Annotated in this window: 59 protein-coding genes and 1 riboswitch (1 of these 60 cut by a window edge); of the genes, 35 read left to right on the top strand and 24 right to left on the bottom strand. The window is 62.1% G+C overall.

All coding sequences use genetic code 11. The features are described 5' to 3' along the window. The 3 genes in view from AAFM31_RS06390 to AAFM31_RS06380 are tightly spaced (each overlapping or abutting the next) and all read left to right on the top strand, a layout consistent with a single transcriptional unit that may run on beyond the window. Positions 1–342 carry the final stretch of a carbon starvation protein A gene (locus AAFM31_RS06390; RefSeq protein WP_341707065.1) on the top strand. The gene continues 1,344 nt to the left of window position 1, outside the view, so only the last 342 of its 1,686 coding nucleotides appear in the window; its start codon lies off the left edge, out of view; the stop codon is at positions 340–342. Continuing rightward, the gene (locus AAFM31_RS06385) at positions 332–613 is read left to right on the top strand and encodes a cory-CC-star protein (protein WP_341707064.1); all 282 of its coding nucleotides are present in this window, start codon (positions 332–334) and stop codon (positions 611–613) included. The genes AAFM31_RS06390 and AAFM31_RS06385 overlap by 11 nt, the downstream gene beginning before the upstream one ends. Continuing rightward, positions 556–1,647, top strand: a complete 1,092-nt coding sequence (locus tag AAFM31_RS06380; protein WP_341707198.1) for an ArsA family ATPase — start codon at positions 556–558, stop codon at positions 1,645–1,647. The genes AAFM31_RS06385 and AAFM31_RS06380 overlap by 58 nt, the downstream gene beginning before the upstream one ends. Here the strand turns inward: AAFM31_RS06380 and AAFM31_RS06375 are convergent. After that, on the bottom strand, positions 1,644–2,906 hold the full coding sequence (locus tag AAFM31_RS06375; RefSeq protein ID WP_371833016.1) for an ABC transporter substrate-binding protein: 1,263 nt from the start codon (positions 2,904–2,906) through the stop codon (positions 1,644–1,646). The two genes, AAFM31_RS06380 and AAFM31_RS06375, sit on opposite strands and share 4 nt — an antisense overlap. Before the next feature lie 232 nt (positions 2,907–3,138). Between AAFM31_RS06375 and AAFM31_RS06370 the strand changes: the two genes are divergently transcribed. Further along, positions 3,139–4,080, top strand: coding sequence for a sensor domain-containing diguanylate cyclase (locus tag AAFM31_RS06370; protein ID WP_341707063.1), 942 nt, complete (start codon positions 3,139–3,141; stop codon positions 4,078–4,080). A gap of 1 nt (position 4,081) precedes the next feature. Here the strand turns inward: AAFM31_RS06370 and AAFM31_RS06365 are convergent, their stop codons facing one another. The 3 genes from AAFM31_RS06365 to hrpB form a co-directional block, all read right to left on the bottom strand. Then, entirely contained in the window at positions 4,082–4,669 is a 588-nt protein-coding gene (locus AAFM31_RS06365) for a TMEM165/GDT1 family protein (RefSeq protein ID WP_341707062.1), read from the bottom strand. Between the two features lie 90 nt (positions 4,670–4,759). Further along, positions 4,760–4,879, bottom strand: a riboswitch (yybP-ykoY riboswitch). A gap of 26 nt (positions 4,880–4,905) precedes the next feature. Further along, on the bottom strand, positions 4,906–5,925 hold the full coding sequence (locus AAFM31_RS06360) for a class I SAM-dependent methyltransferase (protein WP_341707061.1): 1,020 nt from the start codon (positions 5,923–5,925) through the stop codon (positions 4,906–4,908). Between the two features lie 64 nt (positions 5,926–5,989). Continuing rightward, positions 5,990–8,527, bottom strand: coding sequence for an ATP-dependent helicase HrpB (gene hrpB / locus AAFM31_RS06355; protein ID WP_341707060.1), 2,538 nt, complete (start codon positions 8,525–8,527; stop codon positions 5,990–5,992). 115 nt (positions 8,528–8,642) lie between these two features. Between hrpB and AAFM31_RS06350 the strand changes: the two genes are divergently transcribed. From AAFM31_RS06350 to AAFM31_RS06310, 9 genes are all read left to right on the top strand, one after another. Beyond that, positions 8,643–9,059 carry a polyribonucleotide nucleotidyltransferase gene (locus AAFM31_RS06350; RefSeq protein WP_341707059.1) on the top strand — a complete coding sequence of 139 codons (417 nt, stop codon included), beginning with the start codon at positions 8,643–8,645 and terminating at the stop codon, positions 9,057–9,059. After that, positions 9,059–9,940, top strand: a complete 882-nt coding sequence (locus AAFM31_RS06345; protein WP_341707058.1) for a cation diffusion facilitator family transporter — start codon at positions 9,059–9,061, stop codon at positions 9,938–9,940. The genes AAFM31_RS06350 and AAFM31_RS06345 overlap by 1 nt, the downstream gene beginning before the upstream one ends. Positions 9,941–10,257: 317 nt before the next feature. Further along, entirely contained in the window at positions 10,258–10,746 is a 489-nt protein-coding gene (locus tag AAFM31_RS06340) for an Lrp/AsnC family transcriptional regulator (protein WP_341707057.1), read from the top strand. Positions 10,747–10,847: 101 nt separating this feature from the next. Then, complete coding sequence (locus AAFM31_RS06335; RefSeq protein WP_341707196.1) at positions 10,848–11,018, top strand: DUF2788 domain-containing protein; 171 nt, start codon at positions 10,848–10,850, stop codon at positions 11,016–11,018. Positions 11,019–11,112: 94 nt separating this feature from the next. After that, positions 11,113–11,751 (top strand): TetR/AcrR family transcriptional regulator, encoded by a 639-nt coding sequence (locus AAFM31_RS06330; RefSeq protein WP_341707056.1) that lies wholly within the window; start codon positions 11,113–11,115, stop codon positions 11,749–11,751. Beyond that, the gene (locus tag AAFM31_RS06325) at positions 11,748–13,400 is read left to right on the top strand and encodes an acyl-CoA dehydrogenase family protein (RefSeq protein WP_341707055.1); all 1,653 of its coding nucleotides are present in this window, start codon (positions 11,748–11,750) and stop codon (positions 13,398–13,400) included. Before AAFM31_RS06330 ends, AAFM31_RS06325 begins: the two co-directional genes overlap by 4 nt. Before the next feature lie 11 nt (positions 13,401–13,411). Further along, positions 13,412–13,858 (top strand): PaaI family thioesterase, encoded by a 447-nt coding sequence (locus tag AAFM31_RS06320; protein WP_341707054.1) that lies wholly within the window; start codon positions 13,412–13,414, stop codon positions 13,856–13,858. 21 nt (positions 13,859–13,879) lie between these two features. Further along, entirely contained in the window at positions 13,880–14,503 is a 624-nt protein-coding gene (locus AAFM31_RS06315) for a pseudouridine synthase (RefSeq protein WP_341707053.1), read from the top strand. A 49-nt stretch (positions 14,504–14,552) separates the two neighbouring features. Continuing rightward, a complete protein-coding gene (locus AAFM31_RS06310; protein ID WP_341707052.1) occupies positions 14,553–16,022 on the top strand; it encodes an AMP-binding protein in 1,470 nt (489 codons plus the stop codon). Positions 16,023–16,447: 425 nt separating this feature from the next. Here the strand turns inward: AAFM31_RS06310 and AAFM31_RS06305 are convergent, their stop codons facing one another. Beyond that, entirely contained in the window at positions 16,448–16,870 is a 423-nt protein-coding gene (locus AAFM31_RS06305; protein ID WP_269686921.1) for a DUF962 domain-containing protein, read from the bottom strand. A gap of 132 nt (positions 16,871–17,002) precedes the next feature. On the opposite strand from AAFM31_RS06305, the gene AAFM31_RS06300 reads away from it, so the two are divergent. The 6 genes from AAFM31_RS06300 (at position 17,003) to AAFM31_RS06275 (ending at position 22,081) form a co-directional block, all read left to right on the top strand. Continuing rightward, positions 17,003–17,995, top strand: coding sequence for a DUF1835 domain-containing protein (locus AAFM31_RS06300; RefSeq protein ID WP_341707051.1), 993 nt, complete (start codon positions 17,003–17,005; stop codon positions 17,993–17,995). A 104-nt stretch (positions 17,996–18,099) separates the two neighbouring features. Beyond that, entirely contained in the window at positions 18,100–18,900 is an 801-nt protein-coding gene (locus tag AAFM31_RS06295; RefSeq protein ID WP_341707050.1) for a hydroxymethylpyrimidine/phosphomethylpyrimidine kinase, read from the top strand. Continuing rightward, complete coding sequence (gene thiE, locus AAFM31_RS06290; protein WP_341707049.1) at positions 18,897–19,526, top strand: thiamine phosphate synthase; 630 nt, start codon at positions 18,897–18,899, stop codon at positions 19,524–19,526. The genes AAFM31_RS06295 and thiE overlap by 4 nt, the downstream gene beginning before the upstream one ends. Before the next feature lie 11 nt (positions 19,527–19,537). Then, entirely contained in the window at positions 19,538–20,818 is a 1,281-nt protein-coding gene (gene hemL / locus AAFM31_RS06285) for a glutamate-1-semialdehyde 2,1-aminomutase (RefSeq protein WP_341707048.1), read from the top strand. Continuing rightward, on the top strand, positions 20,815–21,465 hold the full coding sequence (locus AAFM31_RS06280; RefSeq protein WP_341707047.1) for a hypothetical protein: 651 nt from the start codon (positions 20,815–20,817) through the stop codon (positions 21,463–21,465). The genes hemL and AAFM31_RS06280 overlap by 4 nt, the downstream gene beginning before the upstream one ends. Positions 21,466–21,472: 7 nt before the next feature. Continuing rightward, positions 21,473–22,081 carry a tetratricopeptide repeat protein gene (locus AAFM31_RS06275; RefSeq protein WP_341707046.1) on the top strand — a complete coding sequence of 203 codons (609 nt, stop codon included), beginning with the start codon at positions 21,473–21,475 and terminating at the stop codon, positions 22,079–22,081. Between the two features lie 30 nt (positions 22,082–22,111). On the opposite strand, the gene AAFM31_RS06270 is transcribed toward AAFM31_RS06275, so the two are convergent. Continuing rightward, positions 22,112–22,441: a DUF1820 family protein gene (locus AAFM31_RS06270; protein ID WP_341707045.1), complete on the bottom strand. Its 330-nt coding sequence runs from the start codon at positions 22,439–22,441 to the stop codon at positions 22,112–22,114. 142 nt (positions 22,442–22,583) lie between these two features. Here AAFM31_RS06270 and miaB point away from each other — a divergent pair, with 142 nt between their 5' ends. The 5 genes from miaB (at position 22,584) to lnt (ending at position 27,907) form a co-directional block, all read left to right on the top strand. Continuing rightward, positions 22,584–23,909, top strand: a complete 1,326-nt coding sequence (gene miaB, locus AAFM31_RS06265; RefSeq protein ID WP_341707044.1) for a tRNA (N6-isopentenyl adenosine(37)-C2)-methylthiotransferase MiaB — start codon at positions 22,584–22,586, stop codon at positions 23,907–23,909. A 146-nt stretch (positions 23,910–24,055) separates the two neighbouring features. Next, complete coding sequence (locus tag AAFM31_RS06260) at positions 24,056–25,069, top strand: PhoH family protein (RefSeq protein WP_341707043.1); 1,014 nt, start codon at positions 24,056–24,058, stop codon at positions 25,067–25,069. Then, complete coding sequence (ybeY, locus tag AAFM31_RS06255; RefSeq protein ID WP_341707042.1) at positions 25,059–25,517, top strand: rRNA maturation RNase YbeY; 459 nt, start codon at positions 25,059–25,061, stop codon at positions 25,515–25,517. Before AAFM31_RS06260 ends, ybeY begins: the two co-directional genes overlap by 11 nt. A 6-nt stretch (positions 25,518–25,523) precedes the next feature. Next, positions 25,524–26,363, top strand: coding sequence for a transporter associated domain-containing protein (locus tag AAFM31_RS06250; protein ID WP_341707041.1), 840 nt, complete (start codon positions 25,524–25,526; stop codon positions 26,361–26,363). A gap of 23 nt (positions 26,364–26,386) precedes the next feature. Next, positions 26,387–27,907: an apolipoprotein N-acyltransferase gene (gene lnt, locus AAFM31_RS06245; RefSeq protein ID WP_341707040.1), complete on the top strand. Its 1,521-nt coding sequence runs from the start codon at positions 26,387–26,389 to the stop codon at positions 27,905–27,907. Here lnt and AAFM31_RS06240 read toward each other — a convergent pair. Beyond that, positions 27,863–28,126, bottom strand: a complete 264-nt coding sequence (locus tag AAFM31_RS06240) for a hypothetical protein (RefSeq protein WP_341707039.1) — start codon at positions 28,124–28,126, stop codon at positions 27,863–27,865. The genes lnt and AAFM31_RS06240 overlap by 45 nt on opposite strands. A 187-nt stretch (positions 28,127–28,313) precedes the next feature. Here AAFM31_RS06240 and leuS point away from each other — a divergent pair, with 187 nt between their 5' ends. From leuS to holA, 3 genes are read left to right on the top strand one after another with little or no spacing between them, the layout of a single operon-like run. Beyond that, positions 28,314–30,920 carry a leucine--tRNA ligase gene (gene leuS, locus AAFM31_RS06235; protein ID WP_341707038.1) on the top strand — a complete coding sequence of 869 codons (2,607 nt, stop codon included), beginning with the start codon at positions 28,314–28,316 and terminating at the stop codon, positions 30,918–30,920. 20 nt (positions 30,921–30,940) lie between these two features. Further along, on the top strand, positions 30,941–31,486 hold the full coding sequence (gene lptE / locus AAFM31_RS06230) for an LPS assembly lipoprotein LptE (RefSeq protein ID WP_341707037.1): 546 nt from the start codon (positions 30,941–30,943) through the stop codon (positions 31,484–31,486). A 7-nt stretch (positions 31,487–31,493) separates the two neighbouring features. Then, entirely contained in the window at positions 31,494–32,522 is a 1,029-nt protein-coding gene (gene holA / locus AAFM31_RS06225; protein WP_341707036.1) for a DNA polymerase III subunit delta, read from the top strand. On the opposite strand, the gene AAFM31_RS06220 is transcribed toward holA, so the two are convergent. After that, the gene (locus AAFM31_RS06220; RefSeq protein ID WP_341707035.1) at positions 32,523–33,380 is read right to left on the bottom strand and encodes a universal stress protein; all 858 of its coding nucleotides are present in this window, start codon (positions 33,378–33,380) and stop codon (positions 32,523–32,525) included. A 16-nt stretch (positions 33,381–33,396) separates the two neighbouring features. After that, entirely contained in the window at positions 33,397–34,890 is a 1,494-nt protein-coding gene (locus tag AAFM31_RS06215; protein WP_341707034.1) for a SulP family inorganic anion transporter, read from the bottom strand. 331 nt (positions 34,891–35,221) lie between these two features. On the opposite strand from AAFM31_RS06215, the gene AAFM31_RS06210 reads away from it, so the two are divergent. Further along, positions 35,222–36,526, top strand: coding sequence for a lytic murein transglycosylase (locus AAFM31_RS06210; RefSeq protein ID WP_341707033.1), 1,305 nt, complete (start codon positions 35,222–35,224; stop codon positions 36,524–36,526). Positions 36,527–36,649: 123 nt separating this feature from the next. Further along, entirely contained in the window at positions 36,650–37,699 is a 1,050-nt protein-coding gene (lipA, locus tag AAFM31_RS06205; protein WP_341707032.1) for a lipoyl synthase, read from the top strand. 48 nt (positions 37,700–37,747) lie between these two features. Here the strand turns inward: lipA and lipB are convergent, their stop codons facing one another. The 11 genes from lipB to AAFM31_RS06150 are packed head-to-tail and all read right to left on the bottom strand — an operon-like array spanning position 37,748 to position 47,640. Further along, complete coding sequence (lipB, locus tag AAFM31_RS06200; protein WP_341707031.1) at positions 37,748–38,383, bottom strand: lipoyl(octanoyl) transferase LipB; 636 nt, start codon at positions 38,381–38,383, stop codon at positions 37,748–37,750. Continuing rightward, complete coding sequence (locus tag AAFM31_RS06195) at positions 38,383–38,661, bottom strand: DUF493 domain-containing protein (RefSeq protein ID WP_341707030.1); 279 nt, start codon at positions 38,659–38,661, stop codon at positions 38,383–38,385. The genes lipB and AAFM31_RS06195 overlap by 1 nt, the downstream gene beginning before the upstream one ends. Positions 38,662–38,673: 12 nt before the next feature. After that, positions 38,674–39,873: a D-alanyl-D-alanine carboxypeptidase family protein gene (locus AAFM31_RS06190; protein WP_371833015.1), complete on the bottom strand. Its 1,200-nt coding sequence runs from the start codon at positions 39,871–39,873 to the stop codon at positions 38,674–38,676. A 45-nt stretch (positions 39,874–39,918) separates the two neighbouring features. Continuing rightward, entirely contained in the window at positions 39,919–40,836 is a 918-nt protein-coding gene (locus tag AAFM31_RS06185; protein ID WP_341707194.1) for a septal ring lytic transglycosylase RlpA family protein, read from the bottom strand. After that, on the bottom strand, positions 40,836–41,819 hold the full coding sequence (gene mltB, locus AAFM31_RS06180) for a lytic murein transglycosylase B (protein ID WP_341707192.1): 984 nt from the start codon (positions 41,817–41,819) through the stop codon (positions 40,836–40,838). Before mltB ends, AAFM31_RS06185 begins: the two co-directional genes overlap by 1 nt. 50 nt (positions 41,820–41,869) lie before the next feature. Continuing rightward, on the bottom strand, positions 41,870–43,003 hold the full coding sequence (gene rodA, locus AAFM31_RS06175; protein WP_341707029.1) for a rod shape-determining protein RodA: 1,134 nt from the start codon (positions 43,001–43,003) through the stop codon (positions 41,870–41,872). Then, entirely contained in the window at positions 43,000–44,883 is a 1,884-nt protein-coding gene (gene mrdA, locus AAFM31_RS06170) for a penicillin-binding protein 2 (RefSeq protein WP_341707028.1), read from the bottom strand. Before mrdA ends, rodA begins: the two co-directional genes overlap by 4 nt. A 3-nt stretch (positions 44,884–44,886) precedes the next feature. Further along, complete coding sequence (gene rlmH, locus AAFM31_RS06165) at positions 44,887–45,354, bottom strand: 23S rRNA (pseudouridine(1915)-N(3))-methyltransferase RlmH (protein ID WP_341707027.1); 468 nt, start codon at positions 45,352–45,354, stop codon at positions 44,887–44,889. A 6-nt stretch (positions 45,355–45,360) separates the two neighbouring features. Continuing rightward, positions 45,361–45,717 (bottom strand): ribosome silencing factor, encoded by a 357-nt coding sequence (gene rsfS / locus AAFM31_RS06160; RefSeq protein WP_088273476.1) that lies wholly within the window; start codon positions 45,715–45,717, stop codon positions 45,361–45,363. Positions 45,718–45,725: 8 nt separating this feature from the next. Further along, on the bottom strand, positions 45,726–46,364 hold the full coding sequence (gene nadD / locus AAFM31_RS06155) for a nicotinate-nucleotide adenylyltransferase (RefSeq protein WP_371833021.1): 639 nt from the start codon (positions 46,362–46,364) through the stop codon (positions 45,726–45,728). A gap of 10 nt (positions 46,365–46,374) precedes the next feature. After that, positions 46,375–47,640: a glutamate-5-semialdehyde dehydrogenase gene (locus tag AAFM31_RS06150; protein ID WP_341707026.1), complete on the bottom strand. Its 1,266-nt coding sequence runs from the start codon at positions 47,638–47,640 to the stop codon at positions 46,375–46,377. Between the two features lie 123 nt (positions 47,641–47,763). Between AAFM31_RS06150 and AAFM31_RS06145 the strand changes: the two genes are divergently transcribed. Beyond that, complete coding sequence (locus tag AAFM31_RS06145; RefSeq protein WP_341707025.1) at positions 47,764–48,507, top strand: DNA-3-methyladenine glycosylase; 744 nt, start codon at positions 47,764–47,766, stop codon at positions 48,505–48,507. After that, positions 48,492–49,700, top strand: a complete 1,209-nt coding sequence (locus AAFM31_RS06140) for a DedA family protein (protein ID WP_341707024.1) — start codon at positions 48,492–48,494, stop codon at positions 49,698–49,700. The genes AAFM31_RS06145 and AAFM31_RS06140 overlap by 16 nt, the downstream gene beginning before the upstream one ends. A 6-nt stretch (positions 49,701–49,706) precedes the next feature. Here AAFM31_RS06140 and AAFM31_RS06135 read toward each other — a convergent pair whose 3' ends face one another. Next, positions 49,707–50,291 carry an LON peptidase substrate-binding domain-containing protein gene (locus AAFM31_RS06135; RefSeq protein WP_341707023.1) on the bottom strand — a complete coding sequence of 195 codons (585 nt, stop codon included), beginning with the start codon at positions 50,289–50,291 and terminating at the stop codon, positions 49,707–49,709. 208 nt (positions 50,292–50,499) lie between these two features. Here AAFM31_RS06135 and AAFM31_RS06130 point away from each other — a divergent pair, with 208 nt between their 5' ends. After that, complete coding sequence (locus tag AAFM31_RS06130) at positions 50,500–50,955, top strand: MaoC family dehydratase (protein WP_341707022.1); 456 nt, start codon at positions 50,500–50,502, stop codon at positions 50,953–50,955. Between the two features lie 36 nt (positions 50,956–50,991). Here AAFM31_RS06130 and AAFM31_RS06125 read toward each other — a convergent pair whose 3' ends face one another. Together AAFM31_RS06125 and mpl are read right to left on the bottom strand one after the other, a co-directional pair. Continuing rightward, positions 50,992–51,594 (bottom strand): flavin prenyltransferase UbiX, encoded by a 603-nt coding sequence (locus AAFM31_RS06125; RefSeq protein ID WP_341707021.1) that lies wholly within the window; start codon positions 51,592–51,594, stop codon positions 50,992–50,994. Then, positions 51,587–52,948: a UDP-N-acetylmuramate:L-alanyl-gamma-D-glutamyl-meso-diaminopimelate ligase gene (gene mpl / locus AAFM31_RS06120; protein WP_341707020.1), complete on the bottom strand. Its 1,362-nt coding sequence runs from the start codon at positions 52,946–52,948 to the stop codon at positions 51,587–51,589. Before mpl ends, AAFM31_RS06125 begins: the two co-directional genes overlap by 8 nt. Before the next feature lie 512 nt (positions 52,949–53,460). Between mpl and AAFM31_RS06115 the strand changes: the two genes are divergently transcribed. The 3 genes from AAFM31_RS06115 (at position 53,461) to AAFM31_RS06105 (ending at position 55,472) form a co-directional block, all read left to right on the top strand. Next, the gene (locus tag AAFM31_RS06115) at positions 53,461–53,907 is read left to right on the top strand and encodes a GNAT family N-acetyltransferase (RefSeq protein ID WP_341707019.1); all 447 of its coding nucleotides are present in this window, start codon (positions 53,461–53,463) and stop codon (positions 53,905–53,907) included. A gap of 186 nt (positions 53,908–54,093) precedes the next feature. Beyond that, a complete protein-coding gene (gene ppa / locus AAFM31_RS06110) occupies positions 54,094–54,621 on the top strand; it encodes an inorganic diphosphatase (protein ID WP_341707018.1) in 528 nt (175 codons plus the stop codon). Between the two features lie 68 nt (positions 54,622–54,689). Beyond that, entirely contained in the window at positions 54,690–55,472 is a 783-nt protein-coding gene (locus AAFM31_RS06105; RefSeq protein ID WP_341707017.1) for a methyltransferase domain-containing protein, read from the top strand. Here the strand turns inward: AAFM31_RS06105 and AAFM31_RS06100 are convergent. Then, a partial coding sequence (locus AAFM31_RS06100) for a diguanylate cyclase domain-containing protein (RefSeq protein ID WP_341707016.1) occupies positions 55,469–55,705 on the bottom strand: 237 nt, incomplete at its 5' end. The genes AAFM31_RS06105 and AAFM31_RS06100 overlap by 4 nt on opposite strands.

Below are 55,705 nucleotides of genomic sequence, written 5' to 3'. Positions count from 1 at the left end.
GGCGCCGGTGGCGCTGACGGCTCGGGCGGCATGATCATTTGGCCGCTGTTCGGTACCACGAACCAGTTGCTGGCCGGCCTGACTCTGCTGGTGATCACCGTGATGCTGGTGCACTACCGTCGCCCCATGTGGTTCACCCTGCTGCCGCTGTGCTTCCTGCTGGTGATGACCGTCACCGCGTTGGTGATTCAGCTGAAGACCTTCTACGACCAGCAGAACTACTTCCTGCTGGGGCTGGATATCGTGGTACTGATCGCCGCGATACTGGTCGCGCTCGAATGCGCTGCGGCGCTAAAACGGCACTTGGCGCTGGCCGCGGCGGAGCAGGCGGATGGCCGCTGACCGGGCCGAAAAATGGCGTGCCTGGCTGAGTCAGGCGCGCTTCTTTCTGGAAGAAAGCTACAGCGCGCGCTATCGCGGGGCGATTGCCCGTAGCCGCCGGGACCACGACGACCTGTTCATGCTGTTGGTGTTCAGCGAGATGATGGGCGTGCCTAACCCAGCCTCGTACTACACACTGGAGCTGCAACCGTTGCTGCTCGAACGCTTCCATGACTGGCACCGACGCATGGGCATGGAACACTCACCGCTGGATCATTTTCGCTGCTGCTGACCGGGAGACACGTCATACCTACTGCCACATTTGATCTACTGCACCGCCGCCTGCTTTGGGTTGGCGGCAAGGGTGGCGTCGGCAAAACCACCGTCGCTGCCGCCCTTGCCGTATTGGCTGCCAGTCGCAACCAGCGCTGCCTGATTGTCTCAACCGACCCCGCGCACAGTCTCGGCGACGTATTTGACCGCCCACTGGACGATCGCCCCCAGCGCCTGCAGCCCAATCTCGACGCCATGGAGATCGACCCCGACGCCGAGGTCGATGCCCATTTGCAACGCGTCACCGAGCAGATGCGCAAACTGGCTGCACCGGAGATGCTGAACGAACTGCAGCGGCAGATGCAGCTGACCCGGCATTCGCCCGGTACTCAGGAGGCCGCGCTGCTGGAGCGCATAGCCCGGTTGGTGACTGCGCCACCGGACGACTACGACCTGATCATTTTCGATACCGCCCCGACTGGCCACACCCTGCGCCTGCTGACCCTGCCCGAGGCGATGGCCGCCTGGACCGATGGTCTGCTCAGCCACAACCGCAAATCCGCCGAGCTGGGCAAGGTGCTGCAACACCTGACCCCGCGCAGCGGACGTGATGTAACCAGTCCGTTTGACGAGCCCAACGATGACCCAATGCGCGGTCTGGACAAACGTACCCGGGATGTCGCCGAAACCCTGCGCAACCGCCGCCGGCTGTTCCACCAGGCACGCAGGCGCCTGGAAGACCCAGCCCTCAGCGGCTTTCTGTTTGTTCTGACGCCTGAACGGCTGCCGATTCTGGAGACCGTCCGCGCAGTAGAGAGCTTAAAGCAAGCGCATATTCCGGTGGCTGCGGCACTGGTGAACCGGGTGATACCGGAGTCCGCCGACGGTAACTTCCTGCAGCAACGCCGTGTGCAGGAAGCGACTTACTTGCAGCGCATCGACAGCGAGCTGGGCCAGTTACCGCGACCGCGCCTGCCCTGGCTGGAAACCGATGTACAGGGGATCGAGGTGTTACAGCAACTGGCTGGACTGCTCGCGGAGCAGGGCTTCTAACGCAGACGCAGCGGCTGCCCTGCTGCTGTGCGCTCGGCCTGCCATTGCTCGAGCGTCTGTGCCGCCTCTTCACCAGACAACTGGCCGATGATCTCGAAGTAATCCTGACGCAGCGGATCGGCCATCACCTCGGTACGTGGCTTGATGCGCACCGCGTAGACGGTCTGCAGGTTCTGATGGTCGAAGGCCCGCCAGGTCTGAGTGTCTTTCAGCAGTTGATAGCTGTGGTCTTCCAGAGCACGAATCAGCCCTTCGCTATCCAGCGAACCGCTACGTGTCACCGCGTCAGCCCACTGGTAAACAATACTGTAGGCTGATGCAGCGGAGCTGGACGGGTAGGTCTGGTAGCGCTCGGCGAACGCTGCAACAAACTGCTCACCGCGCCCGAAGCCAAACTCACGCGGCACATTCCACGTCCACGGCACAGCGCCGAGCACACCCGCCATCACGGCAGGTCCGGCCTGCTCGACCATGCTCAGGGTCAGATTGGGCACCACAACCTGCACGTTCTCGAAACCCAGCTGACGCACAATCCCCATCGCCTTGACCATCTGGTCGCCGAACAACACCAGCACCAGTACCTCGGGGTCGGCATCACGCGCCTGCTGCAACGCCTCGCGCAGCTCGCGCAGAGAGGCGTTCGGGAATGGAATCAGGGTCGAACCGTGCGCACTGACATCGTCAGTACCGGTGAAGTGGCGCATCGAGGCCTCGGTGCTGTGACCCCAGGTGTAATCGGCCGTCACGAAGTAATAACGCTTGTCGGCAAACGGCGCCTGCAACTGCGCCGCCAGTACCCGCGCAGCCATCCAGGCGTTGTAGCTCTCGCGGAACATGTAACGCTGGCCATCTCGCCCGGTGGTGTCGTTGGAGTAGGTCAAGGTGCCGAAATACAGCAACCCGCGCTCACGGGCGCGCTTACCGGCAGCAATCGCCACAGCGCTGGATGCGCCGCCGAACACCATGCGCGCACCCGCATCCGCCAGCTCGTCTACATTGCGCACCGCTCGCTCGGGGTTGGAGGCGGTATCGCGCTCAAACAACTGCAGCGGACGCCCCAGTACACCGCCTGCCTGATTGATTTCGTCCAGCGCCAGCATTGCGCCACGCATCTGCATCTCCCCTTCCTGAGCGTACTGGCCCGTGCGGGGCAAATTCAGCCCCATGGTAATCGGCTCAGCTGCAGCGGCGATGGAGGCCCACGCCAGAGTAAGACCAGCCAGCAGATAACTGGGCAGGCGAGTGATATGTAGTGTCATGGCAGACATCCTTGATGCTCATCAGAAGCGCCGCATGATTCCACAGGGTTGTGACATCTTGGCAGTGTCCTTTGGTCGCACCTTAACTGACCGCGCAGAGACACCCATGGTGATACGGCACCGCAGACTCACTTAGAGACACATGTGTCCCGACCACGCGACATACTGGCCACTTGATACAAAGCATGCTAACAATGGTGCCTGTCTAAAAATCCGCCAACGGAAGCAGCACATGAACGACATCGCCAGCGAAATCGCCCATGACAGTGAGGTCTACAAGACCCTGCTTGAATCAACCAAGGCTATTCCCTGGAAGATCGACTGGAAGACCATGACGTTTGCCTACATTGGCCCGCAGATCGAACATCTGCTCGGCTGGACGCAAGCCAGTTGGATAAGCGCTGACGACTGGGCCAATCGCATGCATCCCGAGGACCGCGAATGGGTGGTCAATTTCTGCATTTCCCAATCCCAGTCCGGCACCGACCATGAAGCCGACTATCGTGCTCTGACCGCCGATGGCGAGTACGTGTGGATCCGTGACGTGGTGCATGTGGTACGCGACGACGACGGCGAGGTGGAAGCACTGATCGGCTTCATGTTCGACATCAGCGAGCGCAAAAAGACCGAAGAAAAGCTCATCATCCTGCAACGAGAACTCGAGGAGCTGTCGTTCAAGGACGGCCTGACTGGCGCGGCGAACCGCCGAATGTTCGACTCCATCATGGAGCTGGAATGGACCAACGCACGGCGCAACAATCAGCCGCTGTCGGTCATCCTGCTCGATATCGACTACTTCAAGCAGTACAACGACCACTACGGCCACATCAGCGGCGACGATTGCCTCAAGCGGGTAGCGCAGACGCTAAGCGGCGCCGCAGCGCGCTCGCGCGATTTCTTTGCCCGCTACGGCGGCGAAGAGTTCGTGCTGGTATTGCCGGAAACCGACGCCAAGTCGGCCGAGCGGGTTGCTGAGCGCTGCCGCTCGCTGATCTTCAAGGAGCAGATCCCGCACGCCAACTCAGATGCTGGCCAGATCCTCACTGTCAGCATGGGCATCGGCACCATACTGCCGGGCCAGCAGGACGATCCACGCGCCTTCCTCGACGCCGTGGATCGCAGCCTGTATCAGGCCAAGCAGCAGGGCCGCAACCGCATCGTCAACGGCGGCTGACTCAGCCCGCCGTTGTCAGCATCGGCTGGAACAGCAGCCACGCCGAGTACAGGCCCAGCAGCAGGAAGGCCAAGGCGGTAATCCGGCGGATCAGCGCTAGCGGCAGACGCTCTGCCGCTACATTGCCGAGAATCACCACCGGCACGTTGGCCAGCAGCATGCCAACGGTCGTGCCCAGAACCACCCAGACGTAAGCATCAAATTGGGCAGCCAATACCACGGTTGCGATCTGGGTCTTGTCTCCCATCTCGGCCAGGAAGAAGGCGATAACGGTCGCAACAAAAGCGCCATAACGCCCTACCGGCGGCGCTTCGTCTTCGTCCAACTTGTCCGGGATCAAGGTCCAGGCGGCAACTGCCAGGAAAGACACCGCAAGAATCGCGTGCTGCCAGGTGTCATTCAAATAGTCGGCAACCAGCTGACCGACAGCGCCCGCCATCGCATGATTGACCACCGTCGCGACCAGGATGCCCCAGATGATCGGCCAAGGCCGGCGAAAACGTGCAGCCAGCAGCAGTGCCAGCAGTTGGGTCTTGTCGCCGATCTCAGCCAGCGTGACGATCCCGCTCGATACGAAAAAAGCTTCCACGGATTTTCCAAAGGAGGGCGGGATTACGATTCCATTGACACACGACTACCCCCGCCCTCGGCTGATGGTCGCATGTCAAAGGTCTCGTCAAACCCGATACCGCGCAGGGCGGTGGAGGGTCGCAAACGCCATGATCTGTGGATCAATTATGTTGACGTTTGCCAATGCAAGCAGGCGCTTGCGGAGAGACTACTCCCCTAAGACGGCGGCAAATATAACGGCAACGGCTGAGCGAATCAACCCGGTGCAATCGCCGAATAGACCTTGAATCGGTTGTTTTCACGCAAAACATGGCAGGGCCCGATGTGCTCTTCGATCAATGGCGGATAGCGCAAAAAGCCGTTGGCAACGATACGTAGCTCGCCGCCCGGCAGCAGATTGCGGGTCACCTGAGAAAAGAAGCGCTCGGCAATACTGGTGTCCTGACGGATGCCGGTGTGAAACGGCGGGTTGCTGATCACCGCGGCAAACCGGCCGTGCACATCGCTCAATCCGTCAGACGCATAAACCTCACCCTCGACGCCATTGAGCGCCAGCGATTCACGGGCGCAATGGATAGCCAACGCGTCGACGTCTACCAGTTCGAAGCGCGTCTGCGGGTTGCGCCGCGCCATGACCAGCGACAGCACACCAGAGCCGCAGCCAAAATCCAGCACCCGGCCCGCTGGCAGCGGCCGCTGCTCGGCCAGCAACAGCTCGCTGCCCTCATCCAGTCGGCCGTGACTGAACACGCCGGGCAGGCTGACCAGCTGCAGCGGCTGGCCGTCAAAGCTCAATTCATACTGCTGCAGCCAGTCTTCGAGCAGGAACGGCGCAACCGGCTGATCGACGAGCACCCGCCAGAGTTGGCAATGCCGCGCCGAATCGAGTTTCTCCGGATGCGCGCCATAGCGGCCCAGCAGCTTCTCTGCCCGGGTTATGCCGCCCTTCTTCTCGCCAACCAGATAGACCGGTTTGCCCTGCGCGAGCAATGGCAGCATCTGCGCCAACGCATATTCAGCGCGCTCGATCGCCTTGGGCATAACCAGAATCGCCCCATCAAGGTCATCGACCTGCGGGCACAGATGAGAGAACACCAGTCGGTCTTCCGGCAGCGCACCGGCCAGCCCGCGGCTGCTGGCGTAATCCCAGCTCCACAGCGTCCAGTCGGCTGCCAGGCTGCGCGTCAGGCCGTCCGCCGGCGGGTTGACCAGCAGCAGGCGCTGACCGCTAAACAGCTCGGCGCTGCGCTCAAGTATCTGGCTGGTGTTGTCCATCGGTTTCTCCGCTGATCACGACAAAGGGGCGCATTGTAAGGGATGTACTGATTTAGTGCGCGGATCAGGTGCCGCGCGGCTTGGCCCGTCTGGTCGGCTCGGCCTGCAAGGGGTCATCCGGCCAATAGTGTTTCGGATAGCGCCCCTTCATGTCCTTCTTCACCTCGGCGTAGCTGCCCTGCCAGAAGCCAGCCAGATCCTGGGTCACTTGCACCGGTCGCTGCGCCGGTGACAGCAGGTGCAATTTGAGCGCCTGCCGACCGCCCGCGATGCGCGGAGTATCGGCGCTACCGAACATCTCCTGCAGGCGCACCGCGAGCACCGGTGGCGTCTCGCTGTAATCGATCCGAATCCGCGAGCCGGTCGGTACCATCCAGTGGGTTGGGGCCAGCTCATCGAGTTCTTTTGGCAGCGGCCAGGGCAGCAGTCCGGCGAGAATGTTGCCCAGATCCAGATTGGCGAAATGCGCGAGCCGATTGACCTTGTCCAGATACGGCGCCAGCCAGTCTTCCAGGGTGGCGAGCAAGGCCTCGTCGGACAGATCCGGCCAGCGGCTATCGTTGCTCTCCGCCAGATCCAATGTGCGCAGCAACTGCACCCGCGCCTGCCATTGGCGCTGCTCCGGTTTCCACGGCAGCAGGTTGATGCCCTGGCGCCGCACCACGTCGCAGAGCGCACGTTGGCGCTGCTCCGGAGCGACTTGCGGTAAGGCCTTGCGGCGCCAGATCAACTCGCCGATGCGCTGCTGCCGCTCGGCCAGCAGGGTTTCGCTGCGGCTGTCCCATTCCAGCGTGTCACGGTCGTTCAGCAACCCGGGCTCCACCGCCAGCAAGCGTTCGATATTCAACTCTGCGGCCATAAAGATCCGAGCCTGACGCTGACCGCCCTGCCCGCCCAGCGCCGCCACCGCCAGCCACTCACACTGCTGCAGGCGGTCGACGTCGACAAAACCGGCTGAGCGGCCGTTGGCCAGCCGATAATCGGCGCCGGACGCGCCACGACGCTGGGCGATGCGATCGGGATAGGCAAGCGCCAGCAGCACGCCATGCCAGTCATCGTGCTGCGGATCACTGACCGGGTCGGTGGCGGGCAGCCGCCCCAGCAGGCGTGCCCACTGCTCAACCAGGCGTTTGGCGCGCTGCAGCGCACCGCGATCAACATCGGCACCGCGGGCATCGTCAAACAACGCGAGTCTGGAGCTGAGGTCAGCGTTATCGGCGCGGCGTAGCAGATCGCGCTCATCGACGACCGCCGCCATGCGTGCGGCCAACTTGCCCAGCCCAAGACGCTGACCTTCAACCAGCATATGCGCCAGCCGCGGGTGCATCGGCAAACCGGCCAGCACGCGACCATGTTCAGTCAGCTGCCAGTTGACGCCGTCGCGGACCAGCGCGCCGAGGCGCTCTAGCAGCTCACGCCCTTGCTCCAGAGCCGCGGCCGGCGGTGGGTCCAGCCACACCAACTCATCGGGTTGCTGCACACCCCACTGCGCCAACTGCAGGGCGAGCGGAGCCAGATCAGCCTGCAGCATCTCGGCGTCACGCTGAGCGGCCAGCTGCTCGTGCTGCTGGGCCGACCACAACCGATAGCAAACGCCAGGCTCCAGGCGACCGGCACGGCCAGCGCGCTGCTCGGCAGCAGCGCGCGACACCCGACGGGTCTGCAGCGCACTCATGCCGGAGAGCGGATCGAAGGCCGCCTCACGCGACAGACCGGCGTCCACCGCCACGCGAATACCCTCAATGGTCAAACTGGTCTCGGCAATCGCCGTTGCCAGCACTACCTTGCGCACACCCGCCGGCGCCGGAGCGATGGCGCGGCGCTGGGCGGCCAGGTCCAGATCACCAAACAGCGGGGTCAGCAGCACGTTCGGCTGGTCGCCCAACGCGTCCTCCAACCGCGCCAGCACCCGGCGGATCTCGGCCATGCCCGGCAAGAACACCAGCACACTGCCGGACTCCTCATCCAGCGCCCGTAGTACCGTTTGCACAACCTCAGCGTCATTCGACTTGCCGAGCACTGCCGGTGCGCCATAGCGAATCTCGACCGGATACTGGCGGCCCTGACTGGTGATGATCGGCGCATCATCCAGCAGCCGGCTGACCCCATCGGCATCCAGCGTCGCCGACATGACCAGCAGCCGCAGCGGCGGATCATCCCGCAGGTACTGTTGGGTTTGTACGCACAGCGCCAGCCCCAGATCGGCGTCGAGACTGCGCTCGTGAAATTCGTCGAAGATCACCACACCGATGCCCGGCAGCTCCGGATCATCCTGCAACAGACGCTGCAGAATCCCCTCGGTTACCACCTCGATACGAGTTGCAACGCTGACCTTGCTTTCCAGCCGGATGCGATAGCCCACAGTCTGGCCGACCGGCTCGCCAAGCAACTCAGCCAACCGCTCGGCCGCCGCTCTGGCGGCCAGCCGGCGCGGTTCGAGCATGATGATCTTTTGCCCTGCCAGCCAATCACATTCAAGCAACGCCAGCGGCACCAGCGTGGTTTTACCGGCGCCGGGAGGTGCCTGGAGCACGATCACGTGCTGGCCGGTAAAGGTCTGTTGGAGGTCGGGCAGTATCCGGGAGACGGGCAGATCGTTCATGGCGCCTGGGCTGATTGAAATGAGCCGGCATTATAGCCGCCGCGGGCTTTCCGTCACTCCGGGCGGCCGCTATGCTAAGGCGGCTGGTTCAACCCTCTTTCGTGAGTCCTGCTCCGTGAATAGCCGTCTCAAATCGCTGTCTGCCGCCATCCTCTGTGGCGCCCTGATTACCCAACTCAGTGCCTGCGGCACTATCTTTTACCCTGAGCGCCGCGGCCAGATCAGCGGCCAGATCGATCCGGGGGTTGCCATCCTCAACGGCATCGGTCTGCTGTTTTTTGTCATCCCGGGACTGATCGCCTTCGGTATCGACTTTACCACCGGCGCCATATACCTCCCGGGCGGCAAATACAGCGTTGCTCCGGAGCGGCTGCAACAGGCCGTTGATGCCGACGGGCAAGTCAATACCGCCGCGCTGCAGCAGATCCTCAAGCACGAACTGGGACAGGACCTGCCGCTGGAACAGGCACAACAGATCAAGAATGGCTCGCTGAACCAACTGGCAATGTTGCAGCTCACGGTGCGCGGCTGATGAGCGCACCGCATGCCATGGGTGAGGAGCGGGCCCGGCTGCTGCGACTGGCCACCCGCGCCTCGGTCGCCGTGGCATTGGTGCTGATCACACTGAAAGCGGTGGTATGGGTGATGACGGGCTCGGTCAGCCTGCTCGCGGGCCTGATCGACTCACTGATGGACGCCGCCGCCTCGACCATCAACCTGTTCGCCGTCGCCTATGCGCTGAAGCCAGCCGACAAGGAACACCGCTTCGGCCACGGCAAAGCCGAGGCGCTGGCGGGCCTGGCTCAGTCAGCCTTTATCACCGGCTCTGCCGTGCTGGTGCTCCTGCAAGGTATTAACCGGCTGCTCCACCCCGAGCCGCTGGAAACGGCCTGGGCCGGTATCGCCGTCATGGTCTTCTCGATCATCGCAACCCTTGGGCTACTGGCCATCCAGAAGCACGTCATTGCCCGTACCAACTCCACCGCCGTTGGGGCTGACTCCCTGCATTACCGCTCCGACCTGCTGCTCAACCTGAGCATCATCGTTGCCCTGCTGCTCGCCCAGTTCGGCGTTCAGCGGGCGGATGCGCTGTTCGGCCTGGGCATTGCCCTGTTCATCGGCTATGGCGCCGTGCGCATCGGGCTGGACGCCATCCAGATCCTGATGGACCACGAGCTGCCGGAAGAGATCCGCGCGGAGGCGCTGCGTATCGCCCGCGCGGTACCCGACGTGATCGACGTCCACGAGCTGCGCACCCGTGAATCCGGCCAGCACTGGTTTATGCAACTGCACCTTGAACTGCCCGCCACGCTGACCCTCGCCGACGCCCACGCCCGGGGTGAGCAGGTGCGCCTGGCGATCATCGAGCGCTTCCCACAGGCCGACGTGCTGGTCCACAAGGATCCGGCCTGAGTGGATAAAAACGCATAAAAAAAGGCGAGCTGCCTGCAGGGCAGCTCGCCTTTTTACGTCCTCCGCCATCCTCTTGGGATGATGCCTTTGCTCCCGTGCCTCGTGGGCTGGGTAACCGACTGGCCTCACACCTTCTGGATGCTGTGGCCCCGTTTCGCCTTGTGGGCGAAGCGGTCTGGACGATCGGCTTCGGCTGAATCTGGTGAAAATATTATCCTCATATGCGCGAAATTAATTATCTGTTTTTGCACATTATCTTGCGCACTGAGCAATAAATAACTAAAAATACAACAACTTGCGCAATTGAGCAAATAGCCATGAACAACCTCAACCTTGATCGCTACGATCTGAAGATTCTCGCCGCCCTGCAGCACGACGCCCGCATCAGCAATCAGGAGCTGGCCGAACGCATCGGGCTGTCGCCATCGCCCTGCTCGCGCCGGGTCAAGCAACTGGAAGAAAGCGGCCTCATTCGGCGTCAGGTTGCGTTGCTGGATCCGGCCAAACTCGGTCTTAAACTGACCGCCTTCGTCATGATTGGCATGGACCGGCACACACCGGAACGCTTCGCCGGCTTTGAAAAGGTAATCAGTCAATGTCCTGAGGTATTGGACTGCTGCCTGGTCACCGGCATGGATGCCGACTACCACCTGCGCGTGGTCGTCCCGGACATGGAGCACTACCAGCAACTGCTGCTCGGCACCCTCACCCGTATCGAAGGGGTTTCCAGCGTGCGCTCCAGCTTTGTCCTGAACCAGATCATCGCCAGCACCGAATTACCGCTGAAACATCTTGGCCTGAACTGAACGCGCTGACGCAGGCAGCCCGGCGGCAGAGTCGGTATACTGGCGCCCCTTTTTTCAACCGGAGGCCCCCTGTGAACTACGAACAGTTCGAAGCCATTGCCATGCCACTGATGATCTTTGGCCTAGTTGCGTTCATGGGCTTTATCGTCTGGGACCTGGCCAAGGAGTCCAAGGCTGGACGGTACGGCACCGCAGTGCTGTTCTTCGTGCTGGGTCTTGGCGTGTTCGCCTTCATCATCAAGGAAGTGATGATCATGGTGCTGGAGCACTGACCGATTCAGCCGCGTTTCTGACCATTTTCCCCGCTGATCCAACGTCTGAATCCTGATTCACTAAGCAACAAAGAAGTGAATAAGGATTCAGAGTATGGCCTATCGCACCACCGCCACGCGCATCGAACGCGATCAGGCTCTGCGTGAACACATTCTCGACTGCGCCGTGCAACAGGTCGCCGAAGGTGGCTTCAGCTCGCTGACCATGAGCACGCTGGCGCGCAGCGCCGGTATCGCAACCGGCAGCCTCTATCGCCACTTTGCCGGCAAGGGCGAGCTGGCCGCCTGTGTTTTTGTCAAAGCCACCCGCCTGGAACTGGAAACCCTCAAGCAACAGTTTCAAGCTCCGGGCCGGGCCGTCGATCGACTGCGCAACGGCCTCACCCAATTTGCCGCCCGCGCCTGGCACAGCCGCCAGCTGGCCTACGCGCTGATCGCCGAACCTGCCGAAGAAGAAGTCGAAACCCAGCGCCTGTACTTCCGCCAGGCCTATGCGACGCTGTATGGCGAGCTGATTGCCGAAGGCATCGCCGATGGTAGCTTCCAGGTTGAGAACATCCCGCTGACGTCCGCCTGCGTGGTCGGCGCCGTCGCCGAGTCGCTGGTCGGCCCCTTGTCTCCACAGGCCCGCGCAGACCGTGAAAGCGGCCTGCCCAGCGAAACGCTGGAAGCGGTCACCCTCGCCATTGTTCGTTTCTGTCTGCGCGCCATCAACGCCAAGGAGGTTCCATGAGTCAGCTGCATCAATACGCCGAAACCCACGAGGTCACCAATCAGGTGCCGCCGCTGGACGGTCTTAACCTGTACCGCAGCGACCTGGCGTTGCAGGAATGGGTGCGCCGCTACAACGGAGGCTGGGCCGACGAACAGCTCAGCGCCTACGGTCAGTTGGCCGGCGGTGCGCTGATGGAGGCCGGGTTTCTGGCCAACGAAAACAAGCCTGTGTTCAAGAGCCATGACCGCTATGGCCACCGCGTCGACATGGTTGACTTTCACCCGGCCTATCACGAATTGATGAGCGCCGGTATTCAGGCCGGTATTACCAGCGCACCCTGGAATGACCCGCGCCCCGGCGCTCAGGTCGCCCGTGCCGCCACCATGTACCTGCACAACCAGGCCGAAGCTGGCACCAGCTGCCCGATGACCATGACCTTTGCCTGCGCACCGGCGCTGCGTTTGCAGCCGGACGTCGCCGAGGTCTGGCTGCCAAAGATCCTCTCCGGCCAGTACGATCCGCGCAACCTGCCGATCGCACAGAAGACCGGCGCGACCATCGGCATGGCGATGACCGAAAAGCAGGGCGGCACCGATGTGCGCGCCAACACCACCCGCGCGTATCCGGTCGGCGTCGGCGGCCCCGGCCAGGCCTACGAGCTGGTCGGCCACAAGTGGTTCTGCTCGGCACCGATGTGCGACGCTTTCCTGACGCTGGCCTATACCGACAAGGGCCTGAGCTGCTTCCTGCTGCCACGCCACCGCCCGGACGGCAGCCGCAACGAGTTCTACGTCCAGCGGCTGAAGAACAAGCTCGGTAACTGGGCCAATGCGTCCAGTGAGGTCGAGTACCGCGGCGCGCTGGCCTGGATGATCGGCCCGGAAGGCCGCGGCGTGCCGACCATTATCGAGATGGTCTCGCTGACCCGCTTTGATTGCATGATCGGCTCCAGCTCGCTGATGCGTCAGGCGCTGACTCAGGCAGCGCATCACTGCGCGCACCGCACTGTCGGAACCCGAGTACTGAGTGATCAACCGCTGATGCAGAACGTGCTGGCCGATCTGGCGCTGGAAAGCGAAACCGCGCTGGCATTGACCATGCGCATGGGCAACTCGCTGGACAACGCGCACGATGAACAGGAAGACAAGTTCGCCCGGCTGGTCACCGCCATCGGCAAATACTGGATCTGCAAGCGCGCGCCCGGAATGATCAACGAAGCGCAGGAATGTCTGGGCGGCGCCGGCTATGTGGAAGAAACCATTCTGCCGCGGCTGTATCGCGAGGCGCCGGTGAACTCGATCTGGGAAGGCTCTGGCAACGTGCAGTGCCTGGACGTGCTGCGCGCGCTGTCCAAGGAGCCGGGGGTGCTCGATGCCCTGTTCGCCGAACTGGGTGACGGCCACGGATCTGCCGCCCTCAAGCAGCGCATCGAGCGGATCAAGCAGCAGTTTGCCGACACCGACGACATTCAATACCGCGCCCGCCAACTGACCGAAGACGTCGCCATCGCGCTGCAGGCCAAACTGCTGCTGGAAGCCGGTAACAGTGCGGTATCCGACGCCTTTATCGCCAGCCGCCTGGGCGAGCACGGCCAGGCCTACGGCACCCTGCCACGCGGGCTCGATGTTGAAGCACTGGTGGCCCGCGCCACCCCAACCCCGCTCTGAAGGAGGCCGCTATGCCACTTGATCAGTCCACTATCGAAGCCCGCGTGAATGCCGGCTTCGAACGTGCCAACTTCATTGCCGACCTCGGCATCCGCCCGACCGCCTGTGGCCCCGGCTGGGTCGAGGCGGAGCTGCCGATTCTGCCAAGGCACTTTCAACAAGGCGGTTTTGTCCACGCCGGAGTGCAAAGCACCTTGGCTGACCACACCGCTGGCGCCGCCGCAGCGACGCTGCTGGAGGACAACTTCAGCCTGCTGACCGTCGAATTCAAGGTCAACCTGCTGCGCCCGGCCCAGTGCGAAACACTGCTATGCCGAGCCGAGGTACTCAAACCCGGCAAGCAGATCTGTGTCGCAGAGGCGGAGGTGTTTGCGGTAAACAACGGCGAAAAGCGCCTGTTCAGCAAAACCACGGTGACCCTTGCAGTGCTGCCGGTTGCCGCTACACTGCCGCGCTGAGCCAAAGCAGGAACGTCACCCATGAACCAGCGTCCAAGACCAGCGCAGCGCCCGCGCCCAGCAGGCAAGCCACGCCGACAGCCCGCGGCGCCTCCCGCCAACCCGCTGCTGATTGCGCTGAACAAACCCTTCGACGTGCTGACCCAGTTCACCGACGGCCAGGGCCGCGCCACGCTCAAGGACTTTATCAGCACACCCGGCGTTTACCCGGCCGGGCGCCTCGATCGCGACAGCGAAGGCCTGCTGCTGTTAACCAACGACGGTCGCTTGCAGGCGCGTATCACCGATCCGAAACACAAGCTGCCGAAGACCTATTGGGTACAGGTCGAGGGTGAGCCGAGCGAGCAGCAACTGACTCAGCTGCGCGCCGGCCCGGAACTGAACGACGGCCCGACACGGCCCGCCGAGGTCGAACTGATCGAAGAACCGGTGCTGTGGCCGCGCAACCCACCAGTGCGTTTTCGCAAGAGCGTACCGACCAGTTGGTTGGCAATTACGATCCGCGAAGGCCGCAACCGCCAAGTCCGGCGCATGACCGCCGCCGTCGGCCTGCCGACCCTGCGACTGGTGCGGGTCAGAATCGGTGACTGGTGTCTCGACGACCTGCAGCCCGGGCAGTGGCGCGAACTGCCAAGTACCAGCTGAGAACCTCGGTTAAATTCCATCGCCTAGTGAAAACAACAGGATGGACACCATGAACATTCCCAAGCTGATTGCGGTCAATGCCCGCAAGTTCCCCGCTGGCGACGCCCTGATCACCGCAGATTGCCGCCTGAGCTGGTCTGAACTGCACGACCAGAGCCTGCGACTGGCGGCCCACCTGCACGAGCAATACCAGATCGGCAGCGGCGATCGCGTGGCGCTCTACATGCCCAACAGCTACAGCTGGGTCCTCGGTTATTTCGCCGTGATCAACCTCGGCGCCGTTGTCGTGCCGGTCAACGCACGACTGACTACCGCCGAGCTGGAGTACATCCTTGGCGACTGCGACGCACGCCTGGTCATCGCGCTGGGCGACCACGCCGACCGCGCCAGCACCCTGGCCCCGTGCCTGCGTCTGGATCAACCGGCGGCGCAGGTACTGGATATGCAGAACCGCTGGGACGTTGCCGACATCCCGGCCGAGCAGCCCTGCACCCTGCTCTACACCTCTGGCACCACTGGCAAGCCCAAAGGCGTGCTGTTCAACCACCACGCGCTGCTGACCGTTGCCAATTCTTCCGCACTGGAAATGGACATGCGCCCGCACAGCCGCATGCTGCACATGATGCCGCTGACCCACTCGGCACCGCTCAACGTCTTCCTGCTCGGCGGCACTTACGTTGGCGCAGCTCACGTGGTGATGCCCGAGTTCCACCCCAAGCTGTTGCTGGACACCGTCGAGAAGGAGCGCACCACGCACTTCTTCGGCGCTCCGGTCGCCTTCATGATGACGGCGCAGCAGCCGGATATTGCCGAACGTGACATCAGCTCCATGCAGTACTGGATCTACGGCGGTGGCCCAATGTCGACCGAGCAGCTGGAGATACTGGCTGATCGCATGCAGACCGACCGTCTCTACTGCGTCTACGGCCTCACCGAGGCTGGCCCTAGCGGGACCATCATGATGCCGGAGGAGCATTCGACCAAAGCCGGCTCCATCGGCCGCCGTGGCGCCCTGCACACCGAGCTGCGTCTGGTTGACGAGCATGGCAACGAGGTCGAAGGCGAAGGCACCGGTCAGATCCAGATTCGCACCGAAGGCATGATGCTCGGCTACTGGAACAAGCCCGAGGCCACCGCCGAGTGCCTGCACAGCGACGGCTGGCTGGACTCAGGCGATCTCGCCCGCCGTGACGCCGAGGGCTACTACTGGGTACTTGGCCGCGCCAAGGAGCTGATCATTTCTGGCGGCGTGAACGTCTACCCGCGAGAGATTGAAGTAGCGCTGGAGGGCCACCCGAACATCGTCGAAGTTGCGGTGTTTGGCGTCCCGCACCCGCAGTGGGGCGAGACCGTGAAAGCGGTGGTGGTGCTGCGTGAGCCGGTCGCCGACCTGCACGCAGAACTGTCTGCCTACCTGGAGCCACTGCTGGCCGACTACAAGCGCCCGCGTCTGTATGGCGAAGCCACCGTGCTGCCGCGCAACGCCAACGGCAAGGTGATGAAGCACCAACTGTCGTAAGCTCGCCATAAGAAAAAGGGCGCCAATCGGCGCCCTTTTTAATGGTTCTTCGTGTGAACATCCGGGATGACGCGCTAAGTTTCCGCACCAAGATGACCGGCCAAGTGCTCAGATGATGAAGTGTGCACATGCGGTCCGCCCCGTTTACGCGGGCGAGTAGCGCAGGGTTGGCAGGAAACAGGGCGGCAGCCTGTTTGAGGCTCGATGAGCCGAGTTCTGCCGACTCCTGCCAAGCCGAGCAACGCAGCGAACCCGAAGGGCCGCGTAGCCGGGTGCCCCGGGGGATCGCTAAAGGGGGCTGGGCAAGCAGCCCCCCCCTTGGCTCGCCGTGAAGGCGAAAAGTTAAACTCGACAACAGCACGAGCAACCGAAGCTATCGGCTCACCCCGATAACCCGCGCGGAACCTTTTAACCGGCGGAGCCAATCAGTAGCGCAGCCCAAACAGCCTGAACACAAACCCCAACAACCACGCCGGACCAATCAGCAGAAACTGCACATCCTTGAAGAACGACGGTTTCTTGCCCTCCACGTGATGACCGACAAACTGCCCAATCCAGGCCACCACGAATATCCCCAGCGACCACCAGAACACATTCGACATCAGGCTCAGGCCAAGCAGCATGAGCAAACTGAGCACCAGCATGGCCAACGCGATCTGCCAGGACAGCAATGCGTAGAACACCAGCGCCGCTGCCACCACAGCCATGGCCACCCATGGGTGAATAGCCCAGAGCATGCCCAGCACGCTGAAGGTGATCAGCGGCACGCAAATCCAGTGCGTCAATTTGTTGAAGGGATTGCGGTGACTTTCACCATATTCATCAAACCATTGGTCAATGGCTTTCATCGTGCCCCCTTTGTCGTATCGTTGTTGTGAGAATCAGGGATGACCTAAAGTGTAGCCCCGGCAACGCTGCGCGGAAGTGTCATTGCGCGCCAGGATCACGCAACGCAGCAGCCCCAAACAACAGGACGAAGCATGGATCAAGCGCTCAAGACCCTGCACATTCGCTGCGGCTCGGACATTCGCCAGACACTGACTGACGCTGGCTTGAGCGGCGACTTTCTGGAGTTTGCCGATCCCTTCTGTATCGGTCCGTTGCGTGACTGCAGCACTAGCGAGTTGATCGAGTTGCGTAGCCACTTTCTTGCCAACGCCTTCAACCTTGATCCCGCCGAAACGCTGGCTCGTCAGCGGCAGAGTTATGCGCGGCTCAACACGCTCAACGCCTATCAGCGTGTGGTGCTCTGGTTCGAACACGACAGCTACGACCAGCTGATCCTGATCTATCTGCTGCAGCACCTCGCGCGCCTGCGGCCAACGGCCCGACTTGAACTGATTGCCATCGACCAGTTCCCCGGTATCGAGCGTTTTATCGGCCTTGGCCAACTTGCCCCTGCCCAACTCGCCAGCCTGTGGCCACATCGCCAGCCGATCAGCGACGCCTTGCTGGCCAGCGCCGCGCCACTCTGGGCGGCGCTCTGCGCCAATGACCCGCGCGTGTTACTCGCTCAGGTTAAAGCCGGCACACCGGCGCTGCCGATGATGCAACGCGCGCTGGAACGGCATCTGCAGCAGCTGCCGGGAGTGCACGATGGACTCGGCCTAACCGAACGCCTGACCCTGCACATCCTCAAACGCGAGGGCCCATTGCCGGCTGGCAAGGCCTTTGCGGCACTGATGCGATACGACGAGCCGCTACCCTACCTCGGCGACTTGATGTACTGGTGGCTGCTGCAGCCACTACTGAACGGCGCAGCACCACTGCTGCACAGCGATGACGATCACCTCGACTGGCCGCAGCGAACCATTCGGCTCACCCCACAGGGTGAAGCGGTACTGCAGGGTCAGGTCGACGCCTTTGCCTGCCGCACAGAGGGATACTGGGTCGGCGGAGTTGAACTGCAGCCGGGGCAGCCCCACTGGCGTTACGATTCGGCACAACAGACACTGCATCTGCGTAGTCTCTGAACACCCCGCCGCACGGGCAAGATGGTATGCTAGCGCGCTGTCATGCCAGCTCCGGCCAACACCGGCGCTGGTCCATCGCCAGTCAGCACGCGGAACAACTCGCCATGACCCAACCCAACCCGTTCAAGCCCGTCGTCCTCTGCCTCTCCGGCCATGATCCGAGCGGCGGTGCTGGCCTGCAGGCCGACATAGAGGCGCTGATCGCGCAGGGCTGTCACGCTGCGCCAACGGTGACCGCGCTGACCGTGCAGGACACCGTCGACGTCAGCGACTTCCGTGTACTCGACCGCGAGTGGGTGCTGGCCCAGGCCAACAAGGTGATCAGTGACATGCCGATCTCGGCGGTGAAGCTGGGCATGCTCGGCTCGGTGGAGATGGTCGACACCGTACTGGAGCTGATGCTGCGCCTGCCCAATGCACCGCTGGTCTGCGACCCGGTGCTGCGTGCCGGCGGCGGCGGTTCACTGGGCAAGGATGACGTCGGTTTCGCCATTCGCGAGCGCCTGTTCCCGGTCGCTGCCATCGCCACCCCTAACCTGCCCGAAGCGCGCATTCTGGCGGAGCTGCCGGACGGCAGCGCCGATGAGTGCGCCGCCAAGCTGCTGCCCTATATTCGCCATCTGCTGATCACCGGCGGTCATGGCGACGAGGCCGAAATCCACAACCGCCTGTACTGCGCCGACGGCTCCCAGCACGACTTCACCTGCCCGCGTCTGCCCGGCAGTTACCACGGCTCCGGCTGCACTCTGGCCAGCACGTTGGCCGGCCGTCTGGCACTCGGCGAAGAACTGGTCAGCGCGGTGCGCTCGTCACTCGATTACACCTGGCGCACCCTGCGTGATGCCGAACAGCCCGGTCACGGTCAGTACGTGCCGCGCCGCCTGCCGCTGGACTTTTGCTCGTGAGCGAGCGCGGCCTCTACGCCATCACTGACAGCGCCCTGCTGGCAGACGGCAAGCTACTGCCCTACGTCGAAGCCGCCCTGATGGGTGGCGCTCGCTGGCTGCAGTACCGTGACAAGTCCGCTGACGCTGGCAAACGGCTGGCCGAAGCAAGTCAGCTTGCCGAGCTGTGCCGTGCCCATGACTGTCAACTGCTCATCAATGACGATCTGGCGCTGGCCGACCAACTCGGCGTTGGCCTGCATCTGGGCCAGGAAGACGGCTCCCTGCGCGAGGCACGCCAACAACTCGGCGCGCACGCGCTGATCGGTGGCACCTGCCACGCCAGCCTACAGCTAGCCGAGCGCGCCCTGATTGATGGCGCCAGCTATATCGCCTTTGGCCGCTTCTTCAATTCGGTTACCAAGCCCGGCGCCCCGGCAGCGACCGCGGCGCTGCTGCGCGAAGCGCGCCAGCAGTTTTCCGTACCGATCGTCGCCATTGGCGGCATTACCCTGGACAACGCGTCGACCCTGCTCGACGCCGGTGCCGATTATCTGGCCGTGATCAACGGCCTGTTCGGCGCCCCCGACGCTGCGGCGGTGCAACAACGCGCCCGCCAGTTCAGCCAACTCATTCACGCATCCTGAGAGACTTGACCATGTCCCGTTCCGAATCCCTGTTTGCCAGCGCCCAGAAACACATCCCGGGCGGCGTCAATTCGCCGGTTCGCGCCTTCAAGAGCGTCGGCGGCACCCCGCTGTTCTTCAAGCATGCCGAAGGTGCCTACGTCATTGATGAAGACGACAAGCGCTACGTTGACTACGTCGGCTCCTGGGGCCCGATGATCCTCGGTCACAGCCACCCGGACGTGCTCGACGCGGTGCGCAATCAGCTGCAGCACGGCCTGTCCTACGGCGCGCCGACCGCGCTGGAAACCGAGATGGCCGAACTGGTCTGCTCGCTGGTGCCGTCGATGGACATGGTGCGCATGGTCAGCTCCGGCACCGAAGCGACCATGAGCGCCATTCGTCTGGCCCGTGGCTACACCGGCCGTGACAGCATCATCAAGTTCGAGGGCTGCTACCACGGCCACTCCGACAGCCTGCTGGTCAAAGCCGGGTCCGGCCTGCTGACCCAGGGCGTACCCAGTTCTGCGGGCGTACCTGCAGACTTTGCCAAGCACACCCTGACCCTGCCGTTCAACGACATCGAAGCCGTGCGCAAGACCTTGGCCGACGTTGGCCAACAGGTCGCCTGCATCATCGTCGAGCCGGTCGCCGGCAACATGAACTGCGTGCCGCCGGCACCCGGCTTCCTGCAGGGCCTGCGCGAAGCCTGCGACGAGCACGGCGTGGTGCTGATTTTTGACGAGGTGATGACCGGTTTCCGCGTCGCCCTCGGCGGCGCCCAGGCTTACTACGGCGTCACCCCGGATCTGACCACCTTTGGCAAGATCATCGGCGGCGGCATGCCGGTCGGCTGCTTCGGCGGCAAGCGTGCGGTGATGGAATGCATCGCCCCGCTCGGCCCGGTCTATCAGGCTGGCACCCTGTCCGGCAACCCGCTGGCGATGGCCGCCGGCCTGACTACCCTGCGTCTGATCAACCGTCCCGGTTTCCATGACGAGCTGAGCGCCTACACCAGCCGCATGCTGGCTGGCATGCAGGAACGTGCCGATGCCGCCGGCGTACCGTTTGTGACCACCCAGGCCGGCGCCATGTTCGGTCTGTACTTCTCCGGTGCCGACGACATCGTCACCTTCGAGGACGTCATGGCCAGCGACGTGGAACGCTTCAAGCGCTTCTTCCACCTGATGCTGGACGGCGGTGTCTATCTGGCGCCCAGCGCCTTCGAGGCCGGTTTCACCTCGATTGCCCACGGCGAGACCGAGCTGCAACTGACCCTGGATGCCGCAGAAAAGGCCTTCGCCGCGCTATGAGCCAACTCGCCTACGGCGTGCTGACCCTTGCGCTGATCGCCGCTTGCCTATGGCTGTGGCGCCAGCGCGAACCGCTGGCAACTCCGGCTCGCGGCGCTATTACCGCTGCGCTGCTGGGGCTCGGTCTGGCGGCCGCCGCCAGCCTGCTGCTGAGCCTCGGCTCACTCGCAAAGGAGCTGGAGCATACCCAGCGCATGCTCGGGCTGGCAGCACAGAACATCAGCCTGCCGCTGCTGGGTCTGGCAGCCTTCTACCTTGGCCGCGGCTTGCAATGGCAGCCGGCGATGTGGGGACGCATCCTGCTTGGCCTGATGGCGGCCTTCGAGCTGCTGCGCCGCATGGACCTGCTGTTTGGTTACCAATGGGTGATTAACAGCGCCGGCCTGCTGGCCATGCTCGCCGGCTGTCTGCTGGTAGTGAAAGGTGATCGTCGGCCACTGCCCTACACCCTTGTTTGCGCCGCCGGCACGCTGGCCCCGCTGCAGGAACCGAGTGCAGCCCCACTGGCGGACCTGTTCCTGGCGAGCAATACGCTGTTCTGGCTGTTCCCGGCGCTGCTGGGTGCGGCATTGACAGTTGGACTGTTGAGCGAACAGGCGCACAATAGAGCGCAACCCGATTCCTACGACCATCTGCCGAGGTCCTGAACCAACCATGCACCGCCTGCTCAAGCACGTTGCGCTCTCCGGCCTGCTCTCGCTGCTGGCGACTCCCCTGCTGGCCGAGTCAGACAATACGCTGCTGATCAGTGCCAACGACCGCTGCGCCTTTGAGCGGGTCGACGACGAAAGCCTGCCACTGGCACTGGAGGCCTGCCAGCAGGCTGCCGAGCGCGGCGACATGCAGGCGCAGTTCGAACTGGGCCAGCTGTACTACAAAGGCGAGCGGGTTGAGCAGGACTATGTCAGTTCACTGCAATGGCTGGAGAAAGCCTCAATTCAGGGTGAACCCAAGGCGCAATACCTGCTCGGGCTGATGCACTTCAACGGCGAGGGCATCCCGCGCAACCTGCCACAGGCCTACATCATCCTCAAGATGGCCGCCGTCAACGGCAATGACGACGCCATCGACGCCGCCGACATGGTCGCGCAGGAAATGAACTCGCAGGAAATCCAGGTTGCCAACCACGTGCTGGGCACCCTGTTCCGGGATTATCTGGCGCAGATTCGCGAAGAGCAGCTCAGCGGCACGCTGGAGCCGGAGGAGTCAGCTGACCCGCGCAGCGATACGCGTCAGGCCGACGAGGTGCTGGAGCAGCAGTAACACTAACGCCGCTCCTGCATGGCGACACGATTAGCTGTCGTTACGCGGCGGCATCGGAAAGTGCATGATATTGCCGCCGCCCTTGGCTTCACTGATCTTCGGTGTGCCAACGCGCTCGACCTCATCAATACGGATGATCGAGTGAATCGGAATGAAGCTGCGTTTGACGCCTTCAAACTGATTTTTCAGCTTTTCTTCGGCCGGATCGACCAGCATCTGTGATCTCTCGCCAAAGATCAGCTCCTCAATTTCCATGAACCCCCACAGCTCACTCTGAAAGATCTGCTGGGCGTAAAGCTCGTACACCTGTCCCTGGTTCTGGAAGATGACCCGGAAAACCGGTTGCTTTTCTTTGCTCATGACGGGTTGATCGATACCTTGAAAACATGGGAGACAGCCGCGGCACCTGCCGCTCGGCGGGCGCGCATCATAGCACAGGGGGCGGCGGAAGCAGATGTGTGTATAATCGCCCCTTTTCCAAGTTAGCCCCCAGCACATCTCAATGGCCAAGAAACTCTTTATTCAGACCCACGGTTGCCAGATGAACGAGTATGACAGCTCGCGCATGGCAGACCTGCTCGGCGAACATCAGGCAATGGAGCTGACCGACAACCCCGACGAGGCGGATGTCATCCTGCTCAACACCTGCTCCATCCGCGAGAAGGCTCAGGAAAAAGTCTTTTCCGAGCTGGGCCGCTGGCGCCCGCTGAAAGAGAAAAACCCGGACCTGATCATCGGCGTTGGTGGCTGCGTCGCCAGCCAGGAAGGCACCGCGATCCGCGACCGCGCCTCCTACGTTGACGTGGTATTCGGCCCGCAGACGCTGCACCGCCTGCCGGAGATGATCAACGCTGCGCGTACCACTCATCAGCCGCAGGTCGATGTCAGCTTCCCCGAGATCGAGAAGTTCGACGCCCTGCCCGAGCCGCGCGTGGATGGCCCGACCGCTTTCGTATCGATCATGGAAGGCTGCAGCAAATACTGCAGTTTCTGCGTGGTGCCCTACACCCGCGGCGAGGAAGTCAGCCGTCCGCTGGCCGACGTGCTGGCCGAGATCGTTCACCTGGCCGAAAACGGCGTCAAGGAAGTCACCCTGCTGGGCCAGAACGTCAACGGGTACCGCTTCGACGGCACCGACTTTGCCGACCTGCTGCACGCGGTTGCAGCGATCGACGGCATTGAGCGTATTCGCTACACCACCAGCCACCCGCTGGAATTCTCCGACGCCATCATCCAGGCCCACGCCGAGATTCCGAAGCTGGTGAAGTACCTGCATCTGCCCGTGCAGTCCGGCTCCGACCGCGTACTGGCGGCGATGAAGCGCAACCACACTGCGCTGGAATACAAGTCACGCATCCGCAAGCTGAAAGCAGCGGTGCCGGACATCATCCTTAGCTCTGATTTCATCATCGGCTTCCCGGGTGAAACCGACCGCGATTTCGAGCAGACCATGAAACTGGTCGAGGACGTCGGCTTCGACTTCTCCTACTCGTTCATCTACAGCGCGCGCCCCGGCACCCCCGCGGCCGACCTGAACGACGACACTCCGATGGAGACCAAGAAGCAGCGTCTGCAGATTCTGCAGGCACGTCTGAACCAGCAGGGTTTCGAGAACAGCCGCCGCATGGTCGGTACCACTCAGCGCATTCTGGTCAGCGACTTCTCCAAGAAGGACCCGGGCATGCTGCAGGGCCGTACCGAGCACAACCGGGTAGTTAACTTCCGCTGCGACAACCCGGGCCTGATCGGCCAGTTCGTCAACGTCCACATCGAAGAGGCCCTGCCCCATTCGCTGCGTGGCACCCTCATCAACGAGACGGCGCACTGATCCAGTGCGCCCCGCCCTCGCCGCAAAGCCCGCTCGCCCTGTACAGATCAGCAGATGATCGGCACGGATAGGCGGGTCTTTGCAGCGGGATATTTGCGCGCTATTCTGTGCGCTTCTCAGTGCCATATGGCGACCAACGGACTATTTTGAACGCGCCCCAGCATATTCATCGCTTCAGCATCGAACCTGTCGATCCCCGCCGCTTTGCCAGCCTTTGCGGCCAGTTCGATGAAAATCTCCGCCTGATCGAACAACGCCTCGGCATCGAAGTCCGCAACCGCGGCAACCACTTCGAGCTGATCGGCGACGATTCCCTGACCCGCTCGGCCGAAGCGGTTCTGCGCCAGCTGTACCGCGAAACGCGCAATAACGACGACCTCGGTCCAGATACAGTACACCTGTATCTGCAGGAATCCGGACTGGAGAGCCTGAGCGAAACGCTGAGCAAGGGTGACGAGCACAAACCGGTGATCCTGCGCACGCGCAAGATGAGCATTCAGCCGCGCGGCCCGAACCAGCAGAAGTACCTGCGTTCGATCCAAGAGCACGACATCAATTTCGGTATCGGCCCGGCCGGTACCGGCAAGACCTATCTGGCGGTTGCCTGCGCGGTCGATGCGCTGGAGCGTGAGCAGATCAGTCGCATCCTGCTGGTTCGCCCGGCGGTTGAAGCCGGCGAGAAGCTAGGTTTTCTGCCGGGCGACCTGGCGCAAAAGATTGACCCCTATCTGCGCCCGCTCTACGACGCGCTATACGAGATGATGGGCTTTGAGCAGGTGATCAAGCTGATCGAACGTCAGGTGATCGAAATTGCACCGCTGGCCTACATGCGCGGTCGCACCCTGAATAACAGCTTCATCATTCTGGACGAGTCGCAGAACACCACGGTCGAGCAGATGAAGATGTTCCTGACCCGGATCGGCTTCGGCTCCACCGCCGTAATCACCGGCGACATTACCCAGGTCGACCTGCCCCGCGGCACGCGCTCAGGTCTGGCCCATGTCGCCGAAGTACTGAAAGACGTCAAGGGCATCGGCTTCACCCACTTCCAGTCCAAGGACGTGGTACGCCATCCGCTGGTGCAGCGCATCGTTGAAGCCTATGACCGCTTCGATGCCCTGCAGGAAGCCGCCCGCCAGGAGCGCCGCAATGAGCATTGAGCTCGACATCCAGCGCGCTTCCAGCGCCCCCGATCAGCCTGACGACGACAGTTTCATACGCTGGGTCGGGCTGGCACTGGGTGCGGGCACCGACCGTGAACTGACCATTCGCCTGGTGGACGCCGATGAGGGCCGCCAGCTGAATAACACCTACCGCGGCAAGGACTATGCGACGAACGTCCTGTCCTTCCCTGCCGACCTGCCTCCCGAACTTGACCTGCCGTTGCTTGGCGATCTGGTGATCTGCGTTCCCGTGGTCGCCCGCGAAGCAGACGAACAGGGCAAACCCCTGCTCGCCCACTGGGCGCACATGGTCATCCATGGCTGCCTGCATCTGCTTGGCTACGATCACATCGACGACGCCGACGCAGAGGAGATGGAAGCCCTGGAACGGGAATTGCTGGCAGAACTCGGCATAGCCGACCCCTATCTTGAAGATGATGAGTAAGGATCAATGAGCGAAGATCGATCGACCAACGGGCATAAGTCGTGGCTGGATAAACTGGTCCAGGCTTTTGTCCATGAACCCAAGAACCGCCAGGAACTGCTCGAACTGCTGCGCGAGGCGCACAGCAACGAGGTTCTGGATATCGAGGCCCTGTCGATCATCGAAGGTGCGCTCCAGGTCTCGGACATGCAAGTCCGCGACATTATGGTGCCGCGCTCACAGATGACCACCATCAAAGCCAGCCACAGCCCCCGCGAGTTCCTGCCGGCGGTGATCGAAGCAGCGCACTCGCGTTTCCCGGTCATCGGCGAAAGCATCGATGATGTAATCGGCATCCTGCTCGCCAAGGATCTGCTGCCGCTGCTGCTGGAAGAAAACACCGACCGCTTCAACATCAAGGACATCGTCCGCTCACCGACTTTCGTCCCGGAATCCAAGCGCCTCAACGTGCTGCTCAAGGAGTTCCGCGCCACCCGCAACCACATGGCGGTGGTGATCGACGAATACGGCGGTGTGTCAGGCCTGGTCACCATTGAGGACGTACTGGAACAGATCGTCGGCGATATCGAAGACGAGCATGACGTCGACGAAGACAGCCAGATCAAGCCGCTGCCCAGTGGCGACTATCTGGTCAAGGGCCTGACGCCGATCGAGGAGTTCAACGAACACTTCGAGACCGAGTTCTCCGACGAAGAGTTCGATACCGTTGGCGGCCTGGTCATGAACGCCTTTGGCCACTTACCCAAACGCAATGAAGTGGTCGAACTGGACGGCTTCCGGGTTCGCGTCCTGAATGCCGACAGCCGCCGAGTCCATCTGCTGCGCGTCACGCTGGTCAACCGCTAGCCGACGCCGATAAGGAAGTCCCCATGCACGCCCTGCTCAGCCGCCTGCGCGGCCCCGGTGTTGTCGGCCACCTGATCGCGCTGGTCGCCGGCGCGCTCAGCACGCCGTCCTTCGCCCCCTACAACCTCTGGCCGCTGGGCATGCTCTCGGTGGCGCTGCTGTACCAGGGGTTGAAGGACGTTACAGCAAAGCAGGCCGCGCTGCGTGGTGGCGCCTGGGGCTTGGGGCTATTCGCCTCCGGGGTGTCCTGGATCTACATCAGCATCCACGTCCACGGCAACGCCTCACCGCCGCTGGCGGCCTTCCTGACCGGCGGCCTGGAACTGGGACTGTCCTGCTTTTTTGCCCTGATGGCCTGGGTCTGGGTGCGCTTTCTGCGCCCGCAAGGCGCCTGGCTGAGCAGTCTGAGCTTTGCCCTGCTGTGGTTTGCTCAGGAAATGTTCCGCAGCTGGTTCCTGACCGGGTTCCCCTGGCTGTATCACGGCTACGCCCACAGTCACAGCTGGCTGGCGGGCTGGGCGCCGGTCGGCGGCGTCTGGCTGCTTGGGGTCATGTCGGTGTTGGTCGCCTGCCTGCTGACCGAGTGGCGCCTGCTGCGACGCCCGCTACAGACGGTCGCAGTTGCTGGACTGATCGGCCTGTTCTGGGGCGGCGGCCTGGTGCTGCAGTACATCGACTGGACCCAGCCCCTCGGCAAGCGCCTGAGCGTCAATCTGGTACAGGCCAACATCGCTCAGTCCGACAAGTGGGACCCGGCCTACATCACCCACACGCTGGAGCTGTACCGGGACCTGACCTACGCTCAGCCGCCGACCGACCTGGTGGTCTGGCCGGAAACCGCCGTACCGGTGCTGCAGAGCCAATCGCTGTACTTTGTCGATGGCATCGCCGCCAATTTGGCGCAGGAAGGCCGCACGTTGATCACCGGCATCCCGGTCGACACCCATGACGAAAACGGCATGCGCATCTATAACGGCATCATGGTTGGCGGCAGCGAGCCACGCAGCGAATACCTCAAGCAGAAGCTGGTGCCCTTTGGCGAATACGTGCCATTGGAAGACCTGCTGCGCGGGCTGATCGACTTCTTCAACCTGCCGATGTCCAGCTTCAGCCGCGGCCCGGCTGACCAACCGCCGCTGCAGGCCGCTGGTTACAAACTGGCCCCCCTGATCTGCTACGAGGCAGTCTACCCCGACTTTGCCGCCAAACTGGCTGCCCAAAGCGATGTGCTGATCACCATCAGCAACGACAGCTGGTTCGGCTCCTCGATCGGCCCGCTGCAACACCTGCAGATGGCCCAGATGCGCGCCATGGAGAGTCAGCGCTGGATGATTCGTGCAACCAACAACGGCGTAACCGCGCTGATCGATCCGCGCGGCGTGATTCGTCAGCGAATTCCGCAATTCCAGCAGGAGGTTTTGATTGGCGAGGTTCAGCCGATGAGTGGCCAAACACCCTATCTGCGCTGGCGCAGCTGGCCGCTGGTGATACTGGCGTTGCTAGTGCTTTTGCCCGTTGTCTGGCGGCGTCGCCACGCCCGGTAACGGCGTGCGCAGCGAGATGGCGACCAGTATCTGCTGCAGCAGCGCCATCTCCTCCGGGCTCAGCCCCTGCAATTCAAGGTCTGCCGGCAGCTCCGGGTAGCCTCGCAGCCATTGCCGGGTGTGTGCCATATCCAGCGCCTGATCGAGCCGCCGTAGCAGCTTGCCGTAAGCGCTATCCTGGGGCTGTCGAGCCACCACCGAAGGCAATCCAGCACACATCTTGCAACCTCCCGCAATGGCTCTGCGACGGCCCCGGATGGCTCGTCTCTTCATCTAGAGAATAGACCCACCGACGCCGCCGCCGCCAAGCCGGCGACGAATGGCATGTGACTACCTGATGAGCGCCGGGTGGTGTATCCTGCCCCATTACTTTTTCACGTCACCACGAGTCACCAGACCCCACGCCATGCAAGAACAGTATTCACCGAGTGAGATCGAAGCCGCTGCCCAGGCCGACTGGGACAACGCCAACGCATTCAAGGTTACCGAAACCCCCGACCAGGACACCTACTACTGTCTGTCGATGTTTCCGTACCCCAGCGGCAAGCTACACATGGGGCATGTGCGCAACTACACTATCGGTGATGTAATCGCCCGCTACCAGCGCATGCAAGGCAAGAACGTGCTGCAGCCCATGGGCTGGGACGCGTTCGGCATGCCGGCGGAAAACGCAGCGATGAACAACAAAGTCGCTCCGGCCGCCTGGACCTACTCCAACATCGACTACATGCGTACCCAGCTGAAAAGTCTGGGTCTGGCCATCGACTGGTCGCGCGAAATTGCTACCTGCAAGCCCGATTACTACCGCTGGGAGCAGTGGCTGTTCACCCGTCTGTTCGAGAAAGGCATCATCTACCGCAAGAACGGCACCGTGAACTGGGACCCAGTCGATCAGACCGTACTGGCCAACGAACAGGTGATCGACGGCAAGGGCTGGCGCAGTGGCGCAGTCATCGAGAAGCGCGAAATCCCGATGTACTACTTCGCTATCACCAACTACGCAGACGAACTGCTGAGCTCGCTGGATGAGCTGACGGGCTGGCCTGAACAGGTCAAGACCATGCAGCGCAACTGGATCGGCAAGTCGGTCGGTATGGAAGTCCAGTTCCCGTACGACACCACCAGCATCGGCCACGACGGCACCCTGAAAGTCTTCACCACCCGTCCCGACACGCTGATGGGCGCAACCTACGTCGCCGTCGCCGCCGAGCATCCACTGGCGACTCAGGCCGCCGGGAACAACCCTGAGCTGCAGGCGTTCATCGACGAGTGCAAGCGCGGCGGCGTGGCTGAGGCCGACATCGCCACGCAAGAAAAGAAAGGCATGCCGACTCCGCTGTACGTGCTACACCCGCTCACTGGCGAGAAGCTGCCGGTCTGGGTCGCCAACTACGTACTGATGGGCTACGGCGAAGGCGCCGTGATGGCCGTTCCGGCCCACGACGAGCGCGACTTTGCCTTCGCAACCAAATACAGCCTGCCGATCAAACCGGTTATCCGTACCTCGGCCGGTGATGAAACACCTGAGCCGTGGCAAGACGCCTACGGTGAGAAGGGCGAGCTGATCAACTCCGACGAATTCGACGGCCTGGACTACGACAGCGCGTTCACCGCCATTGGCGAAGTGCTGAAGCAGAAAGGCTTGGGCGAACCGCGTACCCAGTTCCGTCTGCGCGACTGGGGTATCAGCCGTCAGCGCTATTGGGGCTGTCCGATCCCGATCATTCATTGCGACAGCTGCGGTGACGTGCCGGTACCGGACGACCAGCTGCCCGTGGTGCTGCCCGAAGACGTGATTCCTGATGGCGCTGGCAGCCCGCTGGCGAAGATGCCCGAGTTCTATGAGTGCAGCTGTCCGAAGTGTGGTGCCGCCGCCAAGCGCGAAACCGACACCATGGATACCTTCGTCGAAAGCTCCTGGTACTACGCCCGCTACGCCAGCCCGCAATACGACAAGGGCATGGTCGATCCGGCAGCGGCCAACCACTGGCTGCCGGTTGACCAGTACATCGGCGGTATCGAACACGCGATTCTGCACCTGCTCTACGCGCGCTTCTTCCACAAGCTGATGCGCGACGAGGGCCTGGTCAACAGCAACGAACCGTTCAAGAACCTGCTGACTCAGGGCATGGTTCTGGCCGACACCTACTACCGCCTCGAAGCCAACGGCAGCAAGACCTGGTACAACCCGGCCGATGTCGACATCGAGCGCGACGGCAAGGGCAAGATCATTGCCGCCACGCTGCGCAGCGACGGCCAGCCAGTCGAGATTGGCGGCACCGAGAAGATGTCCAAGTCGAAGAACAACGGCGTCGACCCACAAGCCATGATCGACCAGTACGGTGCCGACACCTGCCGCCTGTTCATGATGTTCGCCTCGCCGCCGGACATGAGCCTGGAATGGTCTGACTCCGGCGTTGAAGGCGCGCAGCGCTTCCTGCGCCGCGTCTGGCGCCTGAGCCAACAGCATCACGCCAAGGGCCCGGCCGGCAAGGCCAACCTCGACACCTTGAGCGATGACCAGAAAGCCGTGCGCCGCGCCATCCATCTGGCCATCAAGCAGGCCAGTCAGGATATCGGCCAGCACCACAAGTTCAACACCGCCATCGCTGCGGTCATGACGCTGATGAACGTGCTGGAGAAGGCACCGCAAGACGCCGAGCAGGATCGCGCCCTGCTGCAGGAAGGTCTGGAGACCGTTGCCCTGCTGCTCGCACCGATTGCTCCGCATATCAGCCACAGCCTCTGGCAGGCACTGGGCCATAGCGACGCGATCATCGATGCGCGCTGGCCGAGTGTCGACGAGAGCGCTTTGGTACAGGACAGCCTGCAACTGGTGATTCAGGTCAACGGCAAGCTGCGCGGCCACATCGAAGTTGCCGCCGACGCCAGCCGCGAGCTGATTGAAGCCACCGCGCGGGAAAACGAGAATGTGCTGCGCTTTACCGAAGGCCTGACGATCCGCAAGGTTATCGTCGTCCCGGGCAAGCTGGTCAACATTGTCGCCAACTGATTTTGCAACGGAGAGCCAAGATGTCACTGACCACACCCCGCCTGCTGCTCAGCTGCGCCGTCCTCGGCGCCACCCTGCTCGCCTCCGGCTGCGGGTTTCACCTGCGCGGCACCGGTGTCGACAGCGTCGAGCTGAACCAGCTGGATGTAACGGCGCAAAACCGCTACGGCCGCACCTATCAGCAAGTGCTCGAGGCACTCGAGGTAGACGGCGTGCAGGTGACGCCGACGGCCGCCTACAAGCTGCAGTTGCTGAACGAAGCGCAGGGTCGTCGGGCGGTCAGCTATACCAGCAGCGCAACGCCCGCAGAGTACGAACTGACCAGCAACCTGACCTTCCAGATCGCTGACCGTCAGGGCCGTGCACTGATCGGGCCGGAGACCCTGGCTACCCGTCGCATTTACGTGAACGACAAGGACAACATCATCGGCACCACCGAGGAAGAAGAACTGCTGCGCCGCGAAATGCGCCAGGACCTCACTCGTCAGCTGCTGTTCCGTCTGTCCAGCATCACCGAAAGCGAGCTGTCCAGCCGCGAGTCGCGACTCGACCAGCAGGGCAACTGAACCGGCAATGAAGCTTAACGCCCCCCAGCTGGGCAAGCAGCTCAAGGATGAGCTAGCCGCCGTCTACATCGTCAGTGGTGACGACCCGCTGCTCTGCGGCGAGGCCTGCGATCTGATTCGCCGAGCCTGCCGCACTGCCGGTTGCGAAGAACGGCAGGTATTCGACGTTGACCGCAGTTTCGACTGGGCTCAACTCTACGAGGCCAGCCATAGCCTCTCCCTGTTCGCACAGAAACGCCTGCTTGAGCTGCGCATTCCATCGGGCAAGCCCGGGGATGCCGGTGCCAAGGCGCTGCTGGCGTATCTCGAACAACCCGCAGAAGACACCACCCTGCTGATCAGCCTGCCCAAACTTGACGGCGCCACCCAGCGTAGCAAGTGGGCCAAGAGCCTGATCGAGCACGCCGACAGCCGCTTCGTGCAAATCTGGCCGATTGAGCCGCAGCAACTGCCTACCTGGATTCGCGAGCGCCTGCTTGAGGCCGGACTGCAGGCCAGCCCTGAAGCCATTGATCTGCTCAGCGCCCGGGTCGAAGGCAACCTGCTGGCGGCGGCGCAGGAAATCGAGAAGCTGAAGCTATATTGCCCGCAAGGCCAGTTGACCTTGGACACCGTGCAACAAGTCGTCGCTGACAGCGCCCGCTTTGACGTCTTTCACCTCAGCGATGCGATGCTGCAGGGCCAGCCCCAGCACGCACTGCGGATGCTCAACGGGCTACGGGGAGAAGGCGTCGAGGCGCCGGTAGTGCTCTGGGCGATCAGCCGAGAACTGCGCAGTCTGGCCGACATGGCCCAGCAACAGAGCCGCGGCATCCCGCTAGACAAGGTATTTGCCAGTCAGCGGCCACCGGTGTGGGATAAACGCAAGCCACTGCTGCGCAGCGCCCTGCAGCGCCATCCGGCAGAAGCCTGGGAGCGCTGGTTGAACGACGCGCAGACCGTTGATGAGCAGATCAAGGGGCAGGCGCCAGGCTCGCCCTGGGACGGTCTGGCGCGCATTCTGGTTGAGGCCTCCGGCGCGCGCCTGAGCCTGTAGTCAGCGCAGCAGCAACAGCGGACAGTCAGTGCGCTGCAGCATCGAGGTGGTGGTACTGCCGACCAGGAACTGGCGAATCCGCGAATGACCGTAGGCGCCCATGATGATCAGATCCATCTCCTGCTCACGCCTGCACTGCAATAGCACCTCTTCAACCTCGCCGGCACGAATCTCCGAACTGGCGGAGAAACCCTCCTCGTCCAGCTGCTTGCGCGCTGCATCAATCGCCTGCCTGGCATCGGCAGTATCAGCGCCGACCATCAGCAGGTGGATTGTCGTCCCAACCAGCAGCGGACTCTGCATCAACAGATCAAGCCCCTTGCGCACGCTGGGGCTGTTATCAAAGGCGATCAGCACCCGTTGTGGCGCCCGGTAGTCACCAGTGGTGATCAGCACTGGGCGATGCATGGTGCGGATGACGCTTTCCAGCTGGCTGCCAACCTGACTGGCCGTACTGCCGCCCGCCTCACCCTGCCGCCCCATGACCAGCAAACGGATTTCGCCTTCCAGCTCCTGCAGCGTATCGACCAGCCGGCCGTGGCGCTGACGCAGAGTTGGCTCTGCCACCCCGTCGGCCTGCACCCGTGTTGCCGCAGCATCAAGCATCAGCTTGCCCTGCTCTCGCAGCAGGCGCGCGCGCCGTTCGTCCAGCTCGGCAAGCTCGTTCAGCAAGTGCTCGCGACTGCCCAACCCGATGCTGCCGGACAGGTCCGTTGGCCCGGCGCCAGCAACCGGCTCCAGCACGTGCAGCAGCGCCAGCGGCGCATTCAGCCGCAGACTGGCCCAGGCTGCGTAGTCACATACCGCTTCACTGGCAGCGGAACCGTCGATACACGCCAACACCCTTGCTTCGCTCATTCAGCTCTCCCGCTGATCAGTGGCCACCGAGGTGGTCAACCGCCTCCGGCTTGTCGTGTACCCCAAAGCGATCAACGATAGTGGCACTGGCCTCGTTGAGTCCGATCACCTCGACTTCGGTACCTTCACGGCGGAACTTGATGACCACCTTGTCGAGCGCACCTACCGCGGTGATATCCCAGAAGTGCGCGCGACTCAGGTCAATCACCACCCTATCAAGCGCTTCCTTGAAATCAAAGCCCGCGGCAAACTTGTCGGCAGAACTGAAGAACACCTGCCCCACCACCTCGTAGCGACGCGCATCACCCTCAGCACTCAACTCGCTGCCGATATGCAGGTAGTGACCAATCTTGTTGGCGAAGAACATCGCTGCCAGCAGCACACCGACAAACACGCCGTAAGCCAAGTTGTGAGTCGCCACCACCACCGACACCGTGGCCAGCATGACCAGATTGGTCGACAGCGGGTGATGACGCAGGTTGCGAATCGAATCCCAGCTGAAGGTGCCGATCGACACCATGATCATCACCGCCACCAGAGCCGCCATCGGAATCTGCCCGACCCAGTCGCTGGCAAACACCACCAGCACCAGCAGCACGCTGCCCGCTACGAAGCAGGACAGACGGGTACGGCCACCCGACTTCACGTTGATCACCGACTGACCAATCATCGCGCAGCCAGCCATGCCACCAAGCAGGCCGGAAGCGATGTTGGCAACGCCCTGACCCTTGCACTCACGGTTCTTGTCGCTGCTGGTATCAGTCAGATCGTCGACGATGGTTGCGGTCATCATCGACTCAAGCAGCCCGACCACGGCCATCGCAGCCGAATACGGCAGGATGATCATCAATGTATCGAGGTTGAGCGGCACGTCCGGCCAGAGGAAGACCGGCAGGGTATCCGGCAGCTCGCCCATGTCGGCCACGGTGCGAATATCCAGCCCGAGATGGATCGACACGGCGGTCAGTAACAGGATGCACACCAGTGGCGAGGGAATTACCTTGCCGACACCGGGCAGCAGGGGGAACAGGTAGATGATACCCAGGCCGGCGGCAGTCATGGCGTAGACATGCCAGGTTACCCCGGTCAGCTCAGGCAGCTGGGCCATGAAAATCAGGATCGCCAGCGCATTGACGAACCCGGTGACCACCGAGCGCGAGACAAAGCGCATCAACGAGCCGAGTCGCAGGTAACCGGCGCCGATCTGAAACACACCACACAGCAGCGAGGCAGCCAGCAGATACTCCAGACCGTGTTCGCGTACCAGCGTCACCATCAGCAGCGCCATAGCACCGGTCGCGGCCGAGATCATGCCAGGCCGGCCCCCGGTAAACGCAATGACCACCGCAATGCAGAAGGAGGCATACAGGCCAACCTTGGGATCGACGCCGGCGATGATGGAGAACGCAATGGCCTCAGGGATCAGCGCCAATGCAACGACCAGCCCGGACAGCAGGTCGCCACGCACGTTGGAGAACCATTCACGGCGCAGGGTTTCGATAAAAGTCATGGGTAGGCAAACCTGTTTTCAGTTCAGCAGACAGACACCGCAGCGTCGTCAGGTTGCAGGGCGCAGGTCCCTGCTCACATGCGGCAACAACAAAGCCGCGCAGACCACGGAATCGCCGAAGGCGCGCAGACATGGGGAACAGGGTCGGTAAAAGCCGCGAACTCTAGCATAAATGCCGGAACACGGCCATTTGCCGCCCTTGCCGAGCCGCGCGCCACCTGTCATTGTCGTGCCTTGTTGCCGGAACCTTTCCTGCGCACTAACCTCCAACGGCTCAAGGACGGGGCTTACACAGCACCCGAAAAGCCAGACAAGAATCCAGGGAATCTGCATGCCCACACCCCACAGCCGCAAGGCCCGCCTCCCTCTGCTTGCCTCATTCAGCCTGATTTGCCTGAGCGCCTGTGCAGACACCCCCAGCGCCGCCATCGCGCAGCCGGTGCCAGTGCAACCGAGCGCCGCCACTGCCGCTGCTCCTGCAGCGCCCCCGGCACAAGCGCCCAAACCCCAAACCTTCGCCCAATGGCGCGACAGTTTCCGCCAGGAAGCACTGGGTAAGGGGATCGACGCCGACCTGTTTGACCGCGCCTTCGCAGGCGTCACCCCGGATGAAGACGTCATCAAGGCAGACCGCAGCCAACCCGAGTTTTCCCGCCCGGTATGGGCGTACCTCGACAGCGCCATGTCGAGCCAACGGGTGGCGACCGGCCGCAGCCGCCTCAGCGCTCAACGCGAAACACTTGACGCAATTGAGCAACGCTACGGCGTGGATCGGCGCATCCTGACCGCCATCTGGGGCCTTGAGAGCAACTACGGCCAGAACATGGGCAACCGCGCGGTTATTCGCTCACTGGCGACACTGGCCCACGAAGGCAGGCGCCCCCAATTTGCCCACGACCAGCTACTGGCCGCGCTGGACATTCTCCAGCACCGGGACATTGAGCCCAGCGGCATGCTTGGCTCATGGGCAGGAGCCATGGGGCAGACACAGTTTATCCCGACTACCTACAACCAGTATGCGGTGGATTTTGACGGAAACGGCCGACGCGACATCTGGAACTCCGCTGCCGACGCACTGGCCTCAGCCGCCCACTACTTGCAGCAATCCGGTTGGAGAAGCGGTCAGCCATGGGGGCAGGAGGTCGTGCTGCCGGCCAACTTCGACTACGCCCAAGCCGACCCCGCCGTGAAGAAAACCGTGGCCGAATGGCAGGCACTTGGCATCACCGCCGCAGGCGGCCAGCGCCTTGCCGACAATCTCGCGGAGCAGCGCGCCGCACTGCTGCTGCCAGCCAGTCATCGAGGCCCAGCGTTCCTGCTGCTGAACAACTTCAGCACCATCATGCGCTACAACAATTCCTCTAGCTACGCGCTGGCCATCGGCCTTCTGTCAGAGCGCTTTCAGGGCGCTGGCCAGATTCACGCGACCTGGCCGACCGATGACCGACCACTGTCACGCAGCGAACGCATAGAGCTGCAGACCCTGCTCACCGAGAAAGGTCTGGAGCCGGGCGGTATCGACGGTATTATCGGCGCCAACACGCGCCGGGCTATTCGCAGCTTCCAGCAGCAACAGGACTGGCCAGCTGACGGCTACGCCTCGGTCGAGTTGCTCGAAGCCCTGCGCCAGCCCTGAGCTTCAGCGCGCAGCTCACCACTGCGCGCACCTGCTCGGCTGTGGTAGAATCCGCGTCGGCCACAAGCCGACCAGTGCCTCTTCCAGCACCCCACGGAGCCTCTACCAGGAGCCCTGCCGATCATGTCCGACACCCCGCAGAAATCCGTTGCCAGCGGCGAGAAGTTTCGCAACGCCCAAGGCATTGCCGCCATCAAGGATGGTCAGAAACGTCGCGCCAGCGCTGAACCCCAGGTTTTTTCCCCGAAGCCCAAATGGCTGCGGGTCAAGGCCCCGGGTGGTGACCGTTTTGAAGCGGTCAAACGCAATGTCAGCGAGCACCGACTGAGCACGGTCTGCCAGGAGTCCCATTGTCCGAACATGGGCGAGTGCTGGTCTAACGGCACCGCCACCATCATGCTGATGGGCTCGGTCTGTACCCGTGCCTGCCGCTTCTGCGCGGTGGATACCGGCAACCCGAACGGCTGGTTGGACAAGGAAGAGCCGGAAAACACTGCCAAGTCGGTCGAGCTCATGGCACTGCGTTACATCGTGCTGACCTCGGTTGACCGGGACGACCTGGACGACGGCGGCGCAGCGCATTACGCAGCCTGCGTCCGTGCTATCAAGCAGCGTACGCCGCAGGTGGTGGTTGAAGCCCTGACACCTGACTTCGACGGCGTACTGAGTGCCATCGAGGCGGTGGTCGATTCAGGCCTGGAAGTCTTCGCTCAGAACGTGGAAACCGTCGAGCGCCTGACCCATGAGGTTCGCGATCCACGCGCCGGATACCGCAAGACGCTGGACGTACTGGCCCATGCCAAGAAACACCGTCCGCAGGTGCTGACCAAGACCAGCCTGATGGTTGGACTAGGTGAGACTGACGACGAAATCCTGCAAACCTTCAAGGATCTACGCGAAATCGGCGTCGATATCGTCACCCTTGGCCAATACCTGCAGCCGACTCGCAATCACCTCGCGGTGCAACGCTGGGTCAGCCCGGACGAGTTCAATCGCTACCGTGAGATTGGTCTGGAGATGGGTTTTATGGAAGTGGCCGCCGGCCCGCTGGTGCGTTCCAGCTACCGTGCCGATAGGGTATTCGAGAAAAATAACCTGGGTCTGGCAGCACCGGCCCCGGTACCGGGTCAGGCGGTCGACGCCAGCCTGATTCCAACCCTGAATCTCAGCTGACGCTGACTCCGACACAGGCGCGCCGCAATCAGCAGCGCGCCCGCCCCTCTACTGCTCAGTGACGTAGCCCAGACGCTTGCGCAACGCCGCCGCCAGTTGCTCCTCGACCAGAGCGATATCCACCGTCCCGTCGACATGTTCGCTGAGTTGGGTCATCCGCAAACCCGCGTAGCCACAGGGATTGATACGCCGGAACGGCTCCAGGTCCATATCCAGATTCAGAGCCAGCCCGTGGAACGAGCAACCACGACGCACCCTAAGGCCGAGCGAAGCGATCTTGTCAGCCCCCACATAGACACCGGGGGCATCAGCGCGCGGCGCCGCTTCAACACCATACAGCGCGAGCAGGTCGACCAGACTCTGCTCCATGGCCGTCACCAGCTCACGTACCCCAAGGTTCTTGCGCCGCAGATCCAGCATCAGATAACCCACCAACTGGCCCGGGCCGTGATAGGTGACCTGACCACCGCGCTCGGCCTGAATGACCGGTATATCACCGGGCGCCAGCACGTGCTCAGCCTTGCCAGCCTGCCCCTGCGTAAACACGCGGGGATGCTGCAGCAACCAGATCTCATCAGGGGTATCGGGGCCACGCTGCTCTGTGAGTTGTCGCATGGCCTCCAACGTGGGCTGATAATCCACCAGCCCGAGGTGGCGGATTACCAGTTCCGCAGGGGCGTCCATCACAGCACCATGTGCACGCGGCCGGTCGCCTTGAGATCCCGATGCAGGGCTTCGAGCTGTTCCTGACCGGTTGCGGTAATGACCACCCGCAACGACAGAAAACGCCCGTTCTTGCTGTCCTTGATCTCAACGGTGGTGGTATCCACGCCGGGGGCATGTTTCTCCACGACCTGACAGATCACCTCGGCAAAATCATCACCGGCAGTCCCGATGACCTTGATCGGGTACTGGCAGGGAAATTCGATTTTTGGAGCCTGGGGCTCGTTTACATCAGCCATGCGCTGCCCTCCTCAATCAAACAAACCGTAGAAGAACAGACGAATGCTGTCCCACAGACGCCCGAAGAAACCACCCTCCTCGACCGCAGTCAGCGCTACCAGCGGCGCCGTGTGCACGACCTCGTCACCCAGCTTGACTTCAACTTCACCCAGTACGTCACCGATCTGGATCGGCGCCATGATCGGCTTGTTCAGCGTCAGACTGGCTTCCAGTTTGTCGGACTGGCCCTTGGGCAGGGTCAGCATCAGACCGTCCTGAAGACCGAGCTGCACCTTGTCCTGTGCACCCTTCCACACTCGCTCGTCAGCCAGTACCTGACCCGGCTGGTAGAAAGTCTTGGTTTCAAAGAAGCGGAAGCCCCAGGTCAACAGTTTCTGGGTTTCAGCCGCGCGAGCCTGCTCACTTGTAGTTCCCATGACCACCGAGATCAGGCGCATGTCGTCGCGCTTGGCGGAGGCAACCAGACAGAAACCGGCTTCGTCGGTGTGACCGGTCTTCAGACCATCCACAGTGCTGTCGCGCCACAACATCAGGTTGCGGTTAGGCTGACGAATGTCGTTCCAGACGAACTCCTTCTCGCCGTAGATGGCATAGTGAGATTTGGGGTCGTCACGAATAATCGCCTGCGCCAGGATCGCCAGATCGCGAGCTGAGGCGTAGTGATCCTCGGCTGGCCAGCCAGTGGCGTTGACGAAGTGGCTATTGGTCATACCCAGACGCTGCGCCTGTGCGTTCATCAGGTCGGCGAAGGCATCCTCACTGCCGGCAACGTGCTCGGCAAGCGCAATACTGGCATCGTTACCGGACTGAATAATCACACCGCGCAGCAGGTCGATCACCGGCACCTGATTGCCCACGCGGATGAACATCTTGGAACCACCCATGCGCCAGGCCTTTTCGCTGACCAGCACCGGGTCGTTCTCGCCGATCTGACCACGCTTGATTTCCTGACTGACGATGTAGCTGGTCATCATCTTGGTGAGACTGGCCGGCGGCAGCGGAGTATCGGCATTGTGCTCGACCAGCACCGCACCGCTGTTGGCGTCGATCAGCAGGTAGCTTGACGCTGCCAACTCCGGCGCTGTCGGCACGATAGGCGCTGCCGCAGCGGGTGCATTCAGCGTCGGACGGGCAGGTGTCTGCGCATGGGCAGTCACCGACAGGGTCGCGACAGAGGTAATCAGCAGGGTCGAAATCAGTTTTTTCAACATGGTGCTCACAATCAGTGGTGGGTTGCGTTTCCGCGGGTACAAAAATCAGTTGGCGGTGACCAGTGCCGGTGTTCCGAGGTTGGCCACGCGCAGGGTTTCCATCATTCGTCGAGCTTCATCCTGGCTACTCAGAGGCCCGACCCGAACCCGGTGCAGGGTACGGGAATCGACCTGAACCGGGCTGACCCGGACATTGCTGCCGACTACGCCCATCACGCGCTGACGCAACGCCTGGGCAGCCTGATCGGACGAGAATGCGCCAACCTGCAGGTAATAACCGCCAGCCTGCACATTCTCGACCGGCTCCGGAGGCAGCGCAGCCATCACAGGCGCGTCGGCAACAGCCTCTCGGGTCACCAGATAATTCGGATTGTTCTGCTGCTGCCAGGCCACCGGATCAATGCCCTCAACCCGCACGCGCGCCGTGCCCTGATCTGCGTAGCCCAATTTCTTCGCGGCGGCGAAGGACAAATCGATGATGCGATCAGAGTAAAACGGCCCACGGTCGTTGACTCGAACAATGATTTTGCGACCGTTCTGCAGGTTGGTGACCTGCACATAGGTCGGCAACGGCAGCGTCTTGTGCGCAGCCGTCATGCCATAGAGATCGTAGACCTCGCCATTGGCGGTGTGCTGCCCGTGAAACTTGGTGCCGTACCAGGAGGCGACCCCCTCTTCACGGTAGCTGCGGCCGTCCTGCATCGGATGATAACGCTGCCCAAGGACGGTGTAGGGCGAAGCCTTGTAGGCGCCGGTATGCGGCGTCGGGATTGCATCGGGAATCAGCGACACATCCTGCATGTAACTCGGCGGGCCATCATGCAGCGGGCGAGCGCCAGCAGTCGAAGCGGGCGCGCTAGCGGTACTGGACGACGGACCGCTCTGCGGCGTCGATGAGCAGGCGGCCAACAACGCCAGGCCGCCGAGCAGCAGATAGCGCATGGATGTCTGGGCAATCGGCATCATTCGGGCCTGGCCTCACGTAACAGGTCTGCGAGTTGATGTACCACCATGGCATACATGACGCTGCGGTTGTAGCGGGTGATGACGTACAGGTTGTTCAGACCCACCCAGTACTGCATTCGTTCCCCGGCATCGAACTCAAAAGCCATGACATCTTGATCGTCCGCCAGCGTGGCGCTCGGTGTCCAGCCCAATGCCTTGAGCTCGGCAACAGTCTGGCGCGCTTCCAGACCACGGGGCTCAGTCAAACCGTCGCGAAAACGCTCGCCCGTGACCTGTGCTTCGACAGCCACCTCGGCACCATGCGTCCAGCCATGCTGATGGAAATAGTTGGCAACACTGCCGATCGCATCAACCGGGTTGTTCCAGATGTCGACTTTGCCGTCGCCGTCAAAGTCGACGGCATAGGCCTGATAGCTGGACGGGATGAATTGCCCGAAGCCCATGGCGCCTGCGTAGGAGCCTTTGAGACTGAGCGGGTCAATCTGCTGCTCGCGCGTCAGCACCATATAGCTCATCAGCTGTTTGCGGAAAAAGTCGGCGCGCGGCGGATAGTCAAAGCCCAGGGTCGCCAGAGCGTCGAGTACGCGATAGGAGCCCATGTTGCGGCCATAGAAGGTTTCCACGCCGATGATCGCCAGAATGACTTCCGGTTCGACGCCGTATTCCTGCTCGGCACGTGCCAGGGTGTCGGCATGCTCAGCCCAGAACGCGAGACCGCGTTCAATACGCTGATCGGTAATAAAGATCGCCCGATACTCGTGCCATGGTTTGACCCGCTCGGCCGGCCGCGAGATCGCCTTGATGATGTTGTCCTGATGCACCGCCTGATCCAGCAGGGCCTGCACGTGCTCGGCACTGAAGCCATGCTCACTCTGCATCTGCTGAACGAAGTCAGGCACACCCGGGTGTTCCGGGCCATAATCAGCGGCCTGTGCCGCGAGACTGCTGACACCGAAAGCGGCCGCCAGCGTAGTAAGCATGAAGCGCGAAGCCACGGCCGAACGGGCGCGGCGAAACAGCGAAGATACGATCAAGTTTGTGCCATCCATTTCTTGTGCGTCTGGATCGACATGAGGATGCCGAAGCCCAGCAACAGGGTCACCAATGAGGTCCCCCCATAGCTGATGAACGGCAGCGGCACCCCCACCACCGGCAGCAGACCGCTGACCATGCCGATGTTGACGAAAACATATACGAAAAAGGTCAAGGTGATACTACCTGCCAGCAGTTTGCAGAATGCATCCTGTGCTTGCAATGTGATGACCATGCCACGGGCGATGACCAGCAGATAGACGCCCAGCAGCAGGCAAACACCGACCATGCCAAACTCTTCAGCCAGAACCGCGATAATGAAATCGGTATGCCCTTCCGGCAGAAAATCCAGGTGCGATTGGGTGCCCTGCAACCAGCCTTTGCCGAATACCCCACCGGAGCCTATCGCTGCCTTGGACTGGATGATGTTCCAACCCGAGCCCAGCGGATCGCTTTCCGGATTAAGAAAGGTCAGCACCCGCTGCTTCTGGTAAGGGTGCATGACGAAGTACCACATTCCGGCGGCGGCAGGTGCCAGCGCCAGCAACGCACCAACGATATAGCGCCAGCGCAGACCAGCCAATAGCAAGGCAAACACACCCGAGGCGGCGATCAGCAGCGAGGTGCCGAGGTCCGGCTGCTTGAGAATCAGCAGCGTCGGCAAAAAGATGATAGCCAGCGTGACCACAACGTACTTGAAGCTCGGTGGCAGATTTCGCCGCCCCAGATACCAGGCCACACTCATCGGCATCACCAGCTTCATGATCTCTGACGGCTGAAAGCGGGTCACGCCAGGAATCGTCAGCCAGCGTTGCGCGCCCTTGGCTTCGGTACCAAACAGCAGTACCGCAGCAAGCAACAGGGTGCCGCCGAGATAGGCAAGCGGCACCCAGCGCTGCATGAAACGTGGCTGGAACTGCGCAACCACGATCATCGCCGAGATACCCACAGCAAAATACGCCATTTGCCGCACGACCATCGCCATGCTCTTGCCACTGGCGGAATAGAGCACGAATGCATCGACCGTCGCCAAAGCAAGAATCAGCAGCAGCAGCCAAGGGTCGATATGAATACGCATCCAGATCGACTCGCGCCGACGCAGGCCGTGACTGGATACCGGAATGGACTTCATTGCGCACTCTCCTGTGCGGCTGCCGGCTCTTCCTGCTGCCGCGCCTCAAGGCGCGGCACTACCCAGGCGTCGAATACCGCGCGCACTACCGGGCCGGCGACGCGGCCGCCGCCCTCGCCGTTCTCAACCAGCGCCGCTACCGCGATCATCGGGTTTTCGGTTGGCGCAAAGCCAACGAACAGCGCATGGTCTCGATGTCTTTCACGCAGGGCCGCCGAGTCATAACGCTCGCCTTGGGCGATGGCAACTACTTGAGCGGTGCCGCTCTTGCCGGCCATGTTGTAAGTCGCTCCGGCCGCCGCCGCACGAGCGGTGCCATGCGGCGACTGCATCACATCCTGCATGGCCTGGGTGATGAAGTCCCAGTCGGCAGGATTGCGCAGTTGAATATTTGGCGGCGTGTCGGACTCATCCGGCAACACACCTTCGGCCTCCTTGAGCAGGCGCGGTCGGTGCCAGACCCCGCGACTGGCAATCAGCGCAGTGGCCTGAGCCAACTGCAACGGCGTCGCCAGCATGTACCCCTGACCGATACCGGCGATCAATGTCTCCCCCGGATACCAGGGCTGGCGGTACTTGGTGCGCTTCCAGGAGCTGGACGGCATCAAACCAGACGCCTCTTCGTACATATCGATCGACACCCGCTGGCCGATGCCGAACTGACTCATGAAATCATGCATCCGATCGATGCCCAGCTTGTTGGCCAGATCGTAGAAGTAGGTGTCGTTGGAACGGGCTACTGCGTAGGACATATCCACCCAGCCGTCGCCGGAGCGGTTCCAGTTGCGGTATTTGTGGCTGACATTCGGCAACTGATAGAAACCGGGGTCGTAGACGCGGCTGGTGCGGGTGACCACACCGGCATCGAGACCGGCCAAGGCGACGATCGGCTTGATCGTCGAACCCGGCGGATACTGGCCGCGCAGCACGCGGTTGAACAACGGCTGATCGAGCGAGTCCCGCAGCGCGCCGTAATCGGCATAGCTGATACCGGTCACGAACAGGTTGGGGTCAAAACCGGGCTTGCTGACGAAGGCAAGCACGCCCCCGGTGTGCGGATCAATCGCGACAACGGCGCCACGACGCTCGCCCAGGGCCTCTTCAGCCACCTGCTGCAGTTTGACGTCCAGCTCCAGCGTCAGATCGTTACCGGGAATCGGATCGGTGCGGTCGAGTACGCGCAACACCCGCCCACGCGCATTGGTTTCCACTTCCTCGTAGCCGACAGTGCCATGCAGCAACTGTTCGTAGTAGCGTTCGATACCGGTCTTGCCGATGTAGTGCGTGCCCGCGTAGGCCACCGGATCGATCGATTTGAGCTCCTGCTCATTGATACGCCCGACATAACCCAACGCGTGGGCGAAGTGATCGGCATACGGGTAATAGCGAACAAAGCTCGCCTGCACCTCAACGCCCGGCAGACGAAACTGGTTGATGGCGATACGGGCAATCTGTTCCTGAGTCAGCTCGAACATCACCGGCACCGACTCAAAGGGGCGGCGCGCCTGCGACAGGCGACGCTCGGCCTGCGCGGTGTCTTCGTCGCTGAGTTCAAGCAAGGACTTGAGCAACTCGAAGGTGGCCGGCAGATCTTCCACGCGGTCGCGGGTGATGGTCAGACTGAAACTCGGCCGGTTCTCCGCCAGTACCACGCCGTTACGGTCGTAGATGCGACCACGAGTCGGCGGGATGGGCTGAACGTGAACCCGGTTATTCTCCGACAGGGTCGAGTGATACTCGTACTGGGTCACCTGCAGGTAGTACATGCGCGCGATCAACGCGCCAACCAGACCCAGAATGAACACCGCAGCCAGAATCAGGCGACGCTGGACGATGCGGGCATCATTGTTGTGGTCTTTCAGGTGAATCGGCTTGGCCATGAATCACTTGTGGTAAGGATGACGATTGAGAATGGTCCAGGCCCGGTACAACTGTTCAGCCAGCAGAATGCGCACCAGCGGGTGCGGCAGCGTCAGCGGTGACAGCGACCAACGCTGATCGCTGCGTGCGGCAACCTCCTCGGCCAGCCCTTCGGGACCACCCACCATGAGGTTCACATTGCGCGCATCCAGCCGCCAGCTCTCGAGCTGCTCGGCCAGCGTCTCGGTAGACCAGGCGCGACCATTGACCTCCAGAGTGACAATACGTTCCCCTGGCTGCACCGCGGCCAGCATCTGTTCGCCCTCGCGGCGCATCAGGCGCGCCACATCGGCGTTCTTGCCGCGGGTCGCCAGCGGGATCTCAACGAGCTCCAGCGGCAGATCCGGAGGCATGCGCTTGGCGTATTCCTGGTAGCCGTCCTCGACCCAGCGCGGCATCCGTGACGCCACGCTGATCAGGCGAATGCGCAAGGTCGCTTACTCCGTCGGCTGATGCTGGGCCCGACGCGATTCAGCGCTCTGCCACAGGCGCTCAAGGTCATAGAACTCGCGGGTAGCCGGCTGCATGATGTGGACGACCACATCGGCCAGGTCGACCAGTACCCACTCGCCAGACTCCTTGCCTTCAACACCCATCGGCTGACGACCGGCGTCCTTGGCTTTTTCGACCACGTTGTCGGCCAGCGCCTTGACCTGACGGTTGGAAGAACCGCTGGCGATGATCATGTAGTCGGTAACGCTGGTGTGTTCGCGCACATCGATTTTCACGATGTCTTTGGCCTTCAGCTCTTCGAGCGCGTCGACCACCAGCTGAACCAGTTCTTCAATCTGCATGTAGATTTTCAATCCTCAATAGAGGGCCGATACAGCCCTTCGTTTTCAATATAGTCAAGCACCGCATCCGGCAACAGAAAGCGCGGCGACGCGCCATTGCCTACCAGCGTGCGAATATGAGTAGCCGAGATTGCCAGCGGAGTCTGCGACAGGCAGATGATCTGCCCATGGCTGCGCTCTGGCTGGTCTACGCTGCGCGCGGCCAGCAGGTCCTTGAGCACTTCCGGTACTTCCAGGTCGTAATCGGGGCGCTGCAGAACGACCAGATTGGCCAACTCCAGCAGCGACTCCCAGCGGTGCCAACTCGGCAGCCCGCAGAAGGCATCCCAGCCCAGCACCATGAACAGGGCTACGTCCGACCCCAGTTCCTGGCGCAGCGATTCAAGTGTTTCCACCGTGTAAGACGGCCGCTCGCGTTGCAGCTCACGGTCATCCACCAACAAGCCGCTACCCTGCCCTGCCGCCAGTTCAACCATCCGCAGGCGCTGTTCGGCGGTCGCTCCCGGCACATCTCGATGTGGCGGACGCGCACTCGGGATAAGCCTCAGCTCATCCAGCTGCAACTGCTCGCACACTTCAACCGCGCTGCGCAAATGCCCGAAGTGTACCGGGTCAAAGGTGCCGCCGAGCAGACCAACACGGCGCATCAGCGGCAGCTCACTGACGGATATGGCCGTCACCGAACACCACGTACTTCTCGCTGGTCAGACCTTCCAGACCGACCGGGCCCCGGGCATGAATCTTGTCGGTAGAAATACCGATCTCCGCACCTAGGCCGTACTCAAAGCCATCAGCAAACCGCGTCGAGGCATTGATCATCACCGAGCTGGAATCCACTTCGGCAATGAAGCGGCGGGCCCGGGTGTAATCCTCAGAAACCATCGCATCGGTGTGCTGCGAGCTGTAGGTGTTGATGTGTTCAATTGCGGCGTCCATGTCGGCAACCACACGAATCGACAGAATCGGTGCCAGATACTCGGTCGACCAGTCTTCCTCGCTGGCAGCAATGGCCTCCGGCAACAGTGTGCAGGTGACCGGGCAGCCACGCAGCTCTACGCCCTTGGCCGCGTATAGCGGCGCAACTCGGGGCAGGAACTCCGCGGCGACAGTCTCGTTGACCAACAGAGTCTCCATCGCGTTGCAGACGCCGTAACGGTGGGTCTTGGCGTTGATGACGATGGCTTCGGCCTTGGCGAAATCGGCTCGATCATCGACGTAGACGTGGCAAATACCGTCCAGATGTTTGATCACGGGCACGCGCGCGTCTTTGCTGATGCGCTCGATCAGGCCCTTGCCGCCGCGCGGCACGATTACGTCGACGTAGTCGGGCATGGTAATCAGCGCACCAACGGCAGCGCGATCGGTGGTTTCCACCACCTGCACCACCTCGTTGGGCAGACCCGCTGCCGCCAGCCCTTCACGCAGACACTCGGCAATAGCACGATTGGAATGGATGGACTCGGAGCCGCCACGCAGGATGCAGGCGTTGCCGGATTTAAGGCAAAGACTGGCCGCCTCGACGGTGACGTTCGGGCGCGACTCATAGATGATGCCGATCACACCCAGCGGCACGCGCATCTTGCCGACCTGAATACCCGACGGCAGGAATTTCATATCACGAATGGCGCCCACCGGGTCGGGCAGCGCTGCGACCTGGCGCAAACCCTCAACCATGCTGGCCAGACGGGCCGGCGTCAGCGCCAGGCGGTCCAGCATCGCGTCATCCAGACCGTTATCACGACCGGCCTGCAGATCCAGCTCATTGGCCGCAACCAGACGTTCGGCAGCCGCTTCAATCGCCTCAGCGGTCGCCAGCAGGGCAGCATTCTTGACGGCGGTTGGGGTGCGGGCGATCACACGCGATGCTTTGCGGGCCTTTTGCCCCAGCTCGGTCATGTATATCGCTACCTGTTCAACGCTCATGCTGTCACCTGCCACCTGTTTGACCAAATGCGGCATTATAGCGGGCTCGCCATTGGCTTGACAGCGCCGCCTGCGGTCGCTGTGCAATTCAATGTGTCATCCAACGCCTGCTACCATGAGCCCATGCCCGACACCTGCACCCGCACATCTGCCCCGACCCCGTTGCCAGAGCGCTTCTTTCAGCGAGACGCCCGTGAGCTGGCGGTTGCGCTGCTGGGCAAAGTGATTCGCCGGCGGATCGGCAACCAGTGGCTCGCGGCACGCATCATAGAGACCGAGGCCTACCTGAAGGAAGAACGCGGCAGTCACGCCTCACTCGGTTTTACCGAGGCCCGTCGGGCCCTGTTCATGGACCCTGGCACCATTTACATGTACTACGCCCGCGGCGGCGACTCGATGAACTGCAGCGCGCTGGGTGCAGGTTGCGGCGTGCTGCTGAAATCCGGGCATCCGGTCGTCGACGCCATCAGCCCGCCCAGCAGCCTTGCTCGCATGCAGCAACTCAACCCGCAGCGCAATGGTCTGCCCCGCCCTCCAGAGCGCCTGTGCGCCGGACAAACGCTGCTGTGCCGATCGCTGAATATCCGGGTACCGGACTGGAACGCGCAACAATTTGACCCCGCCTCGCTGCTGATTGAGGACGACGGCTACCATCCGAAGCAGGTGATTCGCGCTGCGCGCCTGGGCATTCCCCAGGGCCGCGACGAGCACCTGCCCTATCGCTGGGTCGACGCCGCCTACGCGGCTCAATGCACACGCAACCCGCTGGGCCGCACACGACAGCCCGGGCAGGACTATTTTCTGCTAGAACACAGCGCTGCATTGCGCTCTGCCATCAGTGGAGGTGAGCCATGCTCGCAGGGCTGACCGACTGGCTCGCCAGCCACCAACAGTGGCTGGGCATCGCCATCTTTCTGGTATCGCTGACCGAATCGCTGGCCGTCGCCGGACTGGTGGTACCCGGTGTGTTCCTGCTGTTTGCCATCTCCGCGCTCGCAGCGGGCGCCGGCGTATCGCTGACGGAAGCCATTGCCTGGGCCTTTGCCGGGGCGGTCATCGGCGATCTGCTCAGCTTTGCCCTGGGCCGCTGGTTCCATCAGGACATTCGCCGCATCCCGCTATTCCAGCGCAATCCGCAGTGGATTGATCGCGGTGAGCGCTTCTTCCGTCGCTACGGATGGCTGAGCGTTGTATTGGGGCGCTTCATTGGCCCTATCCGACCGATCATTCCGATGATTGCCGGCATGTTCGATATGCCAGCCTGGCGCTTTGTCGCCATCAACGTCCTGTCCGCACTGGCCTGGGCGCCGGCGTACCTGATCCCTGGCTACACCGCCGGCCATGCGGCGCACTGGGAGGTGCCACCACTGTTCTGGAGCCAAGCACTGAATCTCGCTGCGGGCGCGGCAATCGTATTGGGTGGGGGGCTGTACCTGCTGCGCTGGCAGCAACGCTGGAGCCCACTGGCTGCTGCCGGGCTTTGCCTGCTGGCACTGCTGGTACTGACACTGCACCAGCATACTCTCGCGGTATTCAGCAGCACCTTGATCGACAGCCGCGCCTACTTGCAGCTGCCGGGTCTACCGGCACTGACCATGCCTCAACCCGAAATCTTACTACTGCTCTTGCCAGTCCCCCTGAGCCTGCTGCTGGCCGGGCGCTGGGGCGCAACCAGCCTGTTTGCCCTGGCACTGCCACTGACATTCGGCTTGAGCTGGCTGACTGAGGCATCCACGGTGAACACTATCGCAGCACTGATCACGGCGGCGCTGGGGGTCATCATCGTACTGTGCAATCGGGGGCAGTCGTTCTGGGCGCGGGCCAGCTGGCTGCTCTACCCTTTGCCGCTGCTGGCCTTGCTGGACAGCAATTTATTGCTCCAGCAGATTGCCAGCCCGATGGCGATGCTCAGCAGCTTGCTCTGCGCCAGCAGCGCTGTGCTCCTGGCCAGCTGGCTGACTCAACGGGGCGGCCCGCTCGCACCGCTGCCCCCACTACCGCGTCTGCTGATCGCACTCTGGCCCTACCTGATTGCCGGCTGGTTGTTGCTGAACGCCTGATGAGCGTCAGGCCTGCATCTGCGCGAGCCAGTCACCAATCCGGTCGAGCCGCTCCAGCGGCGGGGTCATCGCCAGCAGCGCTGTTTTCTGCTCCAGGCTGAGCGGCAGCAAGTAGCCCAGCTGCCACGCCAACGCCTGCTGACTCCCGTCGACTGGCGGCAGCTGCAGATTGCTGACCAGCGGGTGCTCCAGCAAAGCCGCATGCAAGGCGAGCAGTTCGTCGTGCTCGCTCTCCAGCGGCGAGTCAACAGCCTCGGGCAACCACTGCGCCGCAGCCGTTACCAGCCCGTCCGTGGCCACTTCAACCTGACCAAGCCGCGCCCGCCGGTGCCCTTCAACACGAATACCCAGCAGGCCGTTATCGCGCTGCTGCCAGTCGATGATCCGTGCCTCGCAGCCAATGGCGCTGAAACGCAAATTACTGGAACCCACCTCGGAGCCTTCCTCCAGCCCGACCACGACAAAGCCCTGCTGGTGCCGAAAACAGCGGCTGACCATATCGATATAGCGCGCCTCGAAGATCTGCAGATCCAGATAGCAACCCGGCATCAATACGGTCTTGAGTGGAAAAAGTGCGATCTGCTCGCTCACGGAAATCCCCTTGTCATTCACTGCGGCGCAACATAGCCTGCAGACAGGTGGTCGAATCATTCAGCAAACCTATGGAAGCAAGGCTTGCATTGACCTCCGCCCGCCCCACTTGCAACCATGCCTGCGAACTTTATTTCCCTGCGGCAGGGTAGCAACAATGCCTGGGGCGAGCACCCACACCCTCACAATAAGAGTCACGGAGAGCACGATGAAAGCCATTCCCGTTTCTGAACTTACTTCCCTGATCGGCAAGGACATGGGTCACTCTGACTGGTTGCAAATCGACCAGGAGCGCGTCAACCAGTTCGCCGAGTGCACTGGCGACCACCAGTTCATCCACATTGATGAAGAAAAGGCCAAGCTGACTCCGTTCGGCGGCACCATCGCCCACGGCTTCCTGTCCCTGTCGCTGCTGCCGGCCCTGTCCGAAGGCCTGATGCCGCGTCCGGAAGGTCTAAAAATGGCCGTCAACTACGGCATGGACAGTCTGCGTTTCATCCAGCCGGTTCGCGTCGGTTCACGCGTGCGCCTGCACACCACCATCATTGACGTCACCGAGAAGAATCCGGGCCAGTGGCTGATGAAAGCCCGCAACACGCTGGAAATCGAAGGCGTGGACAAGCCCGCGTTCATTTCCGAAGGCCTGTCGCTGTACTTCGTCTGATCCGAAGTTTGGCTGCGGCCTCAGCGCCGCAGCCTGCTACTCACCCCAGCGCGGGATCAGCGCCTGCTCCATCCCCAGCTGCCCCAAAATTCGCGCCACCACAAAATCGACCAGATCATCAATCGACTGCGGCTTATGATAGAAGCCGGGACTGGCCGGCAAGATGACCGCGCCCATCTGACTCAGCTTGAGCATGTTTTCCAGATGAATACTGGAGAATGGCGTCTCGCGCGGCACCAAAATCAGCTTACGCCGCTCTTTCAGTGCCACGTCCGCAGCCCGCTCGATCAAGTTATTGCTGGCCCCGGTCGCAATCGCCGACAGCGTGCCCGTCGAGCACGGACACACCACCATCGATGCAGGCGCGCCGCTGCCTGAAGCCACTGGCGCCATCCAGTCCTGCTTGCCGTAAACACGAATTTGCCCCTCTGCCGCTTTAAACTGCTCGGTCAGATACTGCTGCAGCGCCTGTGGTTTAGGGGGCAGCTGCCATTCGGTTTCCGTCGCCACGACCAGCTGCGCCGCCTGCGAAATCAGAAACGAGACCTCCACACCGGCCTCGACCAGACAGCCAAGCAATCGCATCGCGTACTGAACCCCGGACGCCCCGGTAACCGCCAGCGTGACTCGTTCAGCCATGACGCGCCTCCAATGCCTGAATCAGACGCTGATGAATGCCGCCAAAACCGCCGTTACTCATCACCACTACCCGCGTCTGCGGCGTTGCTGCCGCCACCACTTGCTCAACTATCGCATCCAGATCACTGGCCACCTGCGCCGGCACCGGGCTATCTGCCACGACACCGTCAAGCGACCAGTCCAGACCGCCTGGCTGATACCAGAACACCCGTGACGCATCACTTACACTGGCCGGCAACGCTGCCATGTGACTGCCGAGCCGCATGGTGTTGGAACGCGGCTCGATCACCGCGATGAGCTGCGCATCGCCAATCTGCGCGCGCAGGCCAGCCAGCGTGGTGGCAATGGCGGTCGGGTGATGGGCAAAGTCGTCATACACGGTAATGCCATTGATCTCGGCCAGTTTTTCCATCCGCCGCTTGGCATTGCGGAACCCCGCCAGCGAAGCAATTCCCTGCGCTGGCGTCACGCCAACGTGGCGCGCCGCCGCCAGAGCCGAGAGTGCATTAGCCACGCTGTGCTGGCCGGTCTGCTGCCACTCGGCCACACCCTGCAACTCGCCATCAAGCCAGACCTCAAAGCGCGAGCCGTCGTCGCTGAGCAGCCGCGCCTGCCAATTTCCGTCTGCGCCGGTGGTCTGGCACGGCGTCCAGCAGCCCATATTGATAACCCGCTGCAACGCTTCATCCTGCGCCGGATGAATAATCAGACCGGAGGCCGGGACGGTGCGCACCAGATGGTGGAACTGCCGCTCAATGGCAGCCAGATCAGGGAAGATATCCGCATGGTCAAACTCCAGATTGTTCAGCACTGCCGTGCGCGGGCGGTAGTGAACGAATTTGGAACGTTTATCGAAAAAGGCGCTGTCGTACTCGTCAGCCTCGACGACGAAGAATGGCGTATCGCCAAGACGCGCCGAGATCCCGAAATTCTGCGGCACCCCGCCAATCAAAAATCCAGGTGACATGCCCGCATCTTCCAGCAACCAGGCCAGCAGGCTGGAGGTTGATGTCTTGCCATGAGTACCGGCCACCGCCAGTACCCAGCGATCCTGCAGCACATGTCGCGCCAGCCACTCGGGGCCGGACATGTAAGGCATGCCCTGGTCGAGCATGTACTCCACCGCCGGGTTGCCGCGGGCCATGGCATTACCGACGATCACCAAATCCGGGGCTGGCTGCAGATGCTCAGGATGGTAGCCCTCCTGCAAGGCAATTCCCTGCTCGCTCAACTGGGTGCTCATCGGCGGATAAACGTTGGCATCCGAGCCACTGACCTGATGGCCAAGCTCACGCGCCAGCAAGGCCAGCGAGCCCATGAACGTACCGCAGATGCCGAGAATATGGAGGTGCATGTCGGGTCCTTTGTGCCACTCATATAGGTATGACCCGCCGCAGCGGCGGGCAATCTGATTCGGTCGGCGACGCAAGCAGGCAGGCTTGAGCCACACACCGGGCGATACTAGCATGCCCCGTCAAACCGCCTGACAGGGACAGGAACAGTTCGCGTGCAACCTGCCAGCCCGCACTGCCCGCTCCCCGCCCGGATACACAAGCTGCCCCGCCAGCGCCAAACCGGATCACTTCGATCACATTTCTTTGCCGGAGTTCGCAGCACCGGAACCCAGACCCACTTAAACCGGGGCGCGAGGCGAAATCACATGCACAAGCCAAACGACAGACGGTCGCTAAAAAACCCAGTCATTTCACATCTCGCGCCCATACTGAAAGCAAAAGCCGTCTGGCCCGAGGCTCTGACGGTATTTTTTGGCCGCGCGATTGCAGATTCACAAGCGCTGGTGCAGGATGCATGTAATGACCACCCAAAACCTGCCAGCCATTTCATGACCATGATTGGGGTATTCGTATGCGCATAGTTCAGGCCGATATTGATCATCTTGATGAAGTGACACCTCTCTTCATCAAGTACCGGGAATATTACGGCCAGCCGCCGCTGCCAGAGGCTTCGCGCCGTTTTCTGGAGGCACGTCTGGTGCACGAGCAGGCAATCATTCTGGTAGCCGAGGACGATGACAGCGGCAAGGCGCTCGGCTTCTGTCAGTTCATTCCCAGTTTCTCAGCCCTGACGCTCGCTGCCAGCTGGGTACTCAAAGGCATCTATGTCACCGAGGACGCGCGCCGCCAACTGGTTGCCGACAAGCTGATAAATCACGCCAAAACCATGGCCCGCGAGGCAGGCGTCAAGCGCATGACCGTAATGACCGGCGAAGAGAACATGGCCGCGCAGAGCCTTTACCGCTCGCTGGGCTTCTCCAACGACCACGACTTCATGTACTTCGCGCTGAAACTCTGACAAGTTGCGCCGCCTTGCCCTTGTTTGGCCGGGCGGCGCCTTGGTTTGACTGCCAAGTTAGACCCGCTTCGGCATCAATCGGCAATACGCAACTACGACCAAGGTTCACCCTGTTTTTACTTGGTATCAGACGGCGATGCGCCTATAATGCCGGCCAGTTTTCAACTATGGCCCCTCAGGTAACCCATGAGCTACGACAAGATCCCCGCCGGCAAAGACATTCCCAACGACATCTACGTCGCCATCGAAATCCCAGCCAACCACGCGCCGATCAAGTACGAGATCGACAAGGACAGCAGCACTCTGTTTGTTGACCGCTTCATGGCGACCCCGATGTTCTACCCGGCCAACTACGGCTACATCCCGAACACACTGGCTGACGACGGCGACCCGCTGGACGTGCTGGTTGTAACCCCGCACCCGGTCGCTCCGGGCTCCGTCATTCGCTCCCGCCCGGTTGGCGTTCTGCATATGACTGACGATGGCGGCGGAGATGCCAAACTGATCGCTGTTCCGCACGACAAGCTGAGCGTGCTGTACCGCGACATCAAGGAATACACCGACCTGCCGGAACTGCTGATCCAGCAAATCCAGCACTTCTTCGAGAACTACAAAGATCTCGAAGCCGGCAAGTGGGTCAAGATCGACCGCTGGGGCGGCGCTGAAGAAGCCCGTGCGGAAATCGTCAAGGCTGTAAACGCTTACCAAAAATAAGCGTTTCGCCCCGCTAAAAAGCCGGCCACAAGCTGGCTTTTTTTATGCCTGCACGGCAGAGTCTCGCCATGACTGACCGCTACTTCGACCATCTGGGCGCCCGCTTCGCCCAACGCATTTACGACAGCCCCAAGGGCGCCATTCGCCTGGCCGTACTGCAACGCGACCTGCAGCAATGGCTGCCAGCGCTGCTGCACTCAGAATCACCGCTGCGTATTCTCGATATCGGCGCCGGGCTGGGCCAGATCAGCCTCTGGCTGGCCGGCCTCGGCCATCAGGTGACCGTAGCCGAACCCTCCGAAGCCATGCTCGATGCTGCCCGCGAGCGCATCAACGCCAGCAATCCCGCGCTGCCCGCCCGCTACCTGCAGGCCCCGCTGCAGGAACTGGCTGCGCAGGGTGAACGCTACGACCTGGTGGTCTGTCATGCTGTACTGGAGTGGCTGGCCGATCCCGCGCAGGCGCTGCAGCAACTGGCCTCACTGCTGCAGCCAGACGGCGCGCTGTCGCTGGCCTTCTACAACCGCGACGCGCTGATCTACAAAAACCTGGTAAAGGGACAGTTCAAGAAGCTGCGCAAGCGGCCGCTGTCCGGGCAGGGTAAAAGCGGACTGACGCCGCAGCAACCCATTGATCCGCGCGATGCCGCGCATTGGAGCGCGGCAGCCGGCCTGGATTGCCTGGCCACAAGTGGCGTGAGGGTATTCTATGACTACATGCCCGAGCCGTTCTGCAGCAACAGCAGCCTGGAGGATCTGGTCGAATACGAGCTGCGCTACAGCCAGCACCCGGCGTATCAGCACTTGGGGCGCTACCTGCACTGGTGGTTGCGACCGGCCACACAGGGCTAGCCGCGTACAACCCGATTGCGCCCCTCATTCTTGGCCCGATACAGGGCAGCATCTGCGCGCTCAATGAGGTTCTGCCCGCCAGGCTCAATGCTCTGAGCGTCCGCCAGCGCCGTACCCAGACTGATCGTCACATCCAGCGGGCCATCCTCCAATTCGAACACATGCTGGCAAAAGCTCTCGCGCAGGCGCTCGGCAATCATATCGAGCTCCCCCTGCGTCTGCACCAACGCCAA

This window comes from Halopseudomonas sp. (assembly GCF_038130085.1).
Lineage (GTDB): Bacteria > Pseudomonadota > Gammaproteobacteria > Pseudomonadales > Pseudomonadaceae > Halopseudomonas.
This window is presented reverse-complemented; position numbering and strand designations above follow the sequence as displayed.

Bases quoted from the DNA above. Each gene is read 5' to 3' on its own strand.
- AAFM31_RS06385 (WP_341707064.1), top strand. From the start codon at position 332: ATGGCCGCTGACCGGGCCGAAAAATGGCGTGCCTGGCTGAGTCAGGCG.
- AAFM31_RS06375 (WP_371833016.1), bottom strand. From the start codon at position 2,906: ATGACACTACATATCACTCGCCTGCCCAGTTATCTGCTGGCTGGTCTT.
- AAFM31_RS06370 (WP_341707063.1), top strand. From the start codon at position 3,139: ATGAACGACATCGCCAGCGAAATCGCCCATGACAGTGAGGTCTACAAG.
- AAFM31_RS06360 (WP_341707061.1), bottom strand. From the start codon at position 5,925: ATGGACAACACCAGCCAGATACTTGAGCGCAGCGCCGAGCTGTTTAGC.
- hrpB (WP_341707060.1), bottom strand. From the start codon at position 8,527: ATGAACGATCTGCCCGTCTCCCGGATACTGCCCGACCTCCAACAGACC.
- AAFM31_RS06345 (WP_341707058.1), top strand. From the start codon at position 9,059: ATGAGCGCACCGCATGCCATGGGTGAGGAGCGGGCCCGGCTGCTGCGA.
- AAFM31_RS06340 (WP_341707057.1), top strand. From the start codon at position 10,258: ATGAACAACCTCAACCTTGATCGCTACGATCTGAAGATTCTCGCCGCC.
- AAFM31_RS06335 (WP_341707196.1), top strand. From the start codon at position 10,848: ATGCCACTGATGATCTTTGGCCTAGTTGCGTTCATGGGCTTTATCGTC.
- AAFM31_RS06330 (WP_341707056.1), top strand. From the start codon at position 11,113: ATGGCCTATCGCACCACCGCCACGCGCATCGAACGCGATCAGGCTCTG.
- AAFM31_RS06325 (WP_341707055.1), top strand. From the start codon at position 11,748: ATGAGTCAGCTGCATCAATACGCCGAAACCCACGAGGTCACCAATCAG.
- AAFM31_RS06320 (WP_341707054.1), top strand. From the start codon at position 13,412: ATGCCACTTGATCAGTCCACTATCGAAGCCCGCGTGAATGCCGGCTTC.
- AAFM31_RS06315 (WP_341707053.1), top strand. From the start codon at position 13,880: ATGAACCAGCGTCCAAGACCAGCGCAGCGCCCGCGCCCAGCAGGCAAG.
- AAFM31_RS06310 (WP_341707052.1), top strand. From the start codon at position 14,553: ATGAACATTCCCAAGCTGATTGCGGTCAATGCCCGCAAGTTCCCCGCT.
- AAFM31_RS06305 (WP_269686921.1), bottom strand. From the start codon at position 16,870: ATGAAAGCCATTGACCAATGGTTTGATGAATATGGTGAAAGTCACCGC.
- AAFM31_RS06300 (WP_341707051.1), top strand. From the start codon at position 17,003: ATGGATCAAGCGCTCAAGACCCTGCACATTCGCTGCGGCTCGGACATT.
- AAFM31_RS06295 (WP_341707050.1), top strand. From the start codon at position 18,100: ATGACCCAACCCAACCCGTTCAAGCCCGTCGTCCTCTGCCTCTCCGGC.
- hemL (WP_341707048.1), top strand. From the start codon at position 19,538: ATGTCCCGTTCCGAATCCCTGTTTGCCAGCGCCCAGAAACACATCCCG.
- AAFM31_RS06280 (WP_341707047.1), top strand. From the start codon at position 20,815: ATGAGCCAACTCGCCTACGGCGTGCTGACCCTTGCGCTGATCGCCGCT.
- AAFM31_RS06275 (WP_341707046.1), top strand. From the start codon at position 21,473: ATGCACCGCCTGCTCAAGCACGTTGCGCTCTCCGGCCTGCTCTCGCTG.
- AAFM31_RS06270 (WP_341707045.1), bottom strand. From the start codon at position 22,441: ATGAGCAAAGAAAAGCAACCGGTTTTCCGGGTCATCTTCCAGAACCAG.
- miaB (WP_341707044.1), top strand. From the start codon at position 22,584: ATGGCCAAGAAACTCTTTATTCAGACCCACGGTTGCCAGATGAACGAG.
- ybeY (WP_341707042.1), top strand. From the start codon at position 25,059: ATGAGCATTGAGCTCGACATCCAGCGCGCTTCCAGCGCCCCCGATCAG.
- AAFM31_RS06250 (WP_341707041.1), top strand. From the start codon at position 25,524: ATGAGCGAAGATCGATCGACCAACGGGCATAAGTCGTGGCTGGATAAA.
- lnt (WP_341707040.1), top strand. From the start codon at position 26,387: ATGCACGCCCTGCTCAGCCGCCTGCGCGGCCCCGGTGTTGTCGGCCAC.
- AAFM31_RS06240 (WP_341707039.1), bottom strand. From the start codon at position 28,126: ATGTGTGCTGGATTGCCTTCGGTGGTGGCTCGACAGCCCCAGGATAGC.
- leuS (WP_341707038.1), top strand. From the start codon at position 28,314: ATGCAAGAACAGTATTCACCGAGTGAGATCGAAGCCGCTGCCCAGGCC.
- lptE (WP_341707037.1), top strand. From the start codon at position 30,941: ATGTCACTGACCACACCCCGCCTGCTGCTCAGCTGCGCCGTCCTCGGC.
- holA (WP_341707036.1), top strand. From the start codon at position 31,494: ATGAAGCTTAACGCCCCCCAGCTGGGCAAGCAGCTCAAGGATGAGCTA.
- AAFM31_RS06220 (WP_341707035.1), bottom strand. From the start codon at position 33,380: ATGAGCGAAGCAAGGGTGTTGGCGTGTATCGACGGTTCCGCTGCCAGT.
- AAFM31_RS06215 (WP_341707034.1), bottom strand. From the start codon at position 34,890: ATGACTTTTATCGAAACCCTGCGCCGTGAATGGTTCTCCAACGTGCGT.
- AAFM31_RS06210 (WP_341707033.1), top strand. From the start codon at position 35,222: ATGCCCACACCCCACAGCCGCAAGGCCCGCCTCCCTCTGCTTGCCTCA.
- lipA (WP_341707032.1), top strand. From the start codon at position 36,650: ATGTCCGACACCCCGCAGAAATCCGTTGCCAGCGGCGAGAAGTTTCGC.
- lipB (WP_341707031.1), bottom strand. From the start codon at position 38,383: ATGGACGCCCCTGCGGAACTGGTAATCCGCCACCTCGGGCTGGTGGAT.
- AAFM31_RS06195 (WP_341707030.1), bottom strand. From the start codon at position 38,661: ATGGCTGATGTAAACGAGCCCCAGGCTCCAAAAATCGAATTTCCCTGC.
- AAFM31_RS06190 (WP_371833015.1), bottom strand. From the start codon at position 39,873: ATGTTGAAAAAACTGATTTCGACCCTGCTGATTACCTCTGTCGCGACC.
- AAFM31_RS06185 (WP_341707194.1), bottom strand. From the start codon at position 40,836: ATGCCGATTGCCCAGACATCCATGCGCTATCTGCTGCTCGGCGGCCTG.
- mltB (WP_341707192.1), bottom strand. From the start codon at position 41,819: ATGCTTACTACGCTGGCGGCCGCTTTCGGTGTCAGCAGTCTCGCGGCA.
- rodA (WP_341707029.1), bottom strand. From the start codon at position 43,003: ATGAAGTCCATTCCGGTATCCAGTCACGGCCTGCGTCGGCGCGAGTCG.
- mrdA (WP_341707028.1), bottom strand. From the start codon at position 44,883: ATGGCCAAGCCGATTCACCTGAAAGACCACAACAATGATGCCCGCATC.
- rsfS (WP_088273476.1), bottom strand. From the start codon at position 45,717: ATGCAGATTGAAGAACTGGTTCAGCTGGTGGTCGACGCGCTCGAAGAG.
- nadD (WP_371833021.1), bottom strand. From the start codon at position 46,364: ATGCGCCGTGTTGGTCTGCTCGGCGGCACCTTTGACCCGGTACACTTC.
- AAFM31_RS06150 (WP_341707026.1), bottom strand. From the start codon at position 47,640: ATGAGCGTTGAACAGGTAGCGATATACATGACCGAGCTGGGGCAAAAG.
- AAFM31_RS06145 (WP_341707025.1), top strand. From the start codon at position 47,764: ATGCCCGACACCTGCACCCGCACATCTGCCCCGACCCCGTTGCCAGAG.
- AAFM31_RS06140 (WP_341707024.1), top strand. From the start codon at position 48,492: ATGCTCGCAGGGCTGACCGACTGGCTCGCCAGCCACCAACAGTGGCTG.
- AAFM31_RS06130 (WP_341707022.1), top strand. From the start codon at position 50,500: ATGAAAGCCATTCCCGTTTCTGAACTTACTTCCCTGATCGGCAAGGAC.
- AAFM31_RS06125 (WP_341707021.1), bottom strand. From the start codon at position 51,594: ATGGCTGAACGAGTCACGCTGGCGGTTACCGGGGCGTCCGGGGTTCAG.
- mpl (WP_341707020.1), bottom strand. From the start codon at position 52,948: ATGCACCTCCATATTCTCGGCATCTGCGGTACGTTCATGGGCTCGCTG.
- AAFM31_RS06115 (WP_341707019.1), top strand. From the start codon at position 53,461: ATGCGCATAGTTCAGGCCGATATTGATCATCTTGATGAAGTGACACCT.
- ppa (WP_341707018.1), top strand. From the start codon at position 54,094: ATGAGCTACGACAAGATCCCCGCCGGCAAAGACATTCCCAACGACATC.
- AAFM31_RS06105 (WP_341707017.1), top strand. From the start codon at position 54,690: ATGACTGACCGCTACTTCGACCATCTGGGCGCCCGCTTCGCCCAACGC.